At 41.7% G+C, this 57671-nt stretch carries 57 protein-coding genes and 3 pseudogenes; 45 read left to right on the top strand and 15 right to left on the bottom strand.

Annotated elements, in window-relative coordinates:
- The first annotated feature begins 498 nt into the window (after positions 1 to 498).
- Positions 499 to 681, top strand: coding sequence for a hypothetical protein (locus V6C11_RS10530; RefSeq protein WP_333531121.1), 183 nt, complete (start codon positions 499 to 501; stop codon positions 679 to 681).
- A 302-nt stretch (positions 682 to 983) separates the two neighbouring features.
- Positions 984 to 1697: a LytR/AlgR family response regulator transcription factor gene (locus V6C11_RS10535; protein WP_333531122.1), complete on the top strand. Its 714-nt coding sequence runs from the start codon at positions 984 to 986 to the stop codon at positions 1695 to 1697.
- A 112-nt stretch (positions 1698 to 1809) separates the two neighbouring features.
- Here V6C11_RS10535 and V6C11_RS18710 read toward each other — a convergent pair whose 3' ends face one another.
- The 3 genes and pseudogenes from V6C11_RS18710 to V6C11_RS10550 form a co-directional block, all read right to left on the bottom strand.
- Positions 1810 to 2088 (bottom strand): ParB N-terminal domain-containing protein, encoded by a 279-nt coding sequence (locus V6C11_RS18710; protein ID WP_442886063.1) that lies wholly within the window; start codon positions 2086 to 2088, stop codon positions 1810 to 1812.
- A pseudogene (locus tag V6C11_RS10540) lies at positions 2075 to 2978 on the bottom strand (ParA family protein). Before V6C11_RS10540 ends, V6C11_RS18710 begins: the two are co-directional and overlap by 14 nt.
- Positions 2929 to 3051 carry an AAA family ATPase gene (locus V6C11_RS10550; protein ID WP_333531124.1) on the bottom strand — a complete coding sequence of 41 codons (123 nt, stop codon included), beginning with the start codon at positions 3049 to 3051 and terminating at the stop codon, positions 2929 to 2931. The pseudogene V6C11_RS10540 and the gene V6C11_RS10550 overlap by 50 nt, the downstream one beginning before the upstream one ends.
- Before the next feature lie 179 nt (positions 3052 to 3230).
- Between V6C11_RS10550 and V6C11_RS10555 the strand changes: the two are divergent.
- Positions 3231 to 3479, top strand: a pseudogene (locus V6C11_RS10555) (ABC transporter ATP-binding protein); the annotation flags it as partial.
- 81 nt (positions 3480 to 3560) lie between these two features.
- Here V6C11_RS10555 and V6C11_RS10560 read toward each other — a convergent pair.
- Positions 3561 to 4085, bottom strand: coding sequence for an HDIG domain-containing metalloprotein (locus V6C11_RS10560; RefSeq protein ID WP_333531125.1), 525 nt, complete (start codon positions 4083 to 4085; stop codon positions 3561 to 3563).
- 165 nt (positions 4086 to 4250) lie between these two features.
- Between V6C11_RS10560 and cobC the strand changes: the two genes are divergently transcribed.
- From cobC to V6C11_RS10585, 5 genes are all read left to right on the top strand, one after another.
- The gene (gene cobC, locus V6C11_RS10565) at positions 4251 to 4865 is read left to right on the top strand and encodes an alpha-ribazole phosphatase (protein WP_333531126.1); all 615 of its coding nucleotides are present in this window, start codon (positions 4251 to 4253) and stop codon (positions 4863 to 4865) included.
- A 98-nt stretch (positions 4866 to 4963) separates the two neighbouring features.
- Positions 4964 to 5188 carry a helix-turn-helix domain-containing protein gene (locus V6C11_RS10570; protein ID WP_333531127.1) on the top strand — a complete coding sequence of 75 codons (225 nt, stop codon included), beginning with the start codon at positions 4964 to 4966 and terminating at the stop codon, positions 5186 to 5188.
- A 197-nt stretch (positions 5189 to 5385) separates the two neighbouring features.
- Positions 5386 to 6840: an IMP dehydrogenase gene (guaB, locus tag V6C11_RS10575; protein WP_333531128.1), complete on the top strand. Its 1455-nt coding sequence runs from the start codon at positions 5386 to 5388 to the stop codon at positions 6838 to 6840.
- A gap of 220 nt (positions 6841 to 7060) precedes the next feature.
- Positions 7061 to 8437: a phage-shock protein gene (locus V6C11_RS10580; RefSeq protein WP_333531129.1), complete on the top strand. Its 1377-nt coding sequence runs from the start codon at positions 7061 to 7063 to the stop codon at positions 8435 to 8437.
- Between the two features lie 110 nt (positions 8438 to 8547).
- A complete protein-coding gene (locus tag V6C11_RS10585; RefSeq protein WP_333531130.1) occupies positions 8548 to 9081 on the top strand; it encodes an NUDIX hydrolase in 534 nt (177 codons plus the stop codon).
- A gap of 205 nt (positions 9082 to 9286) precedes the next feature.
- On the opposite strand, the gene minC is transcribed toward V6C11_RS10585, so the two are convergent.
- Positions 9287 to 9958, bottom strand: a complete 672-nt coding sequence (gene minC / locus V6C11_RS10590; RefSeq protein WP_333531131.1) for a septum site-determining protein MinC — start codon at positions 9956 to 9958, stop codon at positions 9287 to 9289.
- 201 nt (positions 9959 to 10159) lie between these two features.
- Complete coding sequence (locus tag V6C11_RS10595; protein WP_333531132.1) at positions 10160 to 11590, bottom strand: hypothetical protein; 1431 nt, start codon at positions 11588 to 11590, stop codon at positions 10160 to 10162.
- A gap of 112 nt (positions 11591 to 11702) precedes the next feature.
- Here V6C11_RS10595 and V6C11_RS10600 point away from each other — a divergent pair, with 112 nt between their 5' ends.
- The 6 genes from V6C11_RS10600 (at position 11703) to V6C11_RS10625 (ending at position 17609) form a co-directional block, all read left to right on the top strand.
- Positions 11703 to 12449 carry a glycosyltransferase family 2 protein gene (locus V6C11_RS10600; protein ID WP_333531133.1) on the top strand — a complete coding sequence of 249 codons (747 nt, stop codon included), beginning with the start codon at positions 11703 to 11705 and terminating at the stop codon, positions 12447 to 12449.
- Positions 12406 to 13182 (top strand): glucose-1-phosphate cytidylyltransferase, encoded by a 777-nt coding sequence (gene rfbF / locus V6C11_RS10605; RefSeq protein ID WP_333531134.1) that lies wholly within the window; start codon positions 12406 to 12408, stop codon positions 13180 to 13182. Before V6C11_RS10600 ends, rfbF begins: the two co-directional genes overlap by 44 nt.
- Before the next feature lie 4 nt (positions 13183 to 13186).
- On the top strand, positions 13187 to 14176 hold the full coding sequence (locus V6C11_RS10610) for a GDP-mannose 4,6-dehydratase (RefSeq protein ID WP_333531135.1): 990 nt from the start codon (positions 13187 to 13189) through the stop codon (positions 14174 to 14176).
- A gap of 41 nt (positions 14177 to 14217) precedes the next feature.
- Positions 14218 to 15165 (top strand): NAD-dependent epimerase/dehydratase family protein, encoded by a 948-nt coding sequence (locus tag V6C11_RS10615; protein ID WP_442886064.1) that lies wholly within the window; start codon positions 14218 to 14220, stop codon positions 15163 to 15165.
- 295 nt (positions 15166 to 15460) lie between these two features.
- Positions 15461 to 15586, top strand: a complete 126-nt coding sequence (locus tag V6C11_RS10620; RefSeq protein ID WP_333531137.1) for a hypothetical protein — start codon at positions 15461 to 15463, stop codon at positions 15584 to 15586.
- Between the two features lie 571 nt (positions 15587 to 16157).
- A complete protein-coding gene (locus V6C11_RS10625; RefSeq protein ID WP_333531138.1) occupies positions 16158 to 17609 on the top strand; it encodes a PAS domain S-box protein in 1452 nt (483 codons plus the stop codon).
- Positions 17610 to 17685: 76 nt separating this feature from the next.
- On the opposite strand, the gene V6C11_RS10630 is transcribed toward V6C11_RS10625, so the two are convergent.
- On the bottom strand, positions 17686 to 18096 hold the full coding sequence (locus tag V6C11_RS10630) for a hypothetical protein (protein WP_333531139.1): 411 nt from the start codon (positions 18094 to 18096) through the stop codon (positions 17686 to 17688).
- A 165-nt stretch (positions 18097 to 18261) separates the two neighbouring features.
- On the opposite strand from V6C11_RS10630, the gene V6C11_RS10635 reads away from it, so the two are divergent.
- Positions 18262 to 18474: a CRISPR-associated endoribonuclease Cas6 gene (locus V6C11_RS10635; protein WP_333531140.1), complete on the top strand. Its 213-nt coding sequence runs from the start codon at positions 18262 to 18264 to the stop codon at positions 18472 to 18474.
- Between the two features lie 63 nt (positions 18475 to 18537).
- On the opposite strand, the gene V6C11_RS10640 is transcribed toward V6C11_RS10635, so the two are convergent.
- From V6C11_RS10640 to V6C11_RS10650, 3 genes are all read right to left on the bottom strand, one after another.
- Entirely contained in the window at positions 18538 to 19425 is an 888-nt protein-coding gene (locus V6C11_RS10640; protein ID WP_333531141.1) for a GNAT family N-acetyltransferase, read from the bottom strand.
- 21 nt (positions 19426 to 19446) lie between these two features.
- Positions 19447 to 20349, bottom strand: a complete 903-nt coding sequence (locus tag V6C11_RS10645) for a DUF2156 domain-containing protein (protein ID WP_333531142.1) — start codon at positions 20347 to 20349, stop codon at positions 19447 to 19449.
- Positions 20350 to 20568: 219 nt separating this feature from the next.
- Positions 20569 to 21561, bottom strand: coding sequence for a hypothetical protein (locus V6C11_RS10650; protein WP_333531143.1), 993 nt, complete (start codon positions 21559 to 21561; stop codon positions 20569 to 20571).
- Positions 21562 to 21744: 183 nt separating this feature from the next.
- On the opposite strand from V6C11_RS10650, the gene V6C11_RS10655 reads away from it, so the two are divergent.
- The gene (locus V6C11_RS10655) at positions 21745 to 22134 is read left to right on the top strand and encodes a hypothetical protein (protein ID WP_333531144.1); all 390 of its coding nucleotides are present in this window, start codon (positions 21745 to 21747) and stop codon (positions 22132 to 22134) included.
- Between the two features lie 144 nt (positions 22135 to 22278).
- Here V6C11_RS10655 and V6C11_RS10660 read toward each other — a convergent pair.
- Positions 22279 to 22635, bottom strand: a pseudogene (locus V6C11_RS10660) (winged helix-turn-helix transcriptional regulator); the annotation flags it as partial.
- Between the two features lie 546 nt (positions 22636 to 23181).
- Between V6C11_RS10660 and V6C11_RS10665 the strand changes: the two are divergent.
- The 18 genes from V6C11_RS10665 (at position 23182) to V6C11_RS10750 (ending at position 43741) form a co-directional block, all read left to right on the top strand.
- Positions 23182 to 23406 carry a hypothetical protein gene (locus V6C11_RS10665; RefSeq protein ID WP_333531145.1) on the top strand — a complete coding sequence of 75 codons (225 nt, stop codon included), beginning with the start codon at positions 23182 to 23184 and terminating at the stop codon, positions 23404 to 23406.
- A gap of 266 nt (positions 23407 to 23672) precedes the next feature.
- On the top strand, positions 23673 to 24539 hold the full coding sequence (locus V6C11_RS10670; protein ID WP_333531146.1) for an efflux RND transporter periplasmic adaptor subunit: 867 nt from the start codon (positions 23673 to 23675) through the stop codon (positions 24537 to 24539).
- Between the two features lie 54 nt (positions 24540 to 24593).
- Positions 24594 to 25247 carry an HlyD family secretion protein gene (locus tag V6C11_RS10675; protein WP_333531147.1) on the top strand — a complete coding sequence of 218 codons (654 nt, stop codon included), beginning with the start codon at positions 24594 to 24596 and terminating at the stop codon, positions 25245 to 25247.
- Between the two features lie 96 nt (positions 25248 to 25343).
- On the top strand, positions 25344 to 26894 hold the full coding sequence (locus tag V6C11_RS10680) for a DHA2 family efflux MFS transporter permease subunit (protein ID WP_333531148.1): 1551 nt from the start codon (positions 25344 to 25346) through the stop codon (positions 26892 to 26894).
- 280 nt (positions 26895 to 27174) lie between these two features.
- Positions 27175 to 28554 carry a tRNA (N6-isopentenyl adenosine(37)-C2)-methylthiotransferase MiaB gene (gene miaB / locus V6C11_RS10685; RefSeq protein WP_333531149.1) on the top strand — a complete coding sequence of 460 codons (1380 nt, stop codon included), beginning with the start codon at positions 27175 to 27177 and terminating at the stop codon, positions 28552 to 28554.
- Positions 28555 to 28587: 33 nt separating this feature from the next.
- The gene (locus V6C11_RS10690) at positions 28588 to 28965 is read left to right on the top strand and encodes a YlbF family regulator (RefSeq protein ID WP_333531150.1); all 378 of its coding nucleotides are present in this window, start codon (positions 28588 to 28590) and stop codon (positions 28963 to 28965) included.
- Between the two features lie 265 nt (positions 28966 to 29230).
- Positions 29231 to 31819, top strand: coding sequence for a DNA mismatch repair protein MutS (gene mutS / locus V6C11_RS10695; RefSeq protein WP_333531179.1), 2589 nt, complete (start codon positions 29231 to 29233; stop codon positions 31817 to 31819).
- 134 nt (positions 31820 to 31953) lie between these two features.
- A complete protein-coding gene (locus tag V6C11_RS10700; RefSeq protein WP_333531151.1) occupies positions 31954 to 33639 on the top strand; it encodes a hydantoinase/oxoprolinase family protein in 1686 nt (561 codons plus the stop codon).
- Positions 33632 to 34984 (top strand): histone deacetylase family protein, encoded by a 1353-nt coding sequence (locus tag V6C11_RS10705; RefSeq protein WP_333531152.1) that lies wholly within the window; start codon positions 33632 to 33634, stop codon positions 34982 to 34984. Before V6C11_RS10700 ends, V6C11_RS10705 begins: the two co-directional genes overlap by 8 nt.
- Before the next feature lie 15 nt (positions 34985 to 34999).
- Positions 35000 to 36880, top strand: coding sequence for a DNA mismatch repair endonuclease MutL (gene mutL / locus V6C11_RS10710; protein ID WP_333531153.1), 1881 nt, complete (start codon positions 35000 to 35002; stop codon positions 36878 to 36880).
- The gene (locus V6C11_RS10715) at positions 36877 to 37671 is read left to right on the top strand and encodes a class I SAM-dependent methyltransferase (protein WP_333531154.1); all 795 of its coding nucleotides are present in this window, start codon (positions 36877 to 36879) and stop codon (positions 37669 to 37671) included. Before mutL ends, V6C11_RS10715 begins: the two co-directional genes overlap by 4 nt.
- Positions 37672 to 38616: a tRNA (adenosine(37)-N6)-dimethylallyltransferase MiaA gene (gene miaA, locus V6C11_RS10720; protein WP_333531155.1), complete on the top strand. Its 945-nt coding sequence runs from the start codon at positions 37672 to 37674 to the stop codon at positions 38614 to 38616.
- Positions 38617 to 38667: 51 nt separating this feature from the next.
- Positions 38668 to 38907, top strand: a complete 240-nt coding sequence (gene hfq, locus V6C11_RS10725) for an RNA chaperone Hfq (RefSeq protein ID WP_333531156.1) — start codon at positions 38668 to 38670, stop codon at positions 38905 to 38907.
- A gap of 116 nt (positions 38908 to 39023) precedes the next feature.
- Positions 39024 to 39980, top strand: coding sequence for an AAA family ATPase (locus tag V6C11_RS10730; protein ID WP_333531157.1), 957 nt, complete (start codon positions 39024 to 39026; stop codon positions 39978 to 39980).
- A 40-nt stretch (positions 39981 to 40020) separates the two neighbouring features.
- Entirely contained in the window at positions 40021 to 41262 is a 1242-nt protein-coding gene (locus V6C11_RS10735) for a methionine gamma-lyase family protein (RefSeq protein ID WP_333531158.1), read from the top strand.
- 212 nt (positions 41263 to 41474) lie between these two features.
- Positions 41475 to 42842 carry an acyclic terpene utilization AtuA family protein gene (locus V6C11_RS10740; protein ID WP_333531159.1) on the top strand — a complete coding sequence of 456 codons (1368 nt, stop codon included), beginning with the start codon at positions 41475 to 41477 and terminating at the stop codon, positions 42840 to 42842.
- Positions 42842 to 43162, top strand: a complete 321-nt coding sequence (locus tag V6C11_RS10745) for a DUF4387 domain-containing protein (protein ID WP_333531160.1) — start codon at positions 42842 to 42844, stop codon at positions 43160 to 43162. Before V6C11_RS10740 ends, V6C11_RS10745 begins: the two co-directional genes overlap by 1 nt.
- A 174-nt stretch (positions 43163 to 43336) precedes the next feature.
- Positions 43337 to 43741: a MerR family transcriptional regulator gene (locus V6C11_RS10750; RefSeq protein WP_333531161.1), complete on the top strand. Its 405-nt coding sequence runs from the start codon at positions 43337 to 43339 to the stop codon at positions 43739 to 43741.
- Between the two features lie 37 nt (positions 43742 to 43778).
- Here V6C11_RS10750 and lexA read toward each other — a convergent pair whose 3' ends face one another.
- A complete protein-coding gene (lexA, locus tag V6C11_RS10755) occupies positions 43779 to 44417 on the bottom strand; it encodes a transcriptional repressor LexA (RefSeq protein ID WP_333531162.1) in 639 nt (212 codons plus the stop codon).
- Between the two features lie 235 nt (positions 44418 to 44652).
- On the opposite strand from lexA, the gene V6C11_RS10760 reads away from it, so the two are divergent.
- The 8 genes from V6C11_RS10760 to V6C11_RS10795 all read left to right on the top strand — a co-directional run bounded on the left by V6C11_RS10760 (position 44653) and on the right by V6C11_RS10795 (position 51750).
- Entirely contained in the window at positions 44653 to 45495 is an 843-nt protein-coding gene (locus V6C11_RS10760; RefSeq protein WP_333531180.1) for a fumarate hydratase, read from the top strand.
- 12 nt (positions 45496 to 45507) lie between these two features.
- Complete coding sequence (locus V6C11_RS10765) at positions 45508 to 46062, top strand: Fe-S-containing hydro-lyase (protein WP_333531163.1); 555 nt, start codon at positions 45508 to 45510, stop codon at positions 46060 to 46062.
- Positions 46063 to 46126: 64 nt separating this feature from the next.
- Complete coding sequence (locus V6C11_RS10770; protein ID WP_333531164.1) at positions 46127 to 46750, top strand: succinate dehydrogenase cytochrome b558 subunit; 624 nt, start codon at positions 46127 to 46129, stop codon at positions 46748 to 46750.
- A gap of 15 nt (positions 46751 to 46765) precedes the next feature.
- Positions 46766 to 48523: a succinate dehydrogenase flavoprotein subunit gene (sdhA, locus tag V6C11_RS10775; RefSeq protein WP_333531165.1), complete on the top strand. Its 1758-nt coding sequence runs from the start codon at positions 46766 to 46768 to the stop codon at positions 48521 to 48523.
- Positions 48520 to 49266, top strand: a complete 747-nt coding sequence (gene sdhB, locus V6C11_RS10780) for a succinate dehydrogenase iron-sulfur subunit (protein WP_333531166.1) — start codon at positions 48520 to 48522, stop codon at positions 49264 to 49266. Before sdhA ends, sdhB begins: the two co-directional genes overlap by 4 nt.
- Positions 49267 to 49365: 99 nt before the next feature.
- Positions 49366 to 50292, top strand: a complete 927-nt coding sequence (gene mdh, locus V6C11_RS10785) for a malate dehydrogenase (RefSeq protein ID WP_333531167.1) — start codon at positions 49366 to 49368, stop codon at positions 50290 to 50292.
- Between the two features lie 182 nt (positions 50293 to 50474).
- Positions 50475 to 51599, top strand: a complete 1125-nt coding sequence (locus V6C11_RS10790; RefSeq protein WP_333531168.1) for a YeiH family protein — start codon at positions 50475 to 50477, stop codon at positions 51597 to 51599.
- A gap of 13 nt (positions 51600 to 51612) precedes the next feature.
- On the top strand, positions 51613 to 51750 hold the full coding sequence (locus V6C11_RS10795) for a hypothetical protein (RefSeq protein WP_333531169.1): 138 nt from the start codon (positions 51613 to 51615) through the stop codon (positions 51748 to 51750).
- Positions 51751 to 51788: 38 nt separating this feature from the next.
- Here the strand turns inward: V6C11_RS10795 and V6C11_RS10800 are convergent, their stop codons facing one another.
- Genes V6C11_RS10800 through V6C11_RS10810 form a run of 3 tightly spaced genes read right to left on the bottom strand, consistent with a single transcriptional unit; the run spans position 51789 to position 55500 of the window.
- The gene (locus tag V6C11_RS10800) at positions 51789 to 53252 is read right to left on the bottom strand and encodes a PAS domain-containing protein (RefSeq protein ID WP_333531170.1); all 1464 of its coding nucleotides are present in this window, start codon (positions 53250 to 53252) and stop codon (positions 51789 to 51791) included.
- 18 nt (positions 53253 to 53270) lie between these two features.
- Positions 53271 to 53885, bottom strand: coding sequence for a response regulator transcription factor (locus V6C11_RS10805; RefSeq protein WP_333531171.1), 615 nt, complete (start codon positions 53883 to 53885; stop codon positions 53271 to 53273).
- Complete coding sequence (locus V6C11_RS10810; protein ID WP_333531172.1) at positions 53878 to 55500, bottom strand: PAS domain-containing protein; 1623 nt, start codon at positions 55498 to 55500, stop codon at positions 53878 to 53880. The genes V6C11_RS10805 and V6C11_RS10810 overlap by 8 nt, the downstream gene beginning before the upstream one ends.
- A gap of 339 nt (positions 55501 to 55839) precedes the next feature.
- Between V6C11_RS10810 and V6C11_RS10815 the strand changes: the two genes are divergently transcribed.
- From V6C11_RS10815 to V6C11_RS10825, 3 genes are all read left to right on the top strand, one after another.
- Positions 55840 to 56304, top strand: a complete 465-nt coding sequence (locus tag V6C11_RS10815) for a hypothetical protein (protein WP_333531173.1) — start codon at positions 55840 to 55842, stop codon at positions 56302 to 56304.
- Positions 56305 to 56413: 109 nt separating this feature from the next.
- On the top strand, positions 56414 to 57487 hold the full coding sequence (locus tag V6C11_RS10820) for a YeiH family protein (RefSeq protein ID WP_333531174.1): 1074 nt from the start codon (positions 56414 to 56416) through the stop codon (positions 57485 to 57487).
- A 36-nt stretch (positions 57488 to 57523) separates the two neighbouring features.
- Positions 57524 to 57652, top strand: a complete 129-nt coding sequence (locus tag V6C11_RS10825; RefSeq protein WP_333531175.1) for a hypothetical protein — start codon at positions 57524 to 57526, stop codon at positions 57650 to 57652.
- Positions 57653 to 57671: the final 19 nt, after the last annotated feature.

Below are 57671 nucleotides of genomic sequence, written 5' to 3' on the forward strand. Positions count from 1 at the left end.
TGCTTGAATTCAGCACTGTATTGTTTCTTATGCTTTCCCATTAAACAGTTCCTCCTAGTTAGTTTTAATTTTACACTAAGCTAGGAAAAATCTCTATTTTGGTTGTCCTATTTTTATTCTAGCAGCAGGCTTGATGGAAACAGTGAAGAGTCATTGAGAAAGATAAATGACTTGCTGTCATATTAAAAACACGTTTAAGGAGTTATTGATGAAGAGAATCAATTGCCAGAAGGGATATTAGGCTGACTTAAGAAGATGTATATTTATTTAATGAACGCCTTCTTAAAACCCTAGAACCATCCTAACATTAGGATGGTTCCTTTTTTTGTCCCTGACAATATCCGACGACGAAAACCGATTCCAGCCTCTTATTGGGAACAATAAAATGCCAATTCAATACAAGCGATATCTATAAAAGCAAAAATATAGGTAAAATCTGTCGTATATTAATGAAATCGAGTGGCATAAAACTTCCACTAAGCATAGGAGGAAAATCGAATGGTGAAACCAAAGAATATCAAGCTGCAAATGAGAGGAAAGCTGGCCCTGTTCACAGGCATGTTGTTGATTGTGACAATCCTGTTATTATCGGCAATCTCATATGTCAATCTGACCAAGGCTTATGAACGGTCCGTCAAAGCCACGGAACAGGCTACGACAATAGAATCAAGTCTGCTCTAGAAAGTATGGTCGGAGTGCTTGACGTAAGTTACCAAAGATTCTTAAGGGGCGAAATTACTAACAATAGGCGTTGGAATCTGCGAAAGACATCGTGCGTGACACATGCTATGGCAGCGACGGTATCTTTTTTTATCCTCCCGTCTGCTCTGGGTTCTCAAGCTTATTGGGAAAAAAATGATAATTAGATACAAAGCAGCGAGCAAATAAATCTGCATTTGTTATATTACGGGATATCAATTTCTTAAATAATGGAAGTTGATACATATATAACTTCAAGAAATAAAGCGAATATGAGGATGGATATGATTTATGTTTGTATTTGTGAAAACAATAAAATGACTTCCCGAAAATACAGAGAGCTGCTGATAAATGTTTCGCGAAAACATAATATTCAAATCGATATTCAGTGCTTTCAAAGTGGAGAAGCACTTTTAGATGCCGTAAAAAAGTTTATGGCAGATATTATTTATATGGATGTTCATTTGGAAGGAATGAACGGAATCGAAACTGCCCGGCAACTTCAGTTATACGGTTATCAAACCTCCCTTATATTCTTGACCAATAGCAAAAAACATGTATATGAAGCATTTGAGGTCAGGCCCGTCAAGTATTTGATCAAAGGGAAAACAACCCAGGAGGAGTTTGAAAGGGTATTTGTAAGAGCAGTGGAGCTTTCCATGCAAAAAAGAAAGGAGTTACTCCTTTGCAACGTTTGCGATAGCAATATAGCCGTACCTAAAATAGATATTGCCTATATTAAAGTTTCAAAGCGCCTTATTACCGTACATTACAAAGACACAGAAACCCGATTTAACGGTAATCTGGAAAAGTTGGCAAATCAATTACAGGACCATAGTTTTTTTAGGATACACCGCTCCTATATCGTGAACTTATTGCATATTACCACCTTTTGTTCGCACCACGTTGTTTTACAAAACGGAAAAGAGCTTCCCGTGGGTATTACCTATGCCAATGGGGTTAAAAAAGCTTTTTTGAATCTATATCAAAAGAACTGATATCTAAGCTACTGGATTTGAATGACTTTCTGATCCGACACGAATTCAGTACAAAAATCAAGGTATTGGAGACATTAGGCCCCTGTATCAGATAAATATTTGATATAAAAAATTAGGCGCTTTTTGTCAAATTTATGTAACGGGAATGCATTTTTATGGAATAGTGCGCATCATCATCGGTCAGATTGTACTTGATGATTACGGGAGCACTGTCCATTCCGGCATCTATGCCACTGTATTTCCGGTTATGACCAGCCAGTACAGTATACCTACCATCATCTTTCGCGCGAAGGATAAGGGGTTGTAGTATCCCTTTTGTCCTTATGCTCTCGGTCATATCGTCTTTCCGTTGCCCAGTGTAAGAGCCGGAAAGGGTGCTATGGATAATCATCCATTACGGCAAAGGGCAGTGTTATAAAAACTGTATCCTTGTTCTCAGAGGAGGTTTTGGTGGATGCTGAAACCAGGGTGGGGCGGGCAGGTCGGCTATTGTCGTCCTCATTAAGCATAAAAAGTTCATCCAGATTATAGGCCGAGGTTTTGGTCTCTCGACAGTCGCTTTCGCTGTTGCCATATCCCATTACCTCCTTTGCGAAATCTGAGTATGCAAGGGCAGCCTTATTTTTTTCGTCAAAATCCGATACGCTGCAACTATGAAAATTGGCTTCTCCTACCTTAACCGTTGAGGGAATCTGAACATCATATATCCGAATTTTATTTCTGAAATATTCATCAATCAGTCCCATAGCCTTTTTATAAAGATTCGTTCTTTCATCCGTCATAGTTATGAGGATTCCTGAAACGCGAATGGAAGGATTAAGCTTCTTCTGTACTTTTAGAATAATATTCAACAGTGCAGCAAGTCCGTTTGCTGACCAGAGTTGCGGATTTACCGGTATAATAACGCTGTCGCACGCAGCGAGGGCGTTGATAGTCAACAGTCCCAGGGATGGATTCGTGTCGATAATGATGTAGTCGTATTTCTGTCTTAGCGGCTCCAATAATACCGACAAAGTATGTTCTCCGCATTGCGTCCCGCAGGTTAATTTCTGTAACCGATAGATTGATACTTGACGGAATGAGATCAACTTTTTCACCATGCAGAACATACTCGCTTTGGTCGGGGAAGGGCTTTTCATCCATAATCATAGTCAAGATATCATGCAGCGACCATTTGAACTCGTCGGGATTTTCAACTCCGAAAGCTGTAGTTAGATTGGTTTGAGGATCATTATCTACTAAATAAAACTTTTTTGCCCTTTTCTGCGAGGGAAATTCCAAGGTTATATGTTGTTGTTGTTTTTCCAGTGCCATCTTTCTGATTGGCCATAGCTATAATTCTGCAATCATTCACAAAAAACGCCTCCTTCAATAATGGTTCATTTTGGGGACAGTTGAGCTGTCCTTAGACCTCATGAACCGTTTTTACGATGTAAAACTATTTGTTTGTGGCGATTTGTGTGATTATAGAACTTTTTTATTTTCACGGAACCCAGTGTTTATGCGGATTCCCGTGGTTGTGTATATTACTGTGAGGCCACCGCCTCCCTTGATCCTGAAAATGAGGTTGAGGTGCAAAGGGCTATCAGTGAGTTAATTGCAGGAAGAACGGTTATTGTAATTGCCCATCGCCTGAAAACCATTCAGGATGCGGACCAGATAGTTGTGCTGGAAGATGGCAGGGTTGCTGAGCGGGGCAGCCATGACCAGCTTATCAGCAAAAACGACCTTTATAAAAAGTTATGGACGATCCAGGCTGAATCAAGCGGTTGGGAGTTGTAACCATTGTACAATGGGTAATTGCCAAGAAGGCAAGGGTCTGTAAGACGTGAGTAAAAGTCCAGCGGTTAATCCATGTTCCTGCTAATTAAGCTCGTCGGCTTTTTTTAGAATTGATAATTCCGGTGGAGCTATTGCATCTGCTTCACCATGGTGATTTTTAATGAGGTAAATAATAGCAGGATCGAGATTGAATTCCTGGGCCAGCCTTGCTCCCCTTTGGGGATGTTCTAAATGAGCGGAGAGAGCCTGGGCAAAGCGTCCCCGCTGATTTATTTGTTTAAGTAAGTCAGCGGGCTTTTTTGCTGTTAAAGTTCCCAGCAGGACAATAAGCACTCGATCAATTGTGCGAATCATATTGGCACGTTTGCCAATATCATGGAGCAAGGCAGCCTTAACAAGGAGTCTCTGATTGACAGAATGATCATTAGCAGGCAATAAAAAAAGGCAAGTTTTTGCCACCCTAACACAATGGGTTTGGGTGGGTCTATCCATCTGCAAGAACAATATCCTTTCCTTTTCATCCAGATATTCCTGAACAAATTTAATATCATCCGGTCTCATACGACTAAAAAGTGCAAACCAAAATTGTTTTACTCGGTTAATCATGTCATCACCATATTATTATTTGCAGGATTTTAGTACTTAGTAAAAGAAAGTAGTTATATCATTAGTAAATATAATGTTTTATGTAGAATAAAGCAATGTAAAATGCGGAGTTTGTAAGGTTTTATTAAATTACTCAGGTGATTCAATAAAGAAAGGGGTGGGGTTGTGGAGGCAACAAAACTTTACCTAGTACGTCACGGGGAGACAGAGTGGAACGCCGGGGGTAGATTTCAGGGACATTCGGATGTACCTTTATCAAATTTTGGCAGGCAACAGGCAGAAAGACTGGCTTTGAGTTTAAAACAGACAAAAATTGATGCCTTTTATAGTAGTGATCTATCCAGGGCCATGGAGACCGCTCAAATAATCGTCAAAGAACACGGTACTCAGGTAAATTACCTACCAGACTTACGTGAAATAAATTTTGGTGTCTGGGAAGGTCTTACCTATGATCAAATTTCACAGAACTATGGAAATCTAAGTGTTCAATGGCGATCCAACCCACTTGATACTCAGATCCCCCATGGCGAAAAATTACAGGATTTAGCCGAGCGATGCCAAAGGGCGATAAATGAAATAATAAATCAACATGCCGGAGAAAATGTTCTGGTGGCGTCCCATGGTGGAGTCATAAGGGTCATTGTAGCCAATGCCCTGGGTTTTGACTTAAACCATTTCTGGAAATTACGTTTGGATAATGTGTCTTTGACCGTTCTTGAATATTATGGTCAACAAAAGGCAATTCTGGAGTTATTCAATGACACCTGTCATTTAAAATAAGCACTCCCTTAATTCCGTTTTTGTTTTTCTGATTTCTTGGGATAATCGACTTCCTACCGAGAAAGACTACCTTTAGTATCGGTAGGGAGGGAATAGATATGGAAGAATCGATCAGATCAAGGGTTCCTTGGAGTACTGAACCAAGCCTGGAGACGAAGGCCAATGAAGTCGGTGTAAATTTTGATACTCTTATTGAAGGAATTAAGAACAATAGAAGCGATGAAGAAATGGCAGAAGAATTTGGTGTAACGCCAAAATGTATCGGTCATTTAAAGGATCATTTTTGGACCCATGGAATAGGCTCTATTATGGGGCAAGACTGATTAGCCATTAGCTATTAGCCATTAGCACGATTGCTAACAGCTAATGGCAAAAGCTAATTTTTTTTATGCCTAACCAGTTGCATATAACGGAAGGTTTTCCATTGTTCATAAATATATGCTAGAAGCATAATTCTTCCTGTGATATAATATACGAATACAATTTTTTTGAAGTTTTGCGAAGAAGGGAGCGACACATTTTGTATCCAGATAAGTTTGCAAAAGTAGGATTAACCTTTGACGATGTACTATTAATTCCTGGTTCCTCGGAAGTATTACCCAGGGAAGTGAATACCTCTACTTACCTGACCCAAGATATAAAACTTAATGTACCTATTATGAGTGCAGGTATGGATACTGTAACGGAATCAAGAATGGCAATTGCTATGGCCCGTGAGGGTGGCATTGGTGTAATACACAAAAATATGTCCATCGCACGCCAGGCCTTAGAGGTTGACAGAGTTAAGAGATCAGAGCATGGTATTATTACGGACCCTATCTTTTTATCCCCAGACAGCGCTATTAGTGAAGCCCATGAATTAATGGAAAGATATCATATTTCAGGTGTACCCATTACTGTGGAAGGTAAATTAGTAGGAATCCTCACCAACCGAGACTTGCGTTTTGAAACCAATCATGATCGAAAATGTGGCGAGGTAATGACAAAGGATAGACTAATTACTGCCTGTGAAGGGACAAGTCTTGAAGAAGCAAAACAAATATTAATGAAACATAAGGTAGAAAAGCTGCCGATTGTGGATGAATACAATAATCTAAGGGGCTTAATAACCATTAAGGATATCCAAAAGGCAAAGGAATATCCAAATTCCGCGAAGGATCACCGTGGTCGCCTAAGGGTGGCAGCGGCAGTGGGAGTTGCCTCTGACACCATGGAAAGGGTACAAGCCCTGGTCAAGGCTAAAGCAGATGTTATTGTGGTGGATACTGCCCATGGCCATTCACATTTGGTTGTTAAGACCGTTGAAAAGATACGTTTAGAATATCCTAATCTAAATATCATTGCCGGTAATGTGGCCACGGCAGAAGCAACCAGAGATCTTATTGCCGCCGGTGCCAATGCCATCAAGGTTGGCATTGGTCCTGGTTCCATTTGCACCACTCGGGTGGTTGCAGGGGTTGGCGTGCCACAGATAACGGCAGTTTACGATTGTGCCCAGGAAGCCAGTAAACATGGGGTCCCTGTCATCGCAGATGGTGGTATTAAATACTCCGGTGACATTGTTAAGGCTCTTGCTGCCGGGGGCAGTGTAGTCATGTTGGGAAGTATTTTAGCTGGCACAGAGGAAAGCCCCGGTGAGAAAGAGATCTACCAGGGCCGTAGCTACAAGGTGTATCGTGGCATGGGATCATTGGGAGCCATGAAACAAGGCAGTGGAGACCGATATTTTCAAGAGCAAGCTAAGAAAATGGTGCCGGAAGGTGTTGAGGGTCGGGTGCCCTACAAGGGGGTTCTTTCTGACACGGTATTCCAATTGGTCGGCGGCTTAAAGGCTGGTATGGGTTACACAGGCTGTCATACCATAGAGCAGCTTAAAACAAATGCTAAATTTATCCGCATAACACCGGCTGGTTTAAAGGAAAGCCATCCCCATGGAGTTAATATAACCAAGGAAGCACCGAACTACAGTCTATAAAAAAGACAAGAGTGTCGCAGAGCTACTTTCTAGTAGCAGGCGACACTCTTTTTTTGTTGGCAAAATTTCTTAAATCATGTAGTTAACCACCGGAATATGTAGGAAAAATTTTACAATTAATAGCAGGGAACTTGGAGTGGAAAGTGAATAATAAAGTAATAAAAGGAATATAATACCAATTTTACCATTAATAAAATAGTACAGGAAGGTGAGGAGACCTGTGACAACAAAGCTTAACTCTCTGACGGATGTATTAAAAAAGACTCTTTTCTTTTTTGATGGTTTATCCGTAGAAGAAATAGCACCTTACGTACAGAAAAAAATGCTTCAGGATTATTCACTGGATAAGGTTGTTGAGCGGATTGGTTTATGCTTAAAACAACATGCTTGCTTTAGTCAAGGTGAAAATGGCAAATGGCGATTACTGCTTCAGGGTTATTCTGAAAATGATCATTTTTATGCCTTTTTGATCAAAAGACAGCAGCCCATTGGCTTACGTCAGGTTGTTACCAACACAGTGGCACGGAAAAAGCGTATGAGGAAATTAGCCGAAGAAGCCGCCCTAATGCCGGATGGACGTTTTGTTCAGCTGGAAAATGGTAGTTGGGGTTTAACCGAGTGGAATGTTGAAGCAGAGCAATATTCATTGAAACACTTGGTAATTAAGGCTCTAAAAATGCATGAAGGTGGCTTATCGGCGCAACAACTATTTGAATGTGTAAATGAATGGCGCCCCACAAGTAAATCGGCTGTCCAGCAAGTCTTGAAAAAGTTTCCCTATTTTGAACGAAGCTATGATGTGTGGAGTTATAATCAGCAAATTCATTCCTTATATGATCATTTAGTAAAGAGATACATTAATATTCTGGAAAAACAAAAGGAACAATGGCAAAAGGATCGGGCAAAACTATTAATGAAAAATGAAAGATTTCAGTTCCAATTAAATGAAATAGGTGCTGCCCAAAGGGAGGCAGCAGCAGCTTTGGCCCAAAGGTCTTCGATGGTGGAACAGTACAACCACTTATCCAGTCAATTATCCGAAAAGGATCTATTGCTAAACATACGTAAAAAAGAAATATTAAGGTATCGGCATGAACTGGAGAGGACCGATAATAAGGCCAACAGTATTCTTTACCAATGTAGGTTATGGGTCCGCAAATGTCAAGAAAAAGAGCAGGAAAATATAAAGCTAAAGGAAATATCTGAAAAGACTCAATCCAGCCTGGAGGGTTTATTTGGTAAACTGCAACAGTATAAGGAGAGGGATCGGGAAAACAAAGCCCGCCTTGCTGAGCTAAAGGAACGCTATAGCACAAGGGTAGCCGAATTACAGACGGAAATTGTTGATCTCAAACAAAAGATGGAAAAATATCAACATTCATCGGATGTTGAAGAACGTAAGCTATTACAGGATATTAACACCTTAAGCAACGATTTAAAGGATGCCTTGGAAGGAGGAGAAGATTTACAAAAATCCCTAAGATTAACGCAACAGGAACTCAGTAGAATTAAATCTGAAAAAACAAAGCTAGAGGAATCCTTAAATCGGCCCTTAGTACGTATAGCCAAGAAAATTAGCAGTATATTTGGTTTATAGTTAGTAGCCCCCAGCCCAAAACCGTAAAGCTAAAGGCTAATTTAAGGAGGTAAAAAGCCCCTCGCAGGGAATAATGTTAGGTATGATGCTAACACGAGGGGGAGAATCATTTGAAAGAGTTAGAGGAGAAGACACTTTCCACAAAGCTTGTTTACCAGGGGAAAATACTCAACCTGCGAGTGGATCAAATAACTTTGCCAAATGGTAAAGAAGGAGCTAGGGAAGTGGTGGAGTTTTCCCAGGCGGTGGCTGTGGTTGCTTTAAAGGATAATAAGGATGTTTTATTTGTATCCCAATATCGCTACCCGGTGGGGGAAGTGCTTATTGAAATACCAGCAGGTAAATTAGATCGGGAAGAAAGCCCGGAACAATGTGCTCGGCGGGAATTACAGGAGGAAACGGGTTATACCGCTAAACATATGGAAAAGATTTGTGAGTTTTATACCACGCCGGGTTTTTCGAACGAACTCATGCATATATTTTTTGCCACTGGGCTGACAGAGGGAGAACAGAACCCAGATGAGGATGAGTTTGTCAAGGTATCAGAAGTTCCCTATGCTGAAGCGGTTAAGATGATCGGTGATGGTAAATTAAGGGATGGTAAAACGATCGCTGGTCTTCTAGCTGTAAACGGCAAAGTGTGACTACACGAACTGCCATTATTTTCAACCCCTGTCATCCTGAGCGGTAGCGAAGGATCGAATACATACCCTTTCGCTCAGGGCGACATGACTGGTTTTAAAAGGTGATCAAGGGATTGTTTCTTAAAACTTTAGTTAAGAAGTAAAAATAAAAAGGGAGTGGTTGCTTAGCTACTAAAAAAGTAGTTTTGCAACACTCCCTTGTTTATTATGCAATTCTACCAGCTGGCCTGCTACTATTATAGCATTCCACGATGATTTGGTTATCCTGTGCCAGGTAAGCAATTTCTGGGTAATCAGCAGATCGAGCATCCGAGGGGGAACAGGCAATGGAAGTGCTAATCCTTAGTTGAGCAGGACATAAGCGATGAGCAATAACCCGCGCAGAGTTGTTGCCGTTGGCTCCGGCATGGACAACCCCTCGGCAAGCACCAATTACTAATACATTGCCATAGGCCACAATCTCTGCCCCGGCATGTACATCACCCAAAACAACAACATTGCCGGGATAATTTATTTGCTGGCCTGAGCGTAGACTTCTTTTTACCAACAGTGTATCGCCACCTACGGTATCTGAAGCTTTCACTTGACTAACCTGGGACGGATCAATGGCTTTTTCTTGTAGGCTTGCAGGAGTACTATTTATTTTAGCTTTAATATCCGGTTGATGGATTAGACCATATTGTTGACAGATTTCCCCTAGTATCCTGGTTTGATCATTATCCTCCTGGGAAAAAGCAAATTTAGCCCCTTTAAAAAAACCCCTGGCTGCTTCCATCTTCTTATATAAAGTATGTTTAATTTCTTCAAAATCACTGTTGGGGTTTACTAAAATCAACAGTCCATGTCTTGTTCCTTTGATATTGACCACTTCATTCATAAAAGTCACCTGCCAATTTTTACATGTTCTTAAACAATTCGACTGAAGGTGACTGATTCCTTCCTAAACTCTTGAGAAATTTTACCGATTACATTTTATTGTCTTATTTTCCTGAATTGACAGGGAATAAGTTTCTTAATATATCGAAAGGCATGAACTTTCCGACATGCATCAGGGCAAACTAAGGCCGACGCCATACCCTTAAGGGCACTTAAGACTTGACGTCAGCCAAGCTTTTCGAATAAAAACATAGGCCAATAACGGTAGCCAGGTAATGATAACCGTTAGAAGCTGAACCATTGGCCCGGTATTTTGGCATAATAACTGGGGTACCCGTGATAATTCAGCTGTATAAGAGAGCAGCAGAGCAACTGCAAAGATTGGACTCGGCTGATAAAGGGCTATTAGGGGTATTAGCCAACAGAAATACCAGGGCTGAAACCATTTGTTAATAACCAACAAGTATAAAATAAAGATCACGATAGATAACTTAATTAACTTTCCAATGTTTGCAGTACTTTTGTTATACCAGAGGCGATATAGGATGAAGCTATAAATAACCCCAAAAATAATTAAAAAAAACTGAGAGCTAATTTTAAAGGCTTGGGGGCCGGGGATGGTGGCAAACCATTGGGACAAACCTTTAAATAATAAATAGTGTAAGGACTTGATGGAATAGAAATTCATTTGCCGGCCTAAGCCAGCTAGTGTTTCAAAACCAACCCAGTAGGGAGACCATATCAGCAGCAATGCAAGGACGGATAGCAAAGCAGACAAAACCATAATAAGGTATTTTTTTCTGCATAGTAACCAAAGCCCGATCAGAGGTCCCAATAGAACGGTTGTATATTTAACGAGGGCAGAAAGGGTTAGAAGTGGTAAAGTCAAGGTCAGCTTTTTTGTAGCTACGCAGGTAAATGTAAGGATTAGAAAAGTTAGCAGCAATGCATCATTATGGGCATGACCGGGCAGTTCGAATAGTAAAAGGGGATTCCAACCGTAGACAACCATGGCCCGGGCAGGCTCTATATTTAGTTTATTAGCAGTAAAGCCAATCAGCAAAAGGTTTATCATATGGATAAATCCGGCAAAGGCTTTAAATAAAAATATAGCCAGCCAAAACTTATCAGAGGCTAGGGATACAAGCCATGATGTAACCATGTTCCATAAAGGTCCATAGGGATTAAGCAAAAAACCCCATCCGGTGGTACTAAGAAAGGGATCACCTTGCCAGCCGGTAATTTGGTGAGGTGTTTTTAGATAAGGGTTTTCTTGATAGCTATGCTGCAATTGTCCACTGGCAGTGTAGTAGTAGATATCTTCACAGGCAAAGGGAAATAAAAAAATAAGGATTACAGTAAATAGAAGGGTCCATGCGGCAATTTCAAACAAACTGGACCGATGGCTGGCTTTAATTGCCTGCCAATACAGAAAAAACACGGCAGTAAAGATAAGGGCTAAGACAATGGCCTCAATGGTTTGTGATTTTCCCCAGGGCATCAAATGTGTCCAATAGTTATTTTGTAAGTCGGGTAATCCCGCTCCTTTAAAAATGCCTAAAATACCAGGTAATAACAGGACAACCCATAAAAAGCTTAATTTAAGCCCGATGGCTGATATTGGATGGCGCAATCGAAATCCCCTTTTGTGTTAATTTCCATTATTTCTCTTAGTATAACCTGTATAGAAGTTAAAAATGTTGGTCAAACTCTCATTGGTAAATATTGAGACAAGGAGAAGAGATATGGCTGCCAAATATCCAAAACTATCTATGGTAATACCTTTGTACAACGAAGAGGAAAATGTAGCAAGGGTGGCCTCAGAACTTCAACAACAACTGACAAGGGAACAAATTGATTATGAATTGGTTCTGGTTGACAATGGTTCCACGGATAAAACTGGTTTAATACTAGCAGAGTTAGCCAAGAACAATCCTCAATTTAAAGTCGTTAAGGTAAGTCACAACCAGGGGTACGGATGGGGGATTATTAATGGCTTACGCTGGGCCAGTGGAGATTATCTTGGTTTTATGGGAGGAGACGGTCAAATTGATCCTTCTGATGTTATTAAGGTTTATACGTCAATGCTGGAAGGAAATTATCAACTTTGTAAAGTTAAGCGGCAGTATCGGGGAGATGGCTTAATCAGAAAATATATATCTCACATATTCAATACAATTTTTGTATATATATTTAAGGTAAATGTTGGAGATATCAATGGATCACCTAAAATGATGAGTCGTGACTGCTACGAACAATTGAACCTTGGGGCAAAGGACTGGTTTTTGGATGCAGAAATTGTCTTAAAATCACAATATCTTAATTTTTCTGTGGGTGAAGTTCCTGTGGCATTTCACCGCCGTATGGGTGGCAATTCCAGTGTACGGCTGAGTACAGTTTGGGAATTTATAAAAAATATAGCTCTTTACCGAAAAAGAGGTGTTTTTTTTGAAGATAGTAATACTATGTGGGGGCAAAGGGACCCGGCTTAAGGAAGAAACAGTCTTTAGACCAAAACCCCTGGTAAACGTGGGAGAAAAGCCTATTCTCTGGCACATCATGAAGTATTATTCTTTTTATGGCTACAAGGACTTTATCCTTTGCCTTGGTTATCTGGGAGAAATGATTAAAAACTATTTTATTCAATATGATCTAATGAATAGTGATTTAACAATTGATTTTACGAATGGTCCTGTCATAGAAATACATCGTAAACAGAGCCTGGATTGGCAAGTGACCTTGGCTGATACAGGAATTCAAGCCATGACGGGCTGTCGGTTGAAAAGAATCGAAAGCCACATAGGAAAGGATACGGATTTTATGGTCACCTATGGTGATGGCCTTTGTAATGTCAATTTAAGGGAGTTGTATGAATTTCACCGTTCCCATGGCTGTTTAGCTACAGTAACGGGTGTGCGTCCCCTGTCGCGTTTTGGGGAACTCGATGTTCAAGGGGATCAGGTATGTAATTTCAGCGAAAAAAATCAAGTTACCCGGGGCTGGATAAACGGCGGTTACTTTATCTTTCGTCGGGAATTTTTCAACTATTTAACCAATGAAGATTCGTGTGTCATGGAACGGGAGCCCCTCGAAAATTTAGCCAAGAATGGGCAACTGAAAATATTCAAACATAGGGGTTTTTGGCAGTGTATGGACACATTCCGCGATATGGAACAATTAAATAAGCTTTGGCAGCAGGGGCAAGCCCCTTGGGAGGTGTGGTAGAAAATTGAAGCCATGGATTGATAAAAATGTGCTTATTACAGGCTGTTCAGGAATTATTGGCAGTTGGTTAACGAAAAAGTTGGTTGAAGAAGGGGCCAATGTAGTTGGCATTATGCGAGATCATGTGGGTAATAAGAGTATCATTCAGAAGGATTTATTAAATGGTATTTATGTAGCCTATGGAGATATTGGAGATTTTTTATTTGTTAACAGAGTTATTGCCGAGTATGAAATCGATACGGTTTTTCACTTGGCTGCCCAAACCATCGTAACCATAGCCAACCGCTCACCACTGTCAACCTTTGAATCAAATATAAAGGGTACCTGGACTGTACTGGAGGCCTGTCGGCTCTCCCCTACGGTGGAAAGGGTTGTGGTTGCTTCCAGCGATAAAGCCTATGGCGACTCGGATCAATTGCCCTACCGTGAGAATCAACCCCTAAGGGGTAAACACCCCTATGATGTCTCCAAGTCATGTACCGATTTGCTAGCCCAAAGTTATTATCACACCTACAAGTTGCCTGTGGTTATTTCCAGATTGGCCAATGTATATGGAGGAGGAGACCTTAATTTTAACCGTATCGTCCCTGGAAGCATTAAAGCAGTGTTGGGAGATCGACCGCCGGTAATAAGAAGCGATGGTAGTCCTTTAAGGGAATATCTATATGTCGAAGATGCCGTTGCTGCTTACCTCTCCCTGGCAGAAAACCTACATCGTCCAGATGTTATGGGTGAGGCCTTTAATTTTGCGCCAAACAGACCTTACTCAGTCATTGAAATTGTTGAGCAAATTATACGCCTGACAGGAAAGGATATAGTGCCTACGATCCTGGGTGGGAATTCCCTAGGTGGGGAAATCTTTAACCAATATAGTGACAGTCGTAAAGCAAGGGAATTGTTAGATTGGCAGCCAAGCTGGGATTTAGCCAAGGGGTTAGTCCGTACGCTGGAGTGGTATCGTCGTTGGTTGAAAGTGCCTGACACCGCTGAATGATGGGCTAGTTTCCAGGCTAGGATAGAGAGGTCTTTAAGGAGGTGAAGGGCTTGCTAGCAAAAAAACGGGTTTTGGTAACCGGAGCCAGTGGGTTTATTGGCACTCATCTAATAAAGCGTCTCGGACAGGAAAATGTAAAGGTTGGTGCTGTTATCAGGTCCAATCAAAGCTGTATAAAGGAAGACAACGATATAGAGATCATTCAAAGTGACCTGAATGATTTTGTTAATCTACAGAGGCAAGTACATTGTTTTAGACCAGATATCGTCTATCATTTGGCTGGTGTCAGGCCCCAGGGCTATAACTGGCAGGCTATTCAGGAGGCCTATGAAATAAACTTTTTAGGAACCATGAATCTTTTTCATGCATTAGATGGTTTAAAATGTGAATCGGTGATTTTAGCTGGCAGTGCAGCTGAATATGGCAGGGGACCTGCTCCTTACCAGGAGCATCAGGGATTGCAGGCGGTTTCTGCCTATGGATCTGCCAAGGCTGCTGCAACCTCCCTCGGAAAGCTTTGTTATGAGTATTTTAAGCTGCCGGTGGTTACCCTAAGGTTCACCTTGATTTATGGGCCGGGCCAGGATGAGAGTTTTTTTATCAGTCAATTAATCAAAACTTTATTGGCAGGTCAGCCCTTTCCCATGACTGGCGGGGAACAATATCGCGACTTCATCTATGTGAGTGATGTAGTGGAGGCTTTATGGTTGGCAGCAAATAACCCCCGGGCGGCCGGGGGTATATTTAATATTGGTCAGGGTTTTTCCCAACCAATCAAGGATGTGGCTATACTAATTGCCACCATGCTAGATTGTTCTGAGCGATTAGAGATTGGTAAAATGACCTATAAAAAGGGGGAACAATTTGCCTATTGTGTCGATACCAACCTGGCTCGACAGGTATTACAATGGCAGCCTAAGGTAGCGCTCATGCAAGGCCTTAAAGAGACCATTCAATGGTTTAAAAGGTCACAAGCCGGGTGCCCGTGAGCCATGGGACTTTAAAGCCCACGGCTCATAGCCGACTCGATTACACGAATTGACTAGAAAACACCCAACAAAATCAGTAATAAAACAATAAAAAAAATAAAAATTACAAAACCAACGCCAATATAAATTACTTTATTGGACATAAGACCCAACCTCCTTCTTTGTTCATGCTTTAATATTTCATGCTTTAATATATGGAAAGGTTATTACCAACGTGAAGTGATCCCGAATTGTTAAGTTTTGAATGATCAAGGTAATTATGGCAATAATAAGGTAAAACGTGGGGGGGTGACGAATGTCAAGTACTGCCCTTGCCACGAATGTGGGTGCAGTAGCAATCTATGGTATAGTGGGACAAGCTGCCAACAATATTGATGATATCCGTAGCGACACCCTGATTCCTGGCGCAAAAATTGGTTAGGGGTCAACGAATTTTTATTTTGCTTGCTATTAGGGTTAATAAAAAAAGGATAACCGTGCCTATAATTAGGAAATATAAGATCGTCCCTAATTTTAACATTTTGTCCTCCTAAGAATTTTTTTTTACTAAAATAGCTTCCCCATATTTATAAAAAAATTTTAAGAAAGTCACGGGAAAGCTAGCAATTAAAAAAAATATAGATTATACTAGTGGGCATAAAATGAACTTATTGTTTTTATTCGATTAACGTTATGAAAGGGGTGGTCCGTATTTGAGGAAAGTAATCATTGCAATCTTATCTATGGCTATCGTTGCTTTGGCCCTCTGGGTTGTTCCTAATGTCACATTGGATACAAACGTTTTAATAGAAACCCTGTTAAGGCACAAAGGTTTTTAATAAAAAGTAAAACACAGGCATTTCGCCTGTGTTTTACTTTTTATAGTACAATCACTTACCCTAAAGTTTTTAACTGGTGTAAAAAAACAGAAGGAATTATGAGCTGTCAAAAAGAAACATAATGGTAAAAAATTGAATAAAATAGAAACGAATTGTAGGATGTGATGCTATATTATGAATCAAATCACATCAATTGGCAACATGCAGAAAGATATGGACCTTAACAAGATATTTTCTTTTATTATCAACTATTCACCAAACTCCATTGTTGTGACAAACTTAGAAGGTAAAATAATTTTTGTTAACAAAAGATTTGAAATGTGTTATGGCTATTTATTTTGTGAATTAGTTGGTCAGGAACTAGGTATGTTAAATGCAGAAGTTAATTCGGATGAAATCCAATCAGATATAATCAATGCATTAAAGAATAATAGAAGGTGGAGGGGCGAAATACTTCAAAAATGTAAGGACGGTAGTACCTTTGTTGGGGACTTTGAATTTTTTGCTATATTAAATCGCGATGGTTTATCAGAAGCATGGGTAAGTATTAATCATAATATTACAAAACGAAAGTTGGCGGAAGAACAACTTCGACAATCCAAGGAACAGTTTGCCAAGGTTTTTTTTGCCGGCCCGAATCCGATGGCTATTATTAGTACAAAATCTCATGAATGCATCGATATTAATGAGGCTTTTCTGATAAATTGTGAATTAAGTCGTGATGAAGTAGTAGGATCTAAAATAGAAGATCTCTATGATTTTTTGTGCCTTAATAAACGAAAAGTTTGCGAAATCAAAAAAACCATGCACAAGAACAGTTGTCTGCGTAACCTAGAAATTTGTGTAAAGACCAAATCAGGAAAATTAATGGAAGGATTGCTTTCTGTCGATATTATCAATTTTAACTATGAGAAATGTTATTTACTGGTTTTTAATGATTTAACCGACTATAAAAACTTAACGAGGGAAATTGGCCGACTGGATCGTTTAAATCTTATTGGTCAATTGGCTGCTGGCATAGGCCATGAAGTAAGAAATCCCATGACCACCGTGCGTGGTTTTTTGCAATTGCTTTCTGGAAATCAAGAGTTTGCCAAGCATCAAGAATACTTTAATCTAATGATCAAAGAACTAGACAGAGCCAATAGTATAATTACAGACTTTTTATCAATTGCCAGAAATAAGCCCAAGGAATTAGAACGAACGAACCTAAATGATTTGATAGCAAACATGTACCCATTAATATCTTCCGATGCCCTTAATTCTAGTAAGAATATTAGTATTAAACTAGAACCGGTTCCGGAGCTTTTATTAAGTAAAGACGAAATTAAACAACTAATCCTTAATTTCGTCCATAACGGATTAGAAGTAACCCCTTTAGGTGGATTTTTAACCATTCAAACCTACTCAAAGGATCAAGATGTAGTTTTGGAAATAAAAGACGAAGGACCAGGCATCAATAAGAATATTTTGCCAAAACTTGGAACACCCTTTCTTACGACCAAAGCCGAAGGTACTGGACTGGGTTTAGCAACCTGCTACAGCATTGCGGAAAGGCATAATGCAAGGGTAGATGTAGAAACAACCCCCACCGGAACCACCTTCTTTATAAGGTTTAGACAATAGTGACAAGGGTGGCGGCGGGACTTTTCGTTTGCCACCATAGATGCTGAAAGATGGGTGAGAGATAATTGTGTGGCGATTACTTAATCATTTTCCTTTGACTGGTAAATTGCTTTACCTCGTGCTGGGCTAGTTTAAGTAAAACGTAGTCACTTGTATTTTCCAGGTCAGTTAGTTTATTAAGAATTTGATCAAATTTATCGTTAGTAACTTCCCTTGAATCATAGAGTCCGCGGATTTTTTCTGTTAGCTCGTTTTCAATTCTGGTCTCTACTTTTTGCAGACCTTTTTCGAGAGAGTTAAGTCGGTCAGTCATTTTTACTTGACCATTCTCAAGTGAACTGAGTCGATGGTCCATTTTTAGTTGGCTTTTTTCTAAACCCTTAAGGTTTTCTGATAAGGCATCCAGTTTGCTATCATGGCTCTTAAGGGTTTCTAATATTTTATTTTGTGTTTCGAGTAATTGTCTTAAAATATCCTCATTGGCCATACTTAATCCCCCCTAAGCCTTTATGGTATGGCGGAAGCCAAATTATTCTAAAGAGTACTTCTCTATTCTAGCCACTATTCCTTTCAAAAAAGGCTAAAAAGAAAAAAACGATAAGGTGCTTTAAAGGAATTCAGATAGCTATAAAACCTACACCGGATTTTAAGGGTGAAACCTTTTACAAGAAGAATGCTTGCATCCGTAACTATTTATTTCTATGCACCCAGTAAAAGGAAATTTTCTACATTGATAGGTTTTATTATTAAAGGTTGGTTAGGGGATTTTGTGATTTGTGGTGATTGGCAAATGCTGAAGATTGCCTTTGAAGCGGGTCTTGGGGGTAAAAACAGTCAAGGCTTCGGCATGTTTAAAACGATATGATTTGTCAGATGCAGGGGACCTCTTGTTTGCCACCGTGGCAAACAAGAGGTCCCCTTACCCTGTCTAGTCAAAGGCAAAACCAAGGTAGCCTAATTGTTCCGCTGTTATCTTCAAATCAATATCTTTAAGGATTCTTACCATGCCAAAGGGTCGGATCGTGCCACCTAAATGTTCTGCTAAATAGGCGGGTGTGCGGAGGATAAGTTCCTTTGCCTTCAAATGCTGTGCTATACGTTTGATAGCTTCGTTGAGAACTTCATCTGGTACTAGCATTTCTTTGATCAGTACCTTATCAGAATTTACCCTTTCTACGGCTGCACAACCTTGAATATTTTCACCATCGATGCCATAGAGGTCTGCCCCGGACAGTTGGGAGAGCTTTTTCTGATAGGCAATATCTTCATCCGCATAGGCAATGTAAAGTCTATTGCAAAGCTGTTTATTTCTGCGCTGGTTATATTCTTCAGGACTAATGGGGGAGATGGTGCATTGGCAGGGTTTGCTAATGGATAAACCAGCGATGATGTCCTGGTTCAATGGGATCTCCCTAATATAGAATCCATTCTGATAGCCCCGTTGGCGATAAAAGGCAAAAAGCTGCTCCTCTGCAGGAACAAGAATGGAGAGGACTCGATCACTTGCCATAAGACACTGGTTGCTGTAGTCCATTAAACGGGTGCTAAAGCCTTTATTTTGCTCCCTTGGGTGTGTTGCAATGGCATAGAGCATCGCTGTATTAAACATACGTTTTTTCGGGGTCACTGTTTTCACCGGCAGCATGGTCAGCATGGCGGCAATTGCCTCATTGTGCAGTAGGAGGAGGGTTTCCTGCTCCTTGTATCGATTGGCAAAGTAAAAATCAATATACTTGTCAGGGTCCCCAAAGCAAATTTTCCATATTTCCTTTTGGCGGTTTATCTCACCTTTTTTTGCCTGTCTAAATTCGAGCATGATTAAATTCCCTTAAATATCTTAAGCCAGGATAATTTTAGCCTCATATTTTTCCTCCATTTTGTCTGGGTAGTAAGATAACTTAGCCTTTCTCAGGCCCTCATAGCCCATGTCTTCCTCGCGGTTGACATAAATTATTTCCGGGTATTTTTCTTGGATAAAGGCTGCAAATTCACGGTTGATCATTTGATAGGCACCCCGGATCTCGCCAAAGGCCTTTTCGATGTGAATGATATAGGTGTTGGCATTCAATTTTTCCCCCATGGTGTAGGCAATAACCTGATCATCCAAACGAATGAGACCCCCTTCTAAACCAAGGGGCGTAAAGTTTTTAAAGGAGCGGCGCACGGCACAGTCCTCATTGGCAAGCTGTTTATCCTCGGCACAGCCGTGTTTTTTACACCAGATTAAATTCATCTTCCAGCACGCGAGGAGATTATCCGGGGATATCGGTTCAAAACTCCAATTGTTTGCCGCTTTAAAGCGGTTGATATGATTGCGCTTGGAATGGAGTTTATTGCCCGCTAATGTGACTAGCTTATCAAGGAGATAAACATAATCGAAGCTGTCCCGCATCTCTTTATATATAAAGCCATTGGGGTACAATTTATTAAGTTCGTTTACATTCTCCGGAGTTAGGCCTAATAGTATAAATTCATGGCCACAGTCAGCGGCATCTTGTTTCATTGCCTCTAATATGGTTTTGGGGTCACCTAGACCTACGGGATAAAAGTAATAATCACCGGTGGATATTCTGCCTTTAACAACGAGGAAGTCATTTATTTGGGCCACACGATAATGATAGATTTCGGACCAGGCAAATATATTCGTGAAATTTTGATGGCTAACACCCAACTGGGCAATGCGAAGAATATCCTCCATCCATTGTTTATCGTCTAATGCTACTTTTTTGAAATTAATCATTTATGCTTTCTCCTATGCAAATATTTTATGATTACTAAATAGAATATCACAGAAAAGGTGCTTACATGGGCTACGATTTAATATATTACATCCACCTATGAAATTATAATACAATGGTTAAGCCAAAAAAAGGAGTTCTTAACTGCAAAGAATGGAACCCCCATGAAAATGAGGGTTCTATTCTTTACGAGGGTTGAGACATTGGATAAATAGGTTCGCTTATAATTTTTGGACCGGGGATACATCGATTACTTTCCAGCCATCCTTGGTGTCGATGAGGAAGAATTCCTGTTTGGCAATACCCCTAAAATCATCTTCCTTGAATTCACCAAAAACAAATGAATTAGTGAAAACATTTTGATAACCTAAATACTCTCCTAGATAGTGGATATTAGGTTCTGTAGGGGTTTGCCAATATGGGTGATTTAGAAGTTCCCATTTAAAAAGATTTTGTTTTTCCAGAAGAACATGATCCTTTGCTTTCGAAATACGGTTATCCTTGGCTAAATTAATTAAGCTTTTTACCGCAGCTTCCGGGTCAATATAATTATAATTTTTCTTTCTGTTAAAAAATGTATGAGTTTCTGTGTCCCAAACCGGATCAAGAGCGATTTTATCCCTGTGCTTATTTATTTTATCGTCAATGATTAGCGATATTTCCTGAGTATTTAGTGGGGCATGATTTCCATGAATAGTAAAAAATAGGAAATCATGATATTGCGAACTTGCTTGGGTGCTGCTGCCCCCAACATATCCAACTTCATTGGGGCCGCAAAGCCAAATATCCAACCTATTCCTAAAATCCTCATGTGAAAAATTCCCCTTTGGAGAAATAACATACCCGGATAAAGAGAGTGTACCTACCTCATCACTAAACTCATAACGGCTGGGCGTATAGAACATGCAGACATTAATAAACGGCTCCCTAAGAGGTGAAGGGAGATTGCTTGAAAAGGGGAAATACCAAGGTATCCAAAAATGTGATTGATCCTTTGATGTATAATTAACAAGCCTGAGTTCTTTAAATTTTATTAAGTTATCGCCAGACTGCACCTCTTTATCTAAGTGAAATACTTTGTCTGTTCGATGGTGCTGAAAATAAAAGTAGATGGATACCAGAAGCCACATGCTAAAGATCAATAGACCAAAGCGTAAAAATTTATTTCTAGGTAGAAAATTGGTTGATTTACTAAAAGTGATGGGCCGAGACACAAAATCACCCCCAAAAATAATGGCCTTCGTACATCTGGCCAAAGATTTTATTCTCTACCTTAAATAGTTTCTTTCCATATTCCTGAAATACCTTGTTTTGCAAGTAACAATTCGTAAGATAATGTATTTAGCCAGCATAAGAGGGAATTATAATTTTCAGCCAATAATTAAGGAGGAATTGTTATGACGGAGCTTGATTTATTGATGAAAGAAAAGTTGGTTCCCATGCGTAGAAGGGTTGTAAATTCCCTTACTCAAAAACACCCACACATTTTTGGTATGTTAAATCATTATTTCAGCGGTAAAAACAACCGGGTTGGCATGCAGGTAACCGAAAATGGAGCAGTAATTGGCGAATACACATTTATTCTTGATGGACTCGATATTGGTGAAGTTCAAAGTGGCGTCCTATCATCGGAAATTCACTATCCAATGGGAGTTGTAAAACCTTATGGAATCGTTGAGAGAAGTGTATTAGAAAAAATGCTAGCGGATGAACAGAGATTTATAGACGAACCTTTTACCACAATACGTGAATATATGCCCGACATGACTCTTAAATTTCAACGTTAAAGCACCCTTTGGGGTTTTTTGATAAATCCACTAGATCCATTACTGCCCAATATCTTCCTTCGACAGCCCAGGCGGAAACAGTCCTTCCTTTTCCTTCTCTCCATCGGTAACAAAATCGGACAACAAGGACGCACCAACATATCCTTCTGCTAAATACTCTGCCCCAAAACCATGCATCATCTCCAGTATCGGAATTATTTTTTTGCCGGTTTGTGTTAACCCGTATTCCACTTTTGGGGGAACAATGGGATATACCTTCCTGAATATAAGATTATCCTTTTCTAAACTTCTTAATTGCTGCGTGAGCATTTTTTGAGTTACAAAGGGTAATCTTTTTTTTATGTCATTAAATCGGAGTATGCTGTAACTTAAATACCATAGGATTAATATTTTCCATTTGCCGGAAAGTATTTTTTGTACCAACATCATTGGGCATATTTCATACTTTAAACAGTTTTCTTTCATGTGGCAATTCTCATGCTTTTTCCCACTATAGATCATTTCTTCACCCCCAATGTTTTAAGTATCTTTTTGGGTACTTTAGCACAAAAAAGTGCCTACTTGCCGAATAGATATTAGCTAGCTATATTGTAACATATAGGATGTTTTAAAGCTTAGAAAAACACTTCGAATTGCCTTTGCCGTGTGTCTTTTCTTGCACGGATTATAACGGAAGCCAGGCTGGATCAGATTCTTTTTCCGTAGTATTGCGTCGCCGCATGGGAGCACGTAGAGGAGAGGTATTTGTGAAAGTTAAAACTTAAATAGGATTTGTTTCGCCGCTGCCACTGTTAATGACTTCTATATTACAGAAACCACTGGCTGAAGCAATTGATTGAGTATGAGAGTCTGGCTGGCTAATTTTTTTTAGACAAATGATTGTTTTGACAACCAACTAGCGGACGCCAATACAACAACTTAATGTGCGGCTTTTCAGGGGGTAAAAAAATGCTGAAAATCGAGTTAGCATTGCTATTGTTTTTAACGGCTGGTTCCATTGCATACCTAATCTCAAAAAGGTTTTTTAAGCAGTAAGGGGGAGTTATGATGAGAAATGAAATGGTTTTTAAATACTCTTATGATGCCCATATGGCTGCTTGTTTTGACCCTAAATGCCTTCAAAGAAGTGGGTATAAACTTAAAAAGTTTGTAGATGGGTATCGGTATTACCCAATCGGTCGCAAAAGAACATATGTCATTAGAAATTCGCAAATTGTTGAACTGGGACAGCACATCTCAACCTATTATTGGTCCGAACGATCAAGGTTATAAAAGTCCGTATCATTGCCTTGTAGTCCAATTTAGGAAAAATAGAACCCAAAACAAATACCCTTCTTACAAATGTTTTTCAAGCAGGTTTAAGGTGGGTGTTTTTTAAATTTTAGCTGGGTACTGTAATTGGATTGATTGTCACGACATTTGGGGAATAGGGGGAAGGGATGAAAAAAATACAATCCTAGAGTTGGTAACAGAAGGAGGATTATTTTTGTGCGTGATTTATTGTTCATTGAGGTAAGGCCGGAACGGAGGGAACGGAAGTGACAAGAAAAGCAGTGCTTATCGGTACACTGGCTTTGCTCTGTATCTTTCAAATTGGTTGTAGCCAGAATAATATAATGTCTCAGACGCCACAGATTAAGAAACAAGCAAGTACAAGCACTACTTCAACAGGTCGTGCTGCTGAAGCCAAAGATAACAAAATTACAATGAGCGGCAAAATAGAAGCTGTGGAAATAGCGAATATCGTCAGCAAAGTTGCCGGTAAAGTAGCTCAAGTGAACGTGGATATTGGCACGGAGGTTAAGGCCGGACAGCTATTAATCAGCCTTGAAGCGGCAGACAAAGCGGCTGAAATTGAAGAGGCAGCAGCCCTTGTAAACAGTGCCCAAGTACAATTTGATCTGGATCAGAAGAATTACCAGAGGGGTAAGGAATTACTAATCTCCCAGGCTATTTCGCAGGCTGATTATGAAAAAACATATGAAGGACCCGTTCAAAGATCCGAAGCCAGTCTAAAAACAGCCAAGGCCACTTTAAAGAAAAGACAGGTTACCTATGACGATATGTTTATCAAAGCACCCTTTGCCGGTGTTATCACTGCTAAAAATATTAACCCCGGTGAAATGGCCGGAACACAAAATGTATTACTGACACTGGTTAACCTGAATCGGGTTGTCGTAAAGGGTTTCGTTAATGAAAACCAGATAAATAAGTTAAAGCAGGGCCAGGAAGTACAGGTGAAAGTAGGTGCTGTGTCTGACCAGACCTTTATCGGCAAAATAAGTAACCTTGCTTTTGCTGCAGATCCTCAAACAAAGGGTTATCTAATCAATGTTCGGATCGACAACCCTGAATATCTTTTAAAACCGGGGATGTTTGCAGAAGTTTTAATATCCGGTAACTAGTTATCTAAGAAACACATGCATGCTAACCCGAAAGCTACTCAGTGGGAGGTACATATGAAGAAAAAGAAAATCTTAGTGCTTTTAGTGGCAATGGTAATTGCTCTTGCCTCCGTGACTTATTACTACTGGTATCAAAATACCCACTATGTTGCAACAGAAGATGCAAGAGTCGACGGCAATATTGTAAAAGTTAGCCCGCAAGTATCCGGTCAAATTATTGAGTTACCAGTGGAAGAAAGCATGAATCTACAACAAGGTGAAGTTATGGGAAGGTTGTCGGATGTTACATTGGCTCCGGGGACCAATCTAGATCTAACGGTGATCAAAGCACCCATCTCCGGAACGGTAGTTAAAAAGATTGCCCATGTTGGGGAGATAGCGGCACCGGGTTCACCCGTGGCCATGATGGTAGACCCCAATAATCTGTATATCACCGCAAACCTTGAGGAGAATGATTTGTATAAGATAAACATTGGTCAAGCCGTTGAATATACCATAGACTCTTTTCCCGGTATGCGTTTTAAAGGTAAAGTTGTATCGATTGGTGAAGCAGCTAATTCGGTTTTCTCTTTACTGCCCCAGCAGAGCAGCAGCAATTCCTTTACCAAGGTGACACAAAGAGTGTCCGTTAAAATTAATATTGATGACGATCAGAACAAACGGTTACTTCCTGGTATGAACGCCATTGTTAAAATACATCTTAAGTAAAGGGTGATTTCCCTGAAAAAGGATCCTAATCCCTCTAACGGTAATTTGCCGCCCCGGGAGAAACAAGAAGATCAAAGGCTTCCGTGGGGGTCCCTCATGATACTGGTCATTGGTTGCTTTATGGCCATCCTAGACGGTAGTATTGTGAATGTAGCATTACCCAAATTTATGACACTGTTTGGCTCCTCAGCAGAGGAAGTCCAATGGATCTTGACGGGGTATATGCTTACCACAGGCGTGGTGGTACCCATTACCGGTTATCTAGGGGACAGGTTTGGTAATAAATTTATGTATATTTGGTCCGTGGCCGCCTTTACCCTTGGCTCATTATTATGCGGCATGGCCTGGGATACTACTTCTTTAACCATCTTTAGGGTGATTCAGGCCATTGGCGGGGGCATGATTATTCCCATTAGCATGTCCATGATTTTCAGAATTTTCCCCCGTGAAAAGATTGGAGCCGCCATGGGAATTTGGGGTGTTTCGGCAATTACAGCACCGGCCATAGGACCAACCCTTGGGGGATACCTGGTGGATAACTTTAGTTGGAGTTTGATATTTACCGTCAATGTTCCCATCGGTATTGCAGCAATTTTTCTTTCGATAACGTTCTTAAAGGAAACACCAATCCAGAAAAATATTAAACCAGACATACCAGGTATTGTATTGAGTACCATTGGTTGTTTTGCACTGCTGTTGGCACTTAGTGAAGGTCAGGATAAGGGCTGGACCTCCCAATACATCGTTACACTGTTCTTGATATCTGGTTTTTCACTCCTTTTGTTTGTTCTGTGGGAACTAGAAACACCACAACCCCTGATCAATCTTAGACTGCTCAATAATTCAGTCTTTGCAGCCAGTCTGGTGGCAACCAGTATTTCAACCGTTGCCCTATTTTCAGTTGTTTTTTTAATCCCGATCTATGCTCAGAATCTGCTGGGTTATACACCCATGGAGACCGGCCTTATGTTAATGCCAATGGCTTTGATAACCGGATTGATGCAACCAATAGGGGGCAAGTTGTTTGATAAATTTGGGGCCTTTTGGCTTGGTATAATGGGTATGTCCATTGTTGTCGTGATGACTTATTATCTACATACTTTAAGCCTGGATACTTCTTACAGGGATATTCAGTTAATTCTGGCTGTCCGAGCAGTTGGTTTTGGTTTAGCAAGCATGCCTTTAACAAATGCAGGGATGAATACCATTCCTAGGTTTTTAGTTAGCCGGGCCTCGGCGCTAAATAACACGGTGAGACAGATTTCTTCTTCAATGGGGATCGCCTATTTAACCTATACGATGACGCAGCGCCAAACCTTTCACACGGCCCTCTATACCGAATCAATGGGTGTGGATTCTCTCGGCGTGCAACAAGCTTTGTCTCAGCTAAAAGGGCCATTGGCCGCCGCTGGTTTATCCGGAGGTGCTGCGGAGCAAGCCAGTTTAGGGGTGATTTCTGGCATGGTAGCCAGACAATCCTTTATGAATGCCTTGGACGATACGTTTATAATTAGTGCGATCATCATTGCCTTGGTATTACCGTTGGTATTTTTGCTCAGTAATAAAAGGGTAGAGGAAGAAAGGAAAAGGCAGGATAAGATGTATGCCCATATGAAGCCGCCGATGCCAGAACCTCCAGGTAACTGAAAAAAGGATGAATGACTTTGTGTATATGAATGAAAGCGATTCAAACTTTATGAAAAGGGTACAGGCTGGGGGCGATTGATCGCCCCCTTTAAGATTTTAATGCGCAAGATTAAAAACCATTTGGAGTTATCCATGGCCCTTTTGGTTGTTAAGGTATGAAAAACAGTATTTTTACCTTACAAAGTCTAAAACGAATAGTAATAGTTTGCAATCCAGGGGTAAATATGGGAAAATGTTAATGCTTAAGATTATTTTCCACCCCAAGCGGAGGTTAACATAAATGACAGAAGTAACAACCTATGAATCATTCAATAAGAAAATAGGCGAAGGAAAGTTTGCATATATCCAATCCTTTGGTTGTCAAATGAATGAAAGAGATTCGGAGTCCTTAGCCGGCATGTTAGAAGATTTAGGGTACAGTCCGACGGATACCCAGGAGAAAGCAGATATTATTATTTTAAATACCTGTTGCGTGCGGGAGACTGCAGAGAGCAAGGTGTTTGGGCTGCTGGGACGACTGAGAAAACGGAAGGTGGCCAAGCCGGATTTAATATTGGCTGTATGTGGTTGTATGCCCCAGCAGGAGGCTGCTGCCAAACGAATCAGACATAGTTTTCCCTTTGTGGATTTGATTTTTGGTACCCACAATATTCATGAATTACCCCGTATGATTCACCAGGTCCAGGAAAACCACGAGGCAATTTTAGAGGTATGGGCCACGGAAAAAGGAATTGAAGAGAACATACCGGTTAAACGCAAAGACAAGCTGAAGGCTTGGGTGACCATTATGTACGGCTGCAATAACTTTTGTACCTATTGCATTGTCCCCTATGTAAGGGGCAGGGAACGCAGCCGGCAGCCGGAGGAAATTGTTAATGAGATAAAGGCACTGGTTCAGGAAGGTTTTAAAGAGGTAACACTTTTGGGGCAAAATGTGAATTCCTATGGTAAGGAGTTCGCGGATCATTATCGTTTTGCAGATCTTCTCTTGGCCTTGGATAAAATTGCAGGCTTAGAAAGAATCCGATTCATGACCTCCCACCCCAGGGATTTTGATCAGAGGCTGATTGATGTGATTGCTTCCACCAAAAAGGTCTGTGAGCATTATCACCTGCCTGCCCAGGCCGGCAGTAATCGGATATTAAAATTAATGAATCGTGGCTATACCAGGGAACACTACTTAGAATTAATAAGAAAGATTAAAGAAGCCGTTCCTAATGCCAGTATCACTGCGGATTTAATGGTAGGGTTTCCGGGTGAAACCGAAGCAGACTTTGAGGATACCCTAGACCTGGTAAAGCTGGTGCGTTATGACAGTGCCTTTACCTTTGTTTATAACCTGCGTACAGGTACTCCGGCGGCTAAGATGGAGCAAGTTCCAGAGGAAGTGAAGAGTGAAAGAATTCAAAGGCTCATAGAGATGCAGGGGCAAATTTCTTTGGAGAATAATCAGCAGGAGGAAGGCAGGATGCTGGAGGTTCTGGTTGAAGGGGAAACCAAGACGAATCCAGATTTGCTGGCAGGCAGGACCAGAACCAACAAGCTGGTGGTTTTTCGAGGGGACATAAAACTCATTGGAAAACTTGTTCAGGTTAAAATAACCAAGGGTCGGCCAAACCTATTAGAGGGAGAACTGGTACCGAATGGTGCCATAGTATAGATTCTCTGTATATTTCTTTGGGAGGTGAAATTTATGAGTAATGTTATCCTAGAAAAGGCCTTGGAATTAGGTAAGCTAATCGCCCAGTCTGAACAATATAAAACCATGCGGGAAAAAGAGGCCATGATGATGTCTGATGTTGATGCGCTGGCCTTAATTGAAGGATTTCAACAACTTCAGCAGTCCCATCATATGTTGCGTATGCAGGGGAAAGAGTTGTCCGATGAGCAATTAAATGAAGTGTATGCAGTAGAAGACAAAATGATGGGCAATAACTTAATTAGGGAATTTGCAGAAATTCAAGAGAAATTCCAAAAATTCCTTAACCAGGTTAATGATCAAATCAGTGAGGGCATTGAGGGACCAAGGCAACCCCAGGGTTGCAACTGCGGTACAGGTTCCTTCAGTTGAGGCTAAAGAACGGTCGTAGGTCTACGACATTCGATATTACATTTAGATATTACATAAGAGTGACCTCCTTGGCTATTTGGCCAAGGGGGTTTTTCTTTTACTATCAAAAATATAAGATTTTAAGGATGATAGTATAAGAAAAGCTAAGGCTCGCGCTATGTTTGGCGTAGCCTTAAGGGCATAAACGAGCCAAGTTTTTCTAATAGCCGGTGTTAGCTATGATATAATTGGTTGCGGGAGGAGATGTTTTGTGGCCCTAACACCAATGATGCAACAGTATTTAGACATTAAAAAACAGAATCCGGATGCCCTGTTATTTTTTCGTCTGGGGGACTTTTATGAAATGTTTTTTGAGGATGCCATAGTGGCTTCCCGGGAACTGGAAATAACCCTCACTGGACGGGAGGCTGGGGAACCGGAGCGGGTTCCCATGTGTGGGGTACCCTACCACGCCGTTGATGGCTACCTTAGCAAACTAATCGATAAGGGTTATAAAGTAGCCATTTGTGAGCAGATGGAAGATCCCAAGGCAACCAAGGGTATTGTTAAAAGGGAAGTAATCAGGGTGGTTACCCCTGGGACGGTGGTTGAGGGAAGTACCCTAAGTGAGAAGGACAACAATTATCTGGTGGCTCTGTGTGAGACAGGAACTTCGGCCTTTGGTATGGCCGTAGCAGATTTATCCACCGGGTTATTTCAAGTAACCGAATTGGTTGGCCCTTGGGCCTTAGAAGACTTGCTGGATGAACTGGGGCGATTAGCTCCCAGGGAATTGCTGCTAACACCGGAGATTAATAAGCATGAGAAATTAGCGCAGGTTATTCATGCTCTTAACGCCACTACCATGACAACCATAGAAGAAGATCAACTGGCTGCTGATTACATAGAAATACTAAAGGATCAATTTGGGGCCGGCATTGGCTCGGCTTATCAGGATAGGCCGGGTATTTGTATTGCTGCGGGGATGTTGCTGAAGTATTTAATCACGACACAGAAACGAAAGCTTCCCCACTTAACTGAAATCAAAGCATATTCCCCCAAGACCTTTATGGTGCTGGATAGTATCGCCCGTCGCAACCTGGAAATATCTAAATCCCTCAGGGATAGCGATAAAAAGGGGAGCTTGTTGGGGGTGCTTGATGCCACCAAAACTGCCATGGGGGGGAGAAAACTTAAAAACTGGTTGGAACAACCCCTGATTCACAGCAATAAAATAGAGGATCGCCTCGATGCAGTGGAAGAACTGGTTAACTCCCTACTGCTGCGGGATGAATTGGCCGGGGCATTAAAAAATATCTATGACCTGGAGCGTTTAGTGGCCAGAGCTTCCTATGGCAGTGCCAATGGACGTGACCTGATGGCCCTGCTGGGCTCCCTGGAAAAGCTTCCCTTGATATATGATGCCTTGGCCAAATGCAACAGTCAATTGTTAAGAAATATTTATGATCATTTCGATACCCTGGATGATTTACGCCAGCTTCTAGGCACTGCCCTGGCGGAAAACCCGCCAATATCTTTGCGCGATGGCGGCTTAATTAAAGACGGGTATCATCAAGAGGTTGACCAGCTTAGGACGGCAGCCAGGGATGGTAAAAGGTGGCTGGCTGGGCTGGAGGCACGGGAAAAGGAAAAGACCGGAGTTAAGAGTCTAAAGGTGGGTTTTAACAAGGTCTTTGGTTATTATCTGGAAGTTACCCGGGCTAACCTAGGAATGGTACCGGAGTATTACCAAAGAAGACAGACCCTGGCCAATGCGGAACGTTTTATTACGCCTGAGTTGAAGGAATACGAAAGTTTAATTCTAGGGGCCGAAGACAGGCTGGTGGATCTTGAATATAACTTGTTTGTTGACATTAGAAACAGAATCGCTCAGGAGGTCAACCGTATCCAACAGACGGCATCCCTGTTATCTGAAATGGATGCCCTGATAGCCCTGGCGGAGGCAGCAACCAGGTATGGTTATGTTCGCCCGGCAATATCCGATAAGGGCATCATAGAGATCAAGGACGGACGACATCCCGTGGTGGAAAACACCCTGGGTCCGGGTGGTTTTGTACCCAATGACACCTATTTGGACAACCAGGGGGATCGGTTGTGTTTAATTACCGGCCCGAATATGGGTGGTAAAAGCACCTATCAAAGACAGGTAGCTTTAATTGTCCTCATGGCCCAGGTGGGTAGTTTTGTACCCGCTGCCCAGGCGAATATTGGCCTGGTGGATAGGATATTTGCCAGGGTGGGTGCCTCCGATGATCTTAGCTCCGGTCAAAGTACCTTTATGGTGGAAATGTATGAAACAAAGCAAATCATTGACCATGCCACGTCAAAGAGCTTAGTCATTATAGATGAACTGGGCAGGGGCACCTCCAACTTAGAGGGGATGGCCATTGCCCAATCGGTTATTGAGTATTTACATACTAAAGTTGGCTGTCGAACATTATTTTCCACACACTATCATGAACTTGCTGAATTAGAAGGTCTCTTGCCGGGACTTAACAACTATGCCACGGCCGTAAAGGAACAGGGGGCGGAGGTTGCCTTTCTGCGCAAGGTAGTGCGTGCCAAAGCCAGTAAAAGTTATGGGGTACACTGTGCCAGATTGGCCGGAGTACCCACCGAGATCATCCAGCGGGCAGGGGAATTGGTACAGCAGTTGGAATTTCATCAAAGGGCAGCCCAGGAAGTGGTGTCCGGTAAGACCCAAACTGCCGCGGCAGGTGAACAGTTAGCCATATTCGCCACAACCCCAAGCGAACTGGAGACAGAAATTTTAGCCCTAAATCTTAATAACATGACACCGCTGGAAAGCCTAAACTTTTTAGCTAACTTGCAAAAAAAGCTTAGTAATAAATAGGGTTACTTCCTGTTACTCTTTGCAAAAATTGGATAAATTATGTTAAACTGAACTATGGTCTATTTGGAGAGGTCAAGTGTATACCGCAGAAATAACGCAGAATAACATAGATATATAATGTTAGGAGGGCCGTCATGTTAATAGGAATAGATGTAGGCGGCACATGTACGGATGCTGTTCTACTGGATGGCGGTACTGTACGTGCAACCGCCAAGGTAGAAACCCAGGACGATTTGTTGCTTTCCTTAGGGGATGCCTTGGATAACCTACTCAAGGGGGTACCTGGGCATCTCATTAAAAGAGTTGTTTTTAGTACTACCCTGGTAACTAATTTGATTGTAGAAAATAAATATGATCCCGTTGGCTTAGTCGTCTTGCCCGGGCCCGGGCGGACTTACTCAGAGCTGCGGGGACAAGATGATGTATTTTGTTTAAAGGGTGCGATGGACTACCGGGGGCGTGAAATCACAGCACTGACGGAATCTGAAATAGAGGAAGCGCTAAAGTGGCTGGAAACCAAAGGATATAACAAGGTTGCTGTGGTGGGAAAATTCTCCACCAGAAATAATAGCCATGAGCTGAGGATAACTGACTATCTAATCAAACGTCATCCCGATTGGCAGGTAGAAATGGGGCATCGGGCCGGCGGCAAATTAAATTTTCCCCGTCGGATAGCCAATACGGTTTTTTCCTGTGCCACCCGTGACAAATACCGCTACTTTGCCAATGCTGTCAGGGATGCCATGATCCGGAGAGATATCAAGGCACCTGTCTTTATCCTCAAGGCAGATGGGGGAACCTTACCCCTTACCGCCTCCGAGGAGGTGCCGATGGAAACTATTTTTTCGGGTCCGGCTGCCAGTACCCTTGGTGTGCAGGCCCTGACCCCCCCGGGCGAAACCTCCCTGGTGGTGGACATTGGCGGAACCACCACAGATTTAGCACTAATTTTATCGGGGACGCCTTTGTTGGCTTCGAAGGGGGTCAAAATTGGCAATCAATTTACCCAGGTAAGGGCCTTGGCAGTTCGTTCTGTTCCCGTTGGCGGGGATAGTGTCGTGGAACGTCTGGGTAATAATTTTGTCATATATTCCGAAAGGGTAGGTGCAGCCTATTGTTTGGGCGGCCCGCTGCCTACACCAACGGATGCTTTACGGGTATTGGGTATTACAGAAATCGGGGACCGGGCCAAGGCCCATGAGGCCATGCACAAGCTAGGCTCACCCATTGGTCTGGATGCCCGGGCAGTGGCTCAGAAGATCGTGGATTTAGTGGTGCACAATATAGTTGAAGTCATTGAACATATGTTCTTGGAATGGGAACAGGAACCTGCCTATCGGGTCTGGGAAGTGCTGCAAAAAAGAAAAGTGCGCCCCCGCAATGTGGTGGGAGTTGGTGGTGGAGCAGCTGGCTTTGTACCGGATATTGCTGCGAGAATGGGTTGCCTGCCGATCCTGCCGCCCTATGCACCGGTGGCAAATGCCATTGGGGCAGCAGTTTCTAAGCCCACCATACAAGTCAATCTAATGGCCGACACAGAAAGACGCATCTTTATTGTAGAAGAAGAGGGTTACCAGGGGAAATTAGCAGGCAAGCTGGATCAAGTTTCCGCAGTGGAACTGGCCAAAACATGGATTGCCAAACGGGCTGAAAAAATGCAGCTGCAAGAGTATGCCACGGAAGTAGAAATTACCAATCAAGAAGTATTTAATGTGGTACGGGGCTGGCAAACAGCCGGTAGGCTTTATCATATATCTGCTCAAACACCCAGGGGAATCTTAGCCTATATCGATTCGGAGGGGGTGTTGTTAAATGAGTAAAAAAACAGGCATCATTTTTTTCCCCGCCTTTGACTGGGCGATTTCGCCAACTCACCCCGAGCGGGAAGAGAGGCTTCTTTATACCAGGGATCAAATGTTTGAAGAAGGCATTTTGGACCTCCCAGAAATTGCAGAATATTCTCCCCGCCTGGCTTCAGCCCATGATATTGCCCGGGTTCATTTTTGCGTACCGGGGGTTGAGGAGCAAGTGTTGGATTCCCATCGCATTGCCGCCGGGTCTGCCTTGCTGCTGGGTGACAAAATAATGAGTGGAGAAATTAAAAATGGCTTTGCCTTGGTTCGCCCGCCGGGACACCATGCTATGCGGGTGGTGCATGGGAATCGAGGCTTTTGTAATATCAACAACGAAGCAATTCTGGTAGATTATCTGAGAAGGACCTACGGGATTAAAAAAATTGCCATCGTGGATACCGATGTTCACCATGGGGATGGCACCCAGGATATTTTTTATCATGATCCGGATGTACTGTTTATTTCTTTCCACCAGGATGGCAGAACCATTTATCCCGGCACAGGCTTTACCAATGAGTTGGGGGGACCTGGGGCTTATTGTTCCACCATTAACATTCCCTTACCACCGGGTGTTACGGATGCTAGTCTGCATTATGTGGTGGATAACCTAATCCTACCTATATTAAAAGATTTTCAACCGGATTTTATTGTTAACTCGGCTGGCCAGGACAACCACTTTACCGATCCCCTGGGGCGAATGAAGATTACAGCCCAGGGCTATGCCAGATTAACAGAGAAATTAAAACCGGATCTGGCGGTGCTGGAAGGTGGCTATGCCATTGAGACGGCTTTACCCTATGTCAACCTGGCCATCCTGTTGGCTTTGGCCGGGAAGGATTATACATCGGTGGTTGAGCCGGAATATGATCCGGCTAGCTTTAAAGAAAGTCCTCAGGTAACCTCCGAGGTTAAGCGGATTGTCGAGGAATTACAGAACCTCTGGGCCAACCGGCATCAATTTGATAAGTATTCCCTAGCTAAGGGAAAAAAAGCTTTGCAAACCTCAAAACCGATTTATTATGATACACACCATATAGAGGAACAGCAAATCGAAAGGGTTCATCTCTGTGAACAGTGTCCTGGTTTTCTAAGTTTTGAGTCCCAGGCCTATCATCCTGACGGCAAACATTATCATGTTTATGCCGTGACCATACCCTTCCAGGCCTGTGCAGATTGTCAAAGGGAAGCCAGGGATAATTATGAAGCGTCTAAGCAACGGAAGTTTGATTTTAGCTATTTGCAGGATAAGCTAAATGATACCTTTTTGATTTATGAGCGGGCGCAAGATAAAGAAGTTCGTTCTAAGGGTTAGGGGTGACGTGACAACTTGGCAAGCATTATCCTTTTGGATGAATTCACGGCAAACAAAATTGCTGCGGGCGAAGTAGTAGAGCGTCCGGTTTCTGTGGTCAAGGAATTAGTTGAGAATGGTCTGGATGCCGGGGCAACCAGAATTATTGTGGAACTAATCCAAGGAGGCTTAACCTCCATCAAGGTAGTCGATAATGGGTCAGGCATGTCCGGTGCAGATGCAGAGCTCTGCTTTCAACGTCACGCCACCAGTAAAATTAAAGCCCCAGAGGACCTAAGCAGCATCTTAACCCTGGGCTTTCGGGGAGAGGCCTTACCCAGTATAGCTGCGGTGGCCAAGGTAACCCTAACCACCAGAACCGCTAATGACCTTGCAGGTACAACTGTTCAAATTGAAGGGGGCCTCATCCAAAGTGTTACCCCTGTTGGTTGTCCCATTGGAACAACCATTGATGTAAAGGAGCTATTTTATAATACACCTGCCAGAAGGAAATTTCTCAAATCTGCTAATGCTGAGACCAGTCAGGTAAGTGATCTGCTAACTAGACTGGCCATGGCCCGTCCGGATGTTCGGTTTGAATTGTATAGTGGAAAAAAGCAGCTTTTCGCCAGTCCTGGCAAAGGCTCTCTAAAAGATGCCGTGGCTGTCATTTATGGCTTAGATAATGTTAGGAGTATGTTGGAGGTTAACTATCAGGGTAACCTGGTTAGAGTAGCTGGCTTAATATCCAAGCCAGTATTAACCAGAGCTACCAGGCATTATCAAAATTTCTTTTTGAACGGACGATATATTCGGAGTGGTTTTTTATCCTCGATCATACAAAGGTCCTTTGAAACGTTAATTCCACCGGGCCGCTTTCCCATTGCAGTTTTACGAATAGATGTTGACCCCAATCAGGTTGATGTCAATGTTCATCCAACAAAAATGGAAGTGCGTCTAGCCAGAGAAAAGGAAATTGAAGAAGAATTAATGGAAGCCCTTTGTCTTTCCCTAAATGCTCCAGAGGCTATCACAGGCCTATGGGAAATGATGCCCGGTAGAAATAGTCCGCCGCAAACGGAGGCAGCCACTGCTGCAAAGGAAGAAGCTGTAACCAATAGGGAACCTGCTGATCCCAAGGTCACCAACCTGGAGCAGCCAATTAAAACAGAGGCTCCTAAATACGACCAGGGACAGCTTCGGTTTAATAACCACCGTAATATTTCTGCCCCTTTGGCAAAACAGAGCTTTTTCCCCAGGGAACAGAAAGAAACCCTAACACAGATTTCTCAACCGCGTCTGGAAGAAAACAAAAGCCCTTACCAAACAGAGACCGCGATGGAATTTCCTGACCTGACACCACTGGGACAGCTACCTCCCACTTATTTACTGGCCCATGGCGTAGGTGGTTTATATATTATTGATCAACACGCTGCTCACGAACGTGTTTTATATGAGAAATACCTTGATTTACTTAGCTCAAATGTAGAAGCCCAAATGCTGCTGGAACCTCTGGCACTGGAACTGCCTCACCACGAAGCACAATTAATTGTGCAACATATTGTGGAGCTAAATGAAATAGGATTTATATTGGAACATTTTGGTGGAGATACTTTTTTGCTGCGGGGTGCACCGACCAATGCCATAGCCGAAGCAAAGGAAGTCTTTCTGGATCTGCTGGCAAGACTCCAAGGAGGTTTTGTCCAGAAAATAGATAAAAACAAGGTTATTGATCAATTGGCGGCGGCTATGGCCTGCCGAGATGCGGCAAAAGCCGGTCAAAGTTTTAATGCCTTGGAGACCAAGGCACTGCTCGATGGGTTGACCCAGTGTCAAAAACCCTATACTTGCCCCCACGGCAGACCAACCCTAATCCAGATTAGTCAAGAGGAGCTGAAAAAAAGGTTCAAACGATGAATAGTTCTATTATTATTACCACCGGCATAAGAAGCAGTAATCAGCTAGAAGAAAGGGCCCTGGAGTTAAGTCAGGAGATCCATCTACCCTACTATCAAAGAAAAAAATATTCTCTCCAAGCCCTAAGAGAAATGACTGGTGCAGCAGCTATTCTAATGGTAAGTCCAAAGCGATTGTCCTTGGTTATTGATGATCAAGAACTTTTTTTTCATCCAGGATTAGCCAAATTGCGTATAAAGGAAATACAGGCTGGGAAAACTGACCAAATGATCAAAGCAATGGATTTACAGGAAGGTAATTCATTGTTAGATTGTACCCTGGGACTGGCTGCTGATGCCTTGGTGGCCAGTTATGTGGTGGGTCCTCGGGGAACCATCGTGGGGTTGGAAGACGCCAAGCCAGTGGCGGAAATAGTCAGTCGGGGTCTTTGTACTTATACTGGCGAAAAGCCGGAGCTAATCAATGCCATGCGACGCATTAAAGTGATGAATGAGCATCATCTCCAATACCTTTGTAAGCTGCCCAGCAACGCCTTTGATGTGGTTTATTTTGACCCCATGTTTCGAGTGCCCAAAACAAAATCAAGTTCGATGGCCCCATTAAGGTTTTTTGCCAATAGCAACCCTTTATCCAATGAAGCCATTGTTGAGGCGGTTCGTGTGGCTAGAAAGAAGGTGGTCATGAAAGAAAGCCGTGAGAGTCAAGAATTCCAACGCTTGAACTTTCATAAGGTACAGGGGGGACGCTATTCCCCGGTGGCCTATGGCGTTATTCAAAAGGATGTGTTTTAAGTGCCATTAAAGTCGTTAATAGCTATTGTTGGTCCTACGGCTGCGGGCAAAACAGATGTTGCCATAGAGTTAGCTAAAATAATCAATGGGGAAATCATATCGGCTGATTCCATGTTAGTTTATCGGCATATGGATATTGGCACCGCTAAACCCACATTTGAAGAGATGCAAGGAATTCCCCATCATATGATTGATCTTGTAGAACCAGATGAGGAATTTAGTGTGGCCATGTATCAGAGTAAGGCAGAGCAGCTCATTGACGATATTACGAGGGATGGGCATTTACCCATACTGGTGGGCGGAACAGGCTTGTATGTACGGTCGGTAATCGATCATTATGACTTTACCCCTCCTGCGAAAGAAAATCGTCTTAGGGAAGAACTTAAAAGTGAAGCGGCAAGGGTAGGGGCCGAGGCAATGCACAGGAAACTTTCTGAGGTAGACCCAGAATCTGCCGAACGCTTACACCCCAATGATTTAAGAAGGGTTATCCGAGCTTTGGAAGTATATTACCAAACGGGCAAAACAATTTCAGAGTACCAGTACATCCGTAAAGAAGATCCACCCAAATATAACCTAAAAATGTTTGGTCTAACGATGGATCGGCAATTACTATATAAAAGGATTGAACAACGGGTAGATTTGATGTTGGAAAAAGGGCTGGTCGATGAAGTGAAAAATTTGCTAAAGCAGTATGAAACATGGGGTACTGCACTGCAAGGCTTAGGTTACAAGGAGATTGTCCGTTATCTAAAGGGAGAATGTTCTTTAGAGGAAGCCGCAGAAACTCTAAAACGCAACACCAGGCGTTTTGCCAAGCGTCAACTTACCTGGTTTCGGGCTGACCAAAGGATTCATTGGCTTAATATGGAGCACTTTGAAAATAAAAAAGCCATTGCGAAGGAAATTAAGAGACAGATGGCAGGAGATTTATTAACTACGTAGAAAGAATAAGGAAACATAAATAGAAAATTTTTACCAATGGAGGGAACCCTCATGACTAAACCCCAAATAAATTTACAAGATGCTTTTTTAAATCAGGTACGCAAGGAAAATATACCTGTAACCATTTTTCTTATTAATGGTTTTCAATTAAAAGGGATGGTTAGGGGTTTTGATAATTTTACAGTGATTTTGGAAAGTGATGGCAAGCAGTTAATGGTATACAAACATGCCATTTCCACCATTAGCCCACTGCGTGCGGTTAATACTTCCTTTTCGGAAAATAAAGCATAAAATCAGGCCCTTCAATGCCCCTCCTGATGGAGGGGTTTTTGTTTTCCTTGGTCACTATTCGAACCTCCGAGCGTATAATGTTTAAAAAGCGCAAAATTTGCCCGGAGGTGGCTCCTATGGTTAGAATAAGAATGTGGCAGAACCCGCCCAGACCAGAACCGCCAAGGCAGGGGGGATTGATCAAAAGACCTTCTTTACCTGCTAAACAACCAGCCCAACAGGATAAAGCCCCGGCCCCTGGGGAAATAAATCGTAAGGCTGCTCAGGAAATACTAGGTGAACTGGATCTTTTAATTGGCCTTGACAGTGTAAAGAAACTAGTAAAGGAAATTCAAGCCTTTGTAGAGATCCAGAAACTTAGACAAAAGGAAAAATTAATTTTTGAACCCATGGTTTTACATATGATTTTTAAAGGGAACCCTGGTACCGGTAAAACCACTGTGGCTAGAATTATTGGCCGGCTGTTTAAAGAGATGGGGGTTTTACCGAAGGGACATCTCATTGAGGTGGAGCGGGCTGATTTAGTAGGTGAGTACATTGGTCATACGGCAGCCAAAACCCGCGATCAAATAAAAAAGGCCGTTGGCGGCATCCTATTTATTGATGAAGCCTATTCTTTAGCCAGGGGCGGCGAGAAGGATTTCGGTAAGGAAGCCATTGATTCCATGGTTACCAGCATGGAAAACAATAAGGACAATCTAATCATCATCCTAGCCGGCTATCAGGATGAAATGGACTATTTTTTGGAAACCAACCCCGGCCTGCGCTCTCGTTTTCCCATCCATATTACTTTCCCGGATTACTCCATTGATGATTTAATGAAAATTGCTGGTCTTATGCTCAAACAACGTCAATATCAACTGGCATCGCCAGCGGCGGCGGAATTAGCAAAAATAATAGAGCAACAGACCAGAAGGCATGAACATAGTGGCAACGCCAGACTGGTACGCAATTTGATTGAACGGGCCATGCGCCTGCAGGCCGTTCGTCTAGTTAGCAAAAAGGACATTTCACGACAGGATCTGATGACGATCAACAAAGAAGACTTGACAGAGGCCCTGGAGGAAATATAATACCTTCAGGGTCAAATTTTTTTACATAAACGGAGGAACTATGCAAGCGAATATTTTAGAAAGTCTGGCCAACGAAGTGGAAACCGAAGTACAAGCGGTTTACCGAGACATCGAGGCAATGGCCATGAAAAACCATCAAAGGGTGCTGGAGGGTTTTCATCTGGCAAGGACAGCCGATTATCATTTGCGGGGTACAACTGGCTATGGCTATAATGATGCCGGACGGGATGCCCTGGAAAAAATATATGCCCATGTTTTTGGTGCCGAAGCAGCTTTGGTTAGGGGACAAATTGTGTCCGGAACCCATGCCATAGCCATTGCTTTATTTGGTCTCCTAAGGCCTGGGGATGAATTACTGGCGGTCCAGGGTTCCCCCTATGATACCTTGGAAGAAATCATTGGCAAAAGGGGCAATGCCTCCGGTTCCCTCAAGGATTTTGGTGTTTCCTATAACCAGGTGGAATTGACTTCCGGGGGAACCCTTGCTTGGGATAACATAAAGAAAGCATTAAATCCCCGTACGAAAGTTGTTCTTATTCAAAGGTCCCGGGGCTATGCCTGGCGACCACCGTTAACCATGCAGGAACTGCAAAAATTAGTAGGGTTTATCAGGGAACATGCCCCTCATGTATATGTATTTGTGGACAATTGCTATGGCGAGTTAGTAGAAAACCTGGAGCCAACGGTTGTGGGAGCAGACCTAGCCGCCGGCTCTCTGATGAAAAATCCTGGCGGCGGGTTAGCCCCCACCGGCGGCTATGTTGTGGGGAGAAAGGATCTGGTTGAAGCTGCTTCCCATCGATGGACAGCACCGGGAATTGGGGCAGAAGTGGGTCCGTCCCTGGATGTGCAAAGACTTTTAATGCAGGGTATTTTTCTGGCACCTCATGTTGTGGCAGAGGCTCTCAAGGGGGCAGTGTTTGCTGCCAGGTTATTTGAGCGATTAGGCTTTAAGGTATCGCCTGCCTTTGACGAACCAAGGTCCGATATCATTCAGGCCATTGCCTTGGAAACACCGGAAAGGTTAGTGGCCTTTTGCCGGGGGATTCAAGGGGCTTCCCCTGTGGATGCCCATGCCTTGCCAGAACCAGACTATATGCCTGGTTATGAAGATGATGTAATCATGGCTGCGGGAACCTTTGTCCAAGGAGCCTCTTTGGAATTAACCGCCGATGCTCCTTTGCGGCAACCCTATGCGGTGTATCTGCAAGGTGGGTTATCCAAGGAATATGTTCGCATTGGTGTCATAAACGCGGCAAAAAATGTATTGCAAGTGAAATAGAAAATAGCCATCAGTTTTCAGCTTGGAAAAGGCCATAGGCCTTGGGTTTGCGTGATTATTTTGCCTTTGGGTTCTTGCTTATGGCCCACGGCAGGTTGTTTTTTCAAAACTTACCTTTATGTTCCAAGGGTATTAATGAAATAACTGGCAGTTGGGTATATAATAAGATAAGACAGAGGTCTTATCTTATTATTTTTCTGGAGGGATTCCCTTTGAGAGAGTATCGTGTTTTATCACCGACAGCCATTCTTGGCTACGGTTTTCCTGAAGAATCGTTTCGGGCTGGCTTGGATCGTAATCCTCATTTAATTGCTGTTGATGCTGGTTCTACGGACCCAGGACCGTACTATTTGGGTGCCGGCGTATCCTTTACTGACCGAACAGCGGTCAAACGGGACTTAGAATTAATGATTGAGGCAGGGTTGGCAAGGGATATTCCTGTTGTCATTGGTACAGCCGGTGGCTGTGGAGCAGAGGCACATCTGCAGTGGAACTTGGAGATAATTCTTGAGTTAGCCAGAGAGAAAAAATGGCAGTTTCCTTTGGGTATTATCCATGCCGAACTTAGTAAGGAGTATATTTTGGATGCCTTTCGGGCCAACAAGATTTCTCCCCTGCATCCTGCCCCGGAACTCACTGAAACTGAAATAACTGCCACTGAAAGAATTGTCGGGCAGATGGGACCAGAAGCGGTAATAGAAGTCCTGGCAAAGGGTGCTAAGGTTGTGCTTGCCGGCAGGTCTTACGACCCAGCAGTCTTTAGTGCCGCTGCACTAATGGCAGGCTTTGATAAGGGTTTGGCCATACATATGGGTAAAATTTTAGAGTGCGGTGCCATAGCAGCTTCCCCTGGCAGCGGCAGTGATTGTTTATTGGGCACCCTAAGGGAAGATTGTTTTATAGTGGAACCCTTGAATCCCAGCCGCTCCTGCACAACTACTTCGGTGGCTGCCCATACCCTTTATGAGAAAACAAATCCCTATATTTTACCTGGTCCTGGCGGTATATTGGATCTCAGTGCAACAACCTTTAGCCAAGAGAACGAAAGGGCTGTTAGGGTAGCAGGCAGTAAATTTATCCCCAGTGAAAAATATACCGTCAAATTAGAAGGGGCTAAAAGAGTAGGATTTCGTACTGTATCCATAGCAGGTTGCCGTGACCCCATTATGATAGGACAAATAGATCATATCGTAGAGGCTGTGCGGGAACGGGTTAAAGACAATTTTAAGCGGTACGGCTATGCGTATTTCCTGCATTTTAACATCTATGGCAAGGATGGGGTAATGGGTAAGCTTGAACCTCAACCGGCAATAACTACACATGAGTTGGGCATTATTATTGAGGCTGTGGCAGAAACCCAAGAAATAGCGAATACCATTTGCAGCTTTGCCCGGTCCACCATGCTTCACTATGGCTATCCTGGGCGGGTAGCTACAGCTGGCAACCTGGCCTTTCCCTATTCCCCTTCGGACTTTAAGGCGGGAGCTGTTTATAACTTTAATATTTATCACTTATTGCAGGTTGATGATCCCGTGGCATTGTTTCCATTTGAAATCATTCATGCAGGGGAGGAAAAATAATGTCAAAGGCTAAATTAACTGAGTTGGCTTCGGTCATTCGAAGTAAAAATTCTGGACCCTATGAACTAACCTTAGATGTTATTTTTAAGGATCAAAAATCATATGAAGCTGCCTGTACAGCTAAGGTAATAAATAAAACTACCGTTGCAAAACTCTATGGCATTCCTGAGACGGATGTCATAGGAATTGTCGAATTTTCTCCTGCCTACGCCATCAAGGCTACCATTGTACGGCCCTACCCATCCGGTGCCCTTGGTGAAACCGATGTCTATGGTGCCCAACAGCATGCCCCTTTATTGGACCTAGAGATAGAAGTCTAAAAGGGCCATACCAGTTTCGGCAAAAAATACAAAAATTCGAGGTTTGTCCCAAAACCGTAAGATAAATAGTAATAATTTTATCTTTTGCAGTAATTTAGCTAATTTACAAATTGGGTTTATAGACTATATAATAAATAAAGGATATTAGATTTTATAACGGGAGGAGATAAATCCTTGTTTTGCAACGATGATCAGCCTATGTTTAATATAGGCGTTATTGCCGAACTTTTAAAGGTACATCCAGAGACCCTTCGTATTTGGGAAAAGCACAAGCTAGTTGAACCTGCCCGTCGCAATAAACAGAGGTTATATAGTAATAACGATGTTAAAAGACTTCAGTTTATTCATTATCTCATTAATGAAAAAGGCCTGAATATCGCAGGTGTGCTGCAGATTATTAGTATGTATCCCTGCTGGGATATCAAGTATTGTGACGGTGGTAGTCAACAAAAGGGTGAAAACGTAAACTTAAACAAGCCCTGTTGGAAGGAACAAGGTGCATATTGTTATGTCATAGAGGATAAGGCAGAACACTGCAGCATGTGTCCACACTACAATAAAGATTGCCAATCAAACTAGCAAAGATCCAACAAAAAAAGGTCGCTATGCGACCTTTTTATATTTTTCTCATTAGTCCAACCACCTTGCCAAGTATTTTAATCTCCCTGACAAAAATGGGAGATAGGAGGCTGTTTTCGGGTTGAAGCCGAATGCCATCTTTTTCTTTGAAAAATCTTTTCACGGTGGCCTCGTCTTCTAATAATGCGACGACTATTTCACCGTTATTGGCGGATTCCTGCCTTCTCACTAAAACAAGGTCGCCGGGTAAAATACCAGCTTCAATCATACTGTTGCCCCGCACGGTAAGCATGAAGAAATCACCATAACCAGTAAAGCTCCTGGGTAAAGTAACCTTTTCATCAAAATTTTCAACGGCTAAAAGGGGAACCCCTGCAGCCACTTCCCCCAGCATAGGAATATTGATCATCTCTTCGTATTGGTTATCCGGCTGCTCAGGGAATGAAGCAGGGCTGGTATCGGCTGAATCCGTGTTAATAATTTCAATGGCCCTTGGTTTGGTAGGATCCCGTCGCAGATAACCCTTTTGTTCTAATCTTTTTAAGTAAGAGTGAACGGTAGAACTGGATGAAAGACCAACTATTTCCCCAATTTCCCTAACTGACGGGGGATAACCCTTTTGCTTGACATTTTCTATAATAACCCTTAAAACTTCTGATTCCCTAGGATTTAACATCGGGGTTCACAACCTTTCACAAAGAAAAATAAGCTTAATCATGATTTGGTATATTATATCATACTCTGGATCAAGATAAAAACATTTGTTCGATGTTATTTTAAATCAATCGGGTAGAATAAACAGTAGAATGAATATATGTTTATTGTAAAAAATGGTATATTAATAGTAGTTGCGATTAACCCGATAATAAAGGCTAAATTAGGTTATTACAAAGATTAGGGAGGAAACAACAATTAGAACCGTAGATTGTGCTGTAATCATATCTGAAGTAGCCCGCTTGTGTCAGGAGGCAAATTATAAACTGGCAGATGATGTTGTAAATTCCTTTAAACGTTCCAATGAGACAGAGGTTTCCCAAAGTGGTAAGGAAATTTTAAATATGTTGGTGGAGAATGCGGGGATAGCTGCAGCAGAATCGATACCAATGTGTCAGGATACCGGAGTAGCAGTGGTGTTTGTTGAATTAGGACAGGAAGTACAAGTTATCCATGGCAATTTAGTTGATGCCATAAATGAAGGAGTACGTAAGGGTTACCTTGAAGGTTATTTAAGAAAATCCATGGTTAAACACCCACTGGCAAGAGTAAATACCGGTGATAATACCCCGGCTGTAATCCACACCAGCATAGTAGCAGGTAACAAAATTAAGATAACGGTGGCCCCTAAGGGTGGGGGCAGTGAAAATATGAGTTCATTAAAGATGTTAAAGCCAGCCGAAGGAGTAGAAGGTGTCAAGAAATTCATCTTAGATACCGTTCAGGCCGCGGGACCAAACCCTTGTCCGCCACTGATTATCGGAGTGGGGATTGGTGGGACCATGGAAAAGTGTGCTCTGCTGGCCAAGGAAGCACTATTAAGAGCCGTTGGTGAACCGCATCCGCTGTCTGATATTGCTCAGTTGGAGAAGGAACTGCTGGAAGCCATTAATAAATTAGGCATTGGCCCTGCGGGGTTGGGAGGTAGAACAACGGCATTGGCAGTACATATCGAAATTTTTGGTTGTCATATTGCAAGCCTGCCCGTGGCAGTAAACATTAATTGCCATGCCGCTAGACATAAATCTGTAAGCATATAGGAGGTGCACAGAGTGACAAGGGTTAACATAACAACACCACTATCGGATGAAATTGTAAAGAGCCTTCGCATCGGGCAGCAGGTTTTTATTCATGGTGTCATCTATACCGGAAGGGATGCAGCCCATAAAAGATTAGTGGAACGAATGGACCAAGGAAAGGAACTGCCAGTTGATCTCAAGGGTCAGATCATCTACTATGTTGGTCCAGCTCCGGCACGTCCTGGTAAAGTAATTGGCTCTGCTGGTCCCACCACCGCCGGACGCATGGATGCCTATGCCCCTCTTTTAATTGAACAAGGTCTTAAAGGCATGATTGGCAAGGGAGCCAGATCAGAAAAGGTACTCCAGGCCATGCAAGAACACGGTGCGGTTTACTTTGGAGCCATTGGTGGAGCAGCAGCATTGATAGCAAGAAGTATTCAAGAAGCCACCATTGTGGCCTACCCGGAGCTAGGACCAGAGGCCATCTATCGGTTGGTGGTTAAAGATTTCCCGGCCATTGTTGTTAATGATTCCTTTGGTGGAGACTTATATCAAGAAGGGAAAAAACGATATGCATTAGAGTAAACTTAGCTCTCATGCAATGCTTTGCTTGCGGGGATGCATTTCAATTTTATGATGAAGGATGTTGATGTCCTCGGTGAGTACCAATAACCATTTTTTTTATCGGAAACTTCATTCTTTATTGGGGTTATTTCCCATTGGTTTTTTTCTTTTGGAACATCTAATCACGAATTCATTTGCCATATTAAGCCCGGAAAAATTTAATCGTGCAGTGGTTTTCTTGCAAAACATTCCTTATTTAACTGCCTTAGAAATAATTTTTATTGCTTTACCCCTCACAATACATGGGCTGTACGGGCTTTATATCGTATACCTGGCCAAGAATAATCTATTTTGCTATTCTTATGCAAGGAATTGGATGTTTTATCTACAGCGTTTGTCTGCTGTGATAACATTAATATTTGTAATTATTCATGTATGGCAACTTAAGCTGGTTCATTTCTTGACTGGCTTGTCAATAGATTTTATTACCATGCACAATCTGTTGTCGGACCCCCTTTTGCTCACCTTTTACATTATTGGCTTACTGGCTGCTTGCTTTCATTTTGCCAATGGACTATGGAATTTTACTGTCAGTTGGGGTATTGCTGTGGGGGAGCAGGTTCAGACCTTTATTTGGAGATTATGTATGCTGCTATTTATTTTCTCTTCTCTGATTGGACTAACAGCAATCTGGGCCTTTATCCAATAACCCGGAGGGATAGCGATGCAAAATAATATTATTATCGTTGGCGGTGGCTTGGCCGGTTTAATGGCAGCCATTAAGGCAGTAGAACTGGGGGTTAAGGTACAATTATTTTCTTTGGTGCCAGTTAAAAGATCCCACTCGGTATGTGCCCAGGGTGGCATTAATGGGGCCGTAAATACCAAGGGGGAGGGTGATTCCCCTTGGATACATTTCGACGATACGATATATGGAGGGGACTTTCTTGCTAACCAACCCCCCGTCAAAAACATGTGTGAGGCGGCCCCGGCCATCATCAATCTGATGGATCGTATGGGCGTAATGTTCAATCGAACCTCCGAAGGCTTACTGGATTTCCGTCGTTTTGGCGGCAGTAAGCATCATCGAACGGCCTTTGCCGGGGCAACCACAGGCCAGCAACTATTGTATGCCCTGGATGAACAGGTGCGTCGCTTTGAAGTGGCTGGCTTCGTTGAAAAATATGAAGGCTGGGATTTTTTGTCCATCGTAACCGATGATGATAACTTCTGTCGGGGTATTATTGCCCAAGATTTGAAAACCATGAGGATTCAATCTTTTTCCAGTGATGCCGTAATACTTGCCACCGGTGGGTGCGGCATGATCTATGGTAAAAGTACCAACTCCACGATTAACACAGGTTCAGCCGTCGGTGCCGTATATCAACAGGGGGCATATTACGCCAATGGGGAAATGATTCAGATACATCCCACGGCTATTCCAGGTGATGATAAACTTAGATTAATGAGTGAGTCAGCCCGTGGTGAAGGTGGCCGGGTTTGGACAATAAAAGACGGAAAACCATGGTATTTTTTAGAAGAATGGTACCCGGCCTATGGCAATTTGGTTCCCAGGGATATCGCAACAAGGGCAATATATAAAGTATGTTACGAATTAAAGCTTGGTATTGACGGCCAAAATATGGTGTATCTTGATGTTTCCCACCTTGACCGGAATATACTGGATAAAAAATTGGCAGGTATCTTGGAAATATATGAACGCTTTGTGGGGGATGACCCCCGCAAGGTTCCCATGAGGATATTCCCCGCAGTGCATTACTCAATGGGTGGTCTCTGGGTGGACAACCACCAAATGACAAATATTTCTGGTTTATTTGCCTGTGGCGAATGTGAATACCAATATCATGGTGCCAATCGACTAGGTGCGAACTCACTATTATCTGCTATCTACGGGGGGATGGTGGCGGGGCCAAAGGCAGTAAACTATATTCATTCTTTAACGAGGTCTGTTCAGGCTATGGCGCCAAAAATATTTGAGCAGGCAGTAAAAAAGCAGCAGTCCTTCATGGAGAATATCTATAAAAGCGATGGTCCAGAGAATGTATATCAGCTTCATGCTGAATTGGGGCAATGGATGACCGAGAATGTTACGGTGGTACGTTATAACAAAAGGCTCCAAGAGACAGATGATAAAATACAAGAATTTATACAGAGATGGTCTAAAATAAGACTTGCTGATAAAAGCACCTGGGCCAATCAGGAACTGGTCTTTACCCGGCATCTTTGGCACATGCTGCAGCTTTCACGGGTGATTACCCTCGGCGCCCTTGCCCGCAATGAAAGCAGAGGGGCCCACTACAAACCGGAATTTCCTGAGCGTGATGATGAAAAGTGGCTAAAAACCACAATGGCCAAGTTTACAACCGCCGGCCCGCAGTTAAGCTATCAGGAAGTTGATACCTCACTGATTAACCCTAGACCAAGGAGATACGATGTTGATAAGGGGGCAGTGAACAAGTGACGCAAAGGGTGTCTTTAAAAATTAAACGCCAGCATGACGCAACCCAACCATGCTACTGGGAGGAATTTTCCATTCCCTATAAGGCTAAAATGAATGTTATCTCTCTTCTAATGGAGATTCAAAAAAACCCTGTCAATGCCAAAGGGGAACCAACCGCACCGGTGGTATGGGAATGCAATTGTCTAGAAGAGGTTTGCGGCGCCTGTACGATGGTTATAAATGGAAAGGCCAGGCAGGCTTGTTCAGCCCTTGTTGATCAACTTCAACAACCAATTGTATTAGAACCCCTAAGCAAATTTCCCGTTGTCCGGGACCTCATGGTTGATCGTTCTGTTATGTTTGAAAATCTCAAGAGGGTTAAGGCTTGGATACCCATTGATGGAACCCATGATCTCGGGCCAGGACCGCGTCTTGCCCAGAGGATTCAGGAGGGGTCTTACCCTATCTCCCGTTGTATGACCTGTGGCTGCTGTATGGAGGCCTGCCCCAATGTCAATGCCAAATCAAAGTTTATGGGACCTGCGCCACTGGCCCAGGTAAAATTATTTAATTCCCATCCAACTGGAGCAATGAACAAGGAAGAAAGACTGGATGCCATAATGGATCTGGGTGGAATTACTGACTGTGGTAATTCTCAAAATTGTGTTAAAGTATGTCCCAAACAAATCCCCTTAACCAGAAATATTGCACAGTTAAACAGAGATACATCCATTCATGGGATAAAGAGATGGTTAGGTAGGTAAACGATGGGGATTCTGCCTATTCACCACGGATGACCAATTTAATCATCACTTAACACAGGTGATATTTTGGTGATATTATTTTAGTACAGGAGGATTATTATGAAAAGAAAGAAAATTACGATTGTGGGTGCTGGTAATGTAGGAGCAACCTGTGCCCATTGGGCTGCTGCAAAGGAACTTGGCGACATTGTTCTGATTGATGTGGCTGAGGGGATACCCCAGGGAAAGGCTCTTGACCTGATGGAAGCAGCCCCGGTAGAAGGATATGATAGCATCATTCTGGGGACCAACGATTATGCTGATACAGCGGATTCTGATGTGGTAGTGATTACCGCAGGGTTGGCTCGTAAACCTGGTATGAGCAGGGATGATCTATTAAATATTAACGCTGGCATCGTACGTAATGTTACAGAGCAAATTGTAAAGTATTCTCCCAATGCCTACATAATTGTGGTGACAAATCCTGTGGATGTAAGCACCTATATAGCTTATAAGGCCAGTGGTTTTACACCAAACAGGGTTTTTGGTTTATCGGGTGTTCTTGATTCCGCACGTTTCCGTACCTTTATCGCCAGGGAGTTAAATATTTCCTTTGAGGATGTAACTTCCTTTGTTTTAGGTGGTCACGGAGACGATATGGTTCCGATGGTCCGTTACACCTATGCAGGTGGCATTCCCGTTGAGAAACTAATACCAGCGGATCGTCTGGAGGCCATGGTGCAACGTGCTAGAACAGGTGGGGCTGAAATCGTTAACTATTTAAAGACAGGAAGCGCCTTTTATGCCCCCAGTGCTTCCGTTATACAAATGGCGGAATGCATTTTAAAGGATAAAAAACGTATCTTACCGGTATCCGCTTATTTACAAGGGGAATATGGTGAGAGTAATGTCTTTTCCGGGGTGCCAGCGATAATTGGCGGCAACGGCGTGGAGAAGGTCATTGAATTGGATCTGAATGAGGGAGAACTGGCAGCCCTCAAAAAATCGATTAATTCCGTAAGAAGTAACATTAACCGGTTAAAATAATTGCAGCAAGTAAAAAAACGTTAGGAATTCTAACGTTTTTTACTTGTTGCAAGCTTTTTTGCAGTATAATTTATTAGGGTAAGTTATTCGATTAAGTAATTCATATTAGCTGAAATAACTGCTATAATTAAGCGATAGGCGTAATATGGAATAGATGAATCATCACTAGGAGAGGTCACACGATGTCGAACAAAGCCTCCGAGTTAATAAAAACAATCCCAGGTATACTCTTAATGTTTACAATTGCAATATTTACCATGGGTGGGGAGGACCTTGGCATTCCGTGGCCAGGTTTAGAAGCATACATTAAAAGCACCAGCCATAGTAATAGTATGATAATTCGCGTTTTACCTCTAAACTATATCTTTTTGTGTATCTTATTTGGTATTCTAATTGCAAACCTAATCAAGCTGCCAAATTGGTTAATGCAAGGTGTTACAACATCACGTATTTTTATCAAGGTTGGTGTTATTTTGTTGGGTTCCCTTTATAGCTTTGGAGATGTGGTAAAATTAGGGGGAACAGCAATATTTTTAATTCTTTCTTTTGTAGTTATGACCCTGATCTTAACAATGTGGCTGGGCAAGAAAGCAAATATGGACCCGGCTTCTACGGCGGTATTGGCTGCAGGTACTTCTGTGTGTGGTGTATCCGCTATTGTTGCTACAGCACCCGCAGTAAGGGCAAAAACCACGGACGTTGTCTTTTCGATTGCCACAATTCTTAGTTATGGAGTAGTATCAATCATTCTATTCCCTGTAATTGGTAAAATGTTAAATTTAAGTGCCCATCAATTTGGCGTTTGGGCGGGGACTGGGATTCTTAGCTCGGGGCAGGTTTTGGCTGTATGCCTAATCTTTGATCCAGGAACAGCCACCCATGCATCTGTCAGCTTAAAAACCGGTGAAATATACAATTTAGCCCGGGTTATATTTTTGCCCTTCGTGGTACTGGCCCTGGCAGTTTTGAGCAGTCGGTCGGCTAATTTATTGGATGAACATATAACGATTCACACGGGATTATGGAGTAAGTTTCCGATTTTTGTATTGGGTTTTTTGATTATGGTGTTTATCACCTCTGTTGGATTGTTAGGGCCGGTTTCCCCCCCATCGCCGGAGCTAATAACCATCAGAAAATTATATAGTTGGTTTTTTGCCATAGGTTTAACCGGGTTGGGTATGCAAATATCTTTTTCGGAACTGCGAAAAGCGGGGGGGAAACCATTAATTGTGGGGTCTGTGGCGGCGGTATTTAAGGCCTTGCTGGCACTTATTGTCGTTCTTTTACTGATTTCAGAGAATCCCTAATAGAGGTGAAACGATGCAGAACAGAGTAAGGAAGCCCAAAGAAAAGGAACCGAGAGTTTTTTCTTTGTTTGCCACGGAAAGAATGGAGGACTATACAGCACTCTCTATTGCTTTTTTAATACTAATAATCGTATTGATGATGCATCAATAAATAACAAAACCCTTACCAACTGCGGTAAGGGTTTTGTATTATGTTAATAGAATAACCAGCGTACCGACATAGATTCCGTCATCGTCATAGATCGGTGTGATTTCACAGTTATGACCGGTTGAGGTTTGCGTTCTTTTGGAAAGTCCGGTGTCAATATTGTTATATATTATAGAAGCCAACTCTTTGTCTATCACTTCTATATTTGCACCGATTGTTAAATTGCTTAACAGACACTTTGCGATTAAGTTTGACAGAACTACCTCATGGTGTTTGTTGAAAAAGACGATTCCCTGAGGTAGTGATTCGATAAGTTTATGCAATACCCGATGGTCAATGTTGCTATTATCATTATTATTTCTAATAACAGTTAAGGATCCAAGTATTTTGTTGTTTTTAATAATGGGTGAGTGAATAGCCTTTAATATATTGTCTCTGAACATCACGGTAGAAATAAAGTGTTTATCCTGGGTTTCCAGATTATCCCCTGCATTACCCAAAATTTCTTTAAGTGTAACATTTCTTAAACTGTTTTTACGATCGGCAAAGATATTATGCGCTGCTTCATTGGCAAAGAGAATAATACCCGTATTATTGGCAATAATAACGCCTTCATTGATTTGATTAAGAATAGCGAAATCGATATTCTCAAAATATGTTTTTGCAGTATTGACACCCCAAAATTCCACCAGTAGTTCATAAAGACAAATATATAAAGCAAACACCAGAAATAAAATAGTAAAAACCCGATATATTTCAAAATTTGTAGACGTAAAAAAAACAATAATTCGCCAATTTTCCTTGGTAGTATTTGAGGATAGATTATATTTATTTTTCCCTTCAAAAAAGGTTTCTGCATTTAGGTCAAGGGATTCCAGGTAGACTGGGTCAAAGGGCCAGATAACTGCTTTGTTGAATTGATCAAATATAGCTATTTTGTAATTTGGATTTAAGAATTCTTGGGTCACATCATTTTTATACGGATCAATCCTAAATTCAAGAACCATCACAAGATCTTTAAACGCTACTTTTTTTCCTAAGGGGATGGCCAAACTTATGGCGTCATAATTTGCCAGTGTGCCTTTGTAAACGCCAGAAACGAATACCTCAAACAAATGCAATTCGGAGGTCTTGATAGCAATCTCCCTAATGATTTTTTGGTTATATTCTTTCTCCGTAGCATCTATTATTTTGCCATCATTTCGGACAAGGTATATGCTTGTTAGGCGACGGTCAAGGGTCAAAAGGGTTTTTAAATCCAAAGGTTTATGAATAGAGCTATTATTTTCAAAATTATTTGCAGCATTAACAGTTATTGTCTTTAAGTCATCAAAATACAAATTTGTTTTATTTATGGCAACCTCTTTTATCCCTGTTTCATACTGATTTAAAATCTTGTTGGTGTGGCGAAATTCCATCAGGGAAAAAATAATAAAAATGCCTACTAAAAAGACCGATAAAAGGGTAGGGAAGATCGGTTTAATCTTTTGAGAAGAATTTTTCATAATTGCTCTCCCTAAATGCTACTTAATGATCCCTTTTCTAGCAGCAACTGTTAAGGCTTCCTCTACTGAATGAACATTTAGCTTAGAGAAAATTTCCCTTAGCCTTCTTCTAAAGGTGGATAAGCTGATAAAAAGTTCAGTTGCAATTTCCTTTTGACTTCTCCCACTGGTAAGCAGTTGTAGAAGCTGAATATCTTTATCAGATAAACCGGAATCGGCTAAATTTAGCAGGGTATCTGTATTCAGACCAGGGTAAAGATAGGAACCACCCCGATAAGTCATTAAAATTGCTGCTTTTATCTCATCAAAGAAGGCGTATTTTGGTACAAATCCCCGCACACCACATTCCATCGCTTTTTTAATAAAAATTGGATCGTCATAGGTTGTTAAAGCCACATGCTTAATGTTAGGATACTGTTTCCTGATGATATTAACCAGGTCTAAGCCATCCCCGTCGGGTAGGCCAATATCCATAAGAATTACATCTATATCACTAGCTAGTTTGGACATGGCTTCTTGGCAGGAACCAGCTTCTGCCACTACAGTAATATTTTCTTCCAGTTCTAATAATTTTTTTAATCCTTCACGGAATACATTATGATCTTCTACCAACATGACTTTAATTTTATTCATCGTTCTGGCCTCCTGGTATAATGGGTACACTCAGGGTAACACAAAAACCTATTTCACAATAACCAAATACAATCGTACCCCCCATAAGGTTTGCTCGCTCCCTCATACCCCATAGTCCTTTGCCGGCTACAAAGTCAACTTCGCTACCGCCGTTATCCATTATTTCAATTTTTAAAGTATCATGTTCTTTGGTGAAATTAATATCAACCTCAGTGGCCCTAGCATGCTTAACAATGTTACTTAGTGCTTCTTGAATGATACGATAGATGATTATTTCATCTTTCTTTTTTAGTTTAAGGGATCTATCATGGTAGAAAATAAAAACTTTTATATTATTTAATTTTTCAAATGTAGTAATATATGATTCCAAGGCAGAAATCAATCCAACCTTATCAATTAAATAGGGGTGAATGTCATTCATGATACCACGCATTTCAATGGCAGCATTTTGACAATGGCTTCTTAGGTCACTAAGACTTTGCAACAATGGCTCTCCCTTTAAATCCCCATTTTTATGCAGACGAAGATTATAGTCCAGAGAGTGGATAATCGTTGACATATAACGGGCTATCCAGTCGTGAATCTCTATGGAAATTCTCTTGCGTTCTTTCTCTAGTGTATCCAGAAGCAGGGGCTTATCCTTTTGATTATTAGCAATCCGTGATACCATTATTGACCCGATAAAACGATCAAATAGCTTTGTCGGAATATAGTCGACAGTTAAATCAATGGACCGACCATCATCTTTATAGGTCACTTTATTTTTTAAAATTTCTTTTTGGTGTATTACGGAGTGAAACAAGGGTTGGATAGCATTTTGTAAACGCGGGAAAAATTCTGGAAACAGTTGTATATTTTTCCCTATTACATTTTCGGGAAGTAAGCCAAATAAATCTTGGCAGGATTTGTTTACATATTTTACATCCCCGTTACTATCAATAAACATAACAGCATCATCCGAGTATTCTGCTAATTCACTGATGTATACGCATTTTGCTAATAGTGGTTTGAATAGTAGATACGCCATATAAGGAAGTAAAAAAAGGGTAGATAATAAGATAAAAAGTAACAATTTGATTTTATTATCAATATTTAAGATGGTTATCTGAGAGTACTTCGTTATTTGTGCATCATTCTCATTTTTAATGATATTCAGCTTGTTCATGAGTTCGTAGGTTAATTCATTATTCCTATTATATAGATATTCAATATTTTCCCAGGAAGTATCTTTAGATTGTATTATGGGTATAACCTCTAAAGAAGCAAAGGACATAAAGGACTTGCTTAATTCAATTAATTGTAAGACATCTTGGTTTTGTGATAAAGTTGGAGAATTATACAATTCTGTTTGTTTTTTTGCAATGGAAGAGCTCTGCAAGTAATAGTTTTCTAAAAACTCTTGTTCCCCTAAGATAATATAATCCTGTAAATTGGAGGTCATGTTATTTATATTTGATGATAAATCGTCAAGATCCGCAAGCTGCTCTTGGAAAGACCTCATTCTATCTACCTGTTCATAGGTGTTCATAAATTTTATAAATAAAAAGATCGAGGTTACAAGGGTTAATATCAATAGGATTATAAATATTTTCAAAAGCCATTTGTTAACTGTCATAGCCACACCACTTTTTCATTTTTCATTTCTTAAAATTCGACAGGTAATTTCTAAAACCCTTTTAAATATTATGCAGGAAACAGCTAAACCATCCGCATATTAAGGTTGTCATGCTGATGACATAAAATTTGAAATAGGAATGACACAAAAATGATCACCCTCTTGACACAAAAGTGTCAAGAGGGTGATCTCTATTTTTCAATGTAGACTGAATGCGTTGACCGAAAACCAAAAAGAAATTATGATTTAGTTAACCAAAAAGAAAGCCAAAGATTATCAAATAAGTAAGTAATATTTGTAACAATGTAATCTTCAAAACCAAAACGAGGAGGTTATGTTGTGGTAAACATAAACCAAAACATATATCAAAAGAAAGAAAAACTTGTTAAGTGGTATGGTTGGATAGTAATACTCATTATATGTATAACACCTTTGGTTATATTGTTGTTACCTAAATTAATGTTAAATGTCGGAAGAATAAATAAAATACTAAGAGAATCCATTGTTCCAAACAATAAAACACTTAACGGTAAGGTTATCAATATTGCATGGCAAAAACACAATGATGGGGACATAGGTTGTATTGATGGTGACATTGAAATAGAAAGTGTAGATGCATCTATCGTACAATGTAAATTCAAAAAATATGTTGGTCCGAAATTCAGTGAGACATTTCAAATTAATAAATATGATCAAATATTAGTAAATGGAAGTTATCAGGACAATATCTTTTTAATTAGAAACTTGGGCAATCTCACGAATCAACATCTATATACATCGGAACCTCAAGTATCGGTGTATTAACCAATTAGTTTTTCAATTATATTACATTTATTGAAGGGAGGCATAAATCCAGAAAAATTTATAGGCCATCTTCAAAATATTAAAAAAATTGTGACGGAGGTGTATTGACTTGGCACAAACTCAAATCAGCCAAGCGCAAAGTAAAAGTCTAGGTGCTCAATTTGCGAAAGCAATTCCCGGTCTAATACTGGTTGCTTTACTTGCGGTTGCCGCAATGTGGGGAGAGGGTTACCTAAAAGCAAATCATAAGGCTTTTTTTGAAGCCACACTTTTAAACCATATCCTATTAGCTATTCTTTTCGGTATGTTAATTCGTAATACCATAGGGGTACCTTCGATACTAGAACCAGGTCTGAAATACTCTACTATTTTAACTAAAACAGGTATTGTAATTATGGGTACTAAATATACTCTGGCATCATTGGTAAAAGTTGGTAGTATTAGTATGATCTTTATTACTGTTACTTTGTTTGCAACCGTAGGTTTAAGCTTTTGGCTGCGTAAACGGTTTGAAATGACAGATCCTTTGGCAGGATGTTTGGCAGCTGGATTTTCCATTTGCGGTGTTTCTGCCACAGTGGCCACCGGCCCCGCAGTAAAAGCAAAGGGTCAGGAAATGGCCTATACCATTGCAACGATCTTGATCTTTGGTTTGATTGCTCTGTTTACCTTCCCTGCAATAGGTAAAGCCATTGGTTTAACAGAGAACCAATTTGGTGCTTGGGTTGGTGTAGGTATCGTTAACTCAGCACAGGTATTGGCTGCTGGTATGGCCTATGGTCCGGATGCAGGATTAATGGCTGGTATCTATAACATGGGTCGTGTAGTATTACTTCCCTTCGTAGTACTTTATATAGTTATGATGGTACTGAAAAACAACACCAGTGCTTCCAGCAATATCAATAAGACCCAATTTGTCATGGACAAATTCCCTGTTTTTATCATAGCTTTCTTAGTTGCTGTACTAGCTAACACAGCAGGTCTTTTCAGCAAAGAAGAAGTAAAAATGGCCGGCGAAATTATGAATTGGTGCTTTGCTTTAGGTTTTGCCAGCATTGGTCTAACAACCAGATTTTCCGATATGAAGGCCGCTGGTAAGGATGGTATCATTTTAGGCTTTATCGTTGGTGCAATTAAAGCTATTGTAGCCCTGATAGTTGTTATGTATCTGTTACCTTTATAAAAAATAATATTTAAAAATAAGTGGAGGTGTTGCTGAGTGGCTGATAAGGATAATGCTGCTGCTATGCAAGAATCAAGGGCTGCAGACCTTAAGGTTAGAAAGCAAGACTATATGGTAATTGGTTTGGGGATAATAATGTTAATCGTGGCAAAGATAATGGCATAAGTTTTCAAATGAATGGCAG

Origin of the sequence: Desulfotomaculum sp. 1211_IL3151 (assembly GCF_036763075.1) — a bacterium.
Classification (GTDB): Bacteria; Bacillota; Desulfotomaculia; order Desulfotomaculales; family Desulfotomaculaceae; genus Desulfotomaculum.

Bases quoted from the DNA above. Each gene is read 5' to 3' on its own strand.
- V6C11_RS10530 (WP_333531121.1), top strand. From the start codon at position 499: ATGGTGAAACCAAAGAATATCAAGCTGCAAATGAGAGGAAAGCTGGCC.
- V6C11_RS10535 (WP_333531122.1), top strand. From the start codon at position 984: ATGATTTATGTTTGTATTTGTGAAAACAATAAAATGACTTCCCGAAAA.
- V6C11_RS18710 (WP_442886063.1), bottom strand. From the start codon at position 2,088: ATGATTATCCATAGCACCCTTTCCGGCTCTTACACTGGGCAACGGAAA.
- V6C11_RS10560 (WP_333531125.1), bottom strand. From the start codon at position 4,085: ATGATTAACCGAGTAAAACAATTTTGGTTTGCACTTTTTAGTCGTATG.
- V6C11_RS10570 (WP_333531127.1), top strand. From the start codon at position 4,964: ATGGAAGAATCGATCAGATCAAGGGTTCCTTGGAGTACTGAACCAAGC.
- minC (WP_333531131.1), bottom strand. From the start codon at position 9,958: ATGAATGAAGTGGTCAATATCAAAGGAACAAGACATGGACTGTTGATT.
- V6C11_RS10600 (WP_333531133.1), top strand. From the start codon at position 11,703: ATGGCTGCCAAATATCCAAAACTATCTATGGTAATACCTTTGTACAAC.
- V6C11_RS10620 (WP_333531137.1), top strand. From the start codon at position 15,461: ATGTCAAGTACTGCCCTTGCCACGAATGTGGGTGCAGTAGCAATCTAT.
- V6C11_RS10625 (WP_333531138.1), top strand. From the start codon at position 16,158: ATGAATCAAATCACATCAATTGGCAACATGCAGAAAGATATGGACCTT.
- V6C11_RS10630 (WP_333531139.1), bottom strand. From the start codon at position 18,096: ATGGCCAATGAGGATATTTTAAGACAATTACTCGAAACACAAAATAAA.
- V6C11_RS10640 (WP_333531141.1), bottom strand. From the start codon at position 19,425: ATGCTCGAATTTAGACAGGCAAAAAAAGGTGAGATAAACCGCCAAAAG.
- V6C11_RS10645 (WP_333531142.1), bottom strand. From the start codon at position 20,349: ATGATTAATTTCAAAAAAGTAGCATTAGACGATAAACAATGGATGGAG.
- V6C11_RS10655 (WP_333531144.1), top strand. From the start codon at position 21,745: ATGACGGAGCTTGATTTATTGATGAAAGAAAAGTTGGTTCCCATGCGT.
- V6C11_RS10665 (WP_333531145.1), top strand. From the start codon at position 23,182: ATGAGAAATGAAATGGTTTTTAAATACTCTTATGATGCCCATATGGCT.
- V6C11_RS10675 (WP_333531147.1), top strand. From the start codon at position 24,594: ATGAAGAAAAAGAAAATCTTAGTGCTTTTAGTGGCAATGGTAATTGCT.
- V6C11_RS10680 (WP_333531148.1), top strand. From the start codon at position 25,344: ATGATACTGGTCATTGGTTGCTTTATGGCCATCCTAGACGGTAGTATT.
- miaB (WP_333531149.1), top strand. From the start codon at position 27,175: ATGACAGAAGTAACAACCTATGAATCATTCAATAAGAAAATAGGCGAA.
- V6C11_RS10690 (WP_333531150.1), top strand. From the start codon at position 28,588: ATGAGTAATGTTATCCTAGAAAAGGCCTTGGAATTAGGTAAGCTAATC.
- mutS (WP_333531179.1), top strand. From the start codon at position 29,231: ATGATGCAACAGTATTTAGACATTAAAAAACAGAATCCGGATGCCCTG.
- V6C11_RS10700 (WP_333531151.1), top strand. From the start codon at position 31,954: ATGTTAATAGGAATAGATGTAGGCGGCACATGTACGGATGCTGTTCTA.
- V6C11_RS10705 (WP_333531152.1), top strand. From the start codon at position 33,632: ATGAGTAAAAAAACAGGCATCATTTTTTTCCCCGCCTTTGACTGGGCG.
- V6C11_RS10715 (WP_333531154.1), top strand. From the start codon at position 36,877: ATGAATAGTTCTATTATTATTACCACCGGCATAAGAAGCAGTAATCAG.
- hfq (WP_333531156.1), top strand. From the start codon at position 38,668: ATGACTAAACCCCAAATAAATTTACAAGATGCTTTTTTAAATCAGGTA.
- V6C11_RS10730 (WP_333531157.1), top strand. From the start codon at position 39,024: ATGGTTAGAATAAGAATGTGGCAGAACCCGCCCAGACCAGAACCGCCA.
- V6C11_RS10735 (WP_333531158.1), top strand. From the start codon at position 40,021: ATGCAAGCGAATATTTTAGAAAGTCTGGCCAACGAAGTGGAAACCGAA.
- V6C11_RS10745 (WP_333531160.1), top strand. From the start codon at position 42,842: ATGTCAAAGGCTAAATTAACTGAGTTGGCTTCGGTCATTCGAAGTAAA.
- lexA (WP_333531162.1), bottom strand. From the start codon at position 44,417: ATGTTAAATCCTAGGGAATCAGAAGTTTTAAGGGTTATTATAGAAAAT.
- V6C11_RS10770 (WP_333531164.1), top strand. From the start codon at position 46,127: ATGTCCTCGGTGAGTACCAATAACCATTTTTTTTATCGGAAACTTCAT.
- sdhA (WP_333531165.1), top strand. From the start codon at position 46,766: ATGCAAAATAATATTATTATCGTTGGCGGTGGCTTGGCCGGTTTAATG.
- mdh (WP_333531167.1), top strand. From the start codon at position 49,366: ATGAAAAGAAAGAAAATTACGATTGTGGGTGCTGGTAATGTAGGAGCA.
- V6C11_RS10790 (WP_333531168.1), top strand. From the start codon at position 50,475: ATGTCGAACAAAGCCTCCGAGTTAATAAAAACAATCCCAGGTATACTC.
- V6C11_RS10795 (WP_333531169.1), top strand. From the start codon at position 51,613: ATGCAGAACAGAGTAAGGAAGCCCAAAGAAAAGGAACCGAGAGTTTTT.
- V6C11_RS10800 (WP_333531170.1), bottom strand. From the start codon at position 53,252: ATGAAAAATTCTTCTCAAAAGATTAAACCGATCTTCCCTACCCTTTTA.
- V6C11_RS10805 (WP_333531171.1), bottom strand. From the start codon at position 53,885: ATGAATAAAATTAAAGTCATGTTGGTAGAAGATCATAATGTATTCCGT.
- V6C11_RS10810 (WP_333531172.1), bottom strand. From the start codon at position 55,500: ATGACAGTTAACAAATGGCTTTTGAAAATATTTATAATCCTATTGATA.